Below are 42,580 nucleotides of genomic sequence, written 5' to 3' on the forward strand. Positions count from 1 at the left end.
GCCCGAACGACGAGGCCACTTCGGCCGGCGATTCGCCTTCGCCCATCCGTTGCAACGCCATCAGGCGCATTTCTTCCAGCACTGCCCGCGATACCAAACGTCCGTCTCTCTTCTTCATGGATGGTTGGACAGCAGACACCGGCATTTGCTCCCTAATTTACTGACTTATGAGTAACGCACAGAAAGTCACTTCTTCTGCAACAAACGCGGCACCTGCGCAGCCGCATGGGTCCAGATCGCAAGCCAGACGCCGAGCTGCGTCATCAAGCCGCGGTGGCGAGCTTCGAACTTGCGGAAATAGCGCCACAATCCACGATGTTTGTGCCACTCCACGAAAAATGGCCGCGCGCGGCTGGAGACGCCGCGCACATGCACTACCTGCAGATCGTTGGCCACCGCAACCAGGGCACCGGCCTGGCGGGCACGCCGGCACAGGTCGAGGTCTTCGGCATGCAGGCGATAACTGCCGTCCCAGCCGTCCAGCCGGTCGAACAGGCTGCGCTGCATGAGCATCAACGCGCCGGAGATGGCGTCTACCGGCTGCAGGGCCCGCGACGGGTCGGCCGGCACCGTCAGATTGGCGGCAGCACGCGGCGCGCGCAGCATCGCCGCAAAATCCGGGTCGCGGCGGCGCACAGCCATATCCGGACGCCCTTGCTCATCCACCTGCTCCACTCCCAGCAGTACCGCCGGATGCCCCGCTGCGCGGTCGCATAGCTGCAGCAAGGTGTCGCGCGCGACCATCAAGTCGGGGTTGATAAAGACCAGCCAGGGCGCCTGCGAGTCGCGCGCGCCCTGATTGCACGCAGTGGCGAAACCGGGGTTATCGGGGTTGGCGATGAAATGCAGCCGCGCATCGGCCAGGGCATGACGCTGCACGACTTCCAGGGTGTCGTCGCTGGAAGCGTTGTCGACCACCCGGATCTCGCTGATGCCCTCGGCCGCGCGCAATCGCGACAGGCAGGCATCGATGGTGCTGCTGCTCTGATAGGTGACAACGACGGCGGCGATCTGGACGGCAGTCATCCGCCCATTATCCGGTGCCGGAGCGGCGCAGCGCCATCTCAAGTTCGCAGCTGCAAGCTACGCATCAGGCGTTGTCGCGGCTGCATTGCGTTGATATTCCCGGGCGGGCTGGACATTGCGCCACGCTCCTGCTTGCAGGCAGTCACTCGCGCCGTATGCGCTTGGCGGCATGGCGACCCATGCTGGCAAAGCGCATACTGCGCGTCGGGAGCCGCCGTGCGGTCTCCGTTTACGACATTTTGAGCGACCTGCAAAACGACTGCGCAGCCACCAGGCGGGCGCGGGCGGCACTCGATGCATGTAACGCGCGTACATCCGCTTCAGAGCACACCGCCCACACCCATCTGATCGCCAGTTGTTTTGCCAATCGCTTTTGGTGCACTCCCACACCTGATTGTTGAGATGACGGCTAGCGATCTTTCGGTTTCGCGCTGCCTTTTCATTCCCTGCATCGCCGCTGCCTGATGGCGGATGCGATGCGACGACGGCCTGGCAGCGCCGTTCTTGTCATTGCCGGCGCGAGTGCCGGGTCCGCCGCTTCGCCCCCTTTCCATTGGTCTATACCACTCACCGGGGCAGAGCGATCCGTGGGTCTGTCAGGAATCAGGCCATGAACGTGCCGCATCAGGTGCATGGCATGAGCCTGGAACTGGCGCTGCCGGACTGGCCGGTGCTCACCACCGATGAAATCCATCGCGTGCTGCATGGGTGTGCAGCCGCAGGCCGGCTCATTGCGGTGCGATGGCAGAGCGCGCGCCCGTTCTCGGCAGCAGCTTGCGTGGACGCTGAAAGCGGCCCGGTCATCGTCAAACGCCACCATCGCAGCGTGCGCAGCGTCGCCGCGCTGCGCGAGGAACACAACTTTATTGCCCATCTGCGCTGGGCCGGCGCGCCAGTGGCGGAGGTGCTGCACGACGCCCAGGGCTGCACCGCACTGACGTACGACGAGTGGGTGTACGAAGTGCAGCGCGTCGGCGCCGGGCGCGACCTCTACCGCGATGCATTGTCGTGGACACCGTTCACCGACGTGGCACATGCGCGGGCGGCCGGCGCTGCGTTGGCGCAACTGCACAGCGCCGCCCAGGGCTTCGATGCGCCGGTGCGCTCCACCAGCGTGCTGGTCGCCAACCTGCGGCTGTTTGCGCAGGCGGACCCGCTGCAGGCGTTGCACGATGCATTGCCAACGCGGCCGCACCTGGCAGCCGCCTTGCAATACCGCCCCTGGCAACACGATCTCGCCACCCATCTGCTGCCCTGGCATGCGCGCGCGTGGCCGCTGCTGTCTGCGCCGGGCGCGCTACCGCCGCTGTGGACGCATGGCGATTGGCACGCGTCCAACCTGCTGTGGGACACCGACGACGGGCACACCCGCGTCAGCGCCATCTTCGATTTCGGGTTGAGCGATTGCAGCAGCGCACTGTTCGATCTGGCGACCGCCATCGAGCGCAACCTCATCCCCTGGCTGCGCCTGGACACCGGCGCACGCGCGCAGGCCGAACTGGCACAGCTCGACGCGCTACTGGATGGCTATGCGCAGCATCGTCCACTGGATGCCAACCAGTTGCGCCGCCTGGCCGCACTGCTGCCGATCGTGCATGCCGACTTCGCCTTGAGCGAAATCGAATATTTCGCCGGCATCACACGTTCGCCCACCAACGCCGACATCGCCTATCACCGCTATTTGCTCGGCCATGCGGACTGGTTTACCAGCGCCGATGGCCAGCACCTGCTTGAGCATCTGCACGCGCGTGCGCGCCGGCTGCCGTGAGCGCCCTCATTTCTCTTTCCTGTCGAGCGTTGTCAATGTCTGCGACCTTCCCCCTGCTCTCCCGCTGCCCGCTCGCGCTGGTATTGGCGTTGTGCTGCACCCCTGCACTGGCGCAGCAGCAACCCGACGCCAATGCCGTCGAACTGGATGCGGTCAACGTGCGTGGCGAGCGCGTCGAGACCAGCACGGCATTGAGCGGATTCGGCGCAACCCGGCTGCTGGACGCACCCGCGTCGATCGCGCTCATCGATCGTCAGCAATTGCTCGATCGTCAGGCACGCGTGCTCAGTGAAGTCCTGCGTGCCGATGCTTCCGCTGGCGATGCGTATGCGCCCATTGGCTATTACGAAAACTTCGTGGTGCGCGGCTATTCGCTCAATGCCGCCAACAGCTACCGTATCAACGGCATGAGCGCGGTGGGCGAACAATCGATCGCGTTGGAAAACAAACAGCAGGTGCAACTCCTCAAGGGTCTGGCCGGGTTGCAGTCGGGCGTCAACGAACCGGCCGGGCTGATCGACTACCGCACCAAGCGGCCCGAGCACGTGCGCAGCGTGACCCTGGGCACCGACGAACAAGGCTCACGCTATCTCGCCGCCGATCTGGGCGACTGGTTCGGTGCCGAACGCACGCTGGGCGTGCGCATCAACGCCGCACGCGAAGACATCGACAGCGATGTCGATCATGCCGACGGCTACCGCAATTTCCTGTCGCTGGCCGGCGACTGGAAGATCACCCCGCAAGCGCTGTTGCAGCTGGACGTGGAATATCAGCATCGGCAACAGCGCTCGGTGCCGGGCTATCAACTGCTGGGTGGCACGCAGGTGCCGCGTGATATCGATGTGCATCGCCTGCTCGGCTACCAGCCGTGGGCACGTCCGGTGGAAATGGATTCGCTCAACGCGCAGTTCCGGTACGCCTACCAGTTCAACGACGACTGGCGCGCCACTGCCGACGCATCGCGCAGCCGCTCGACGATCAACGACTTCTCTGCGTTCGCCTGGGGCTGTTATGGCGCGGCAAGCTGCGCCGACTTCGCCACGCCGAACTTCTTCAGCGCGCAGGGCGAGTACGACGTCTACGATTACCGCAGCCCCGACGACACCCGCGTGCACAATCAACTGCGTGCCACGCTGGAAGGCCGTGTCGCTACCGGCGCGCTGGAACATCGCCTGAGCGTCGGCGGCGAATGGTTGCGCCGCACCATCGACCGTTTTGGCTCAGTCAACGCATTCGTCGGCAGCGGCAGCATCGACCGCGACCCGGAGGTGTTTGCGCAGACCGATGTGCCGCTGGCCCCAAAGCAGCGCCGACTGGATAGCCGCCAGCGCGCGCTCGTGTTGGCCGACCGCATCGGCCTGGGTGCGCAATGGGAACTGTCGCTTGGCGGGCGCTACGTGCAACTGGACGAACGCAGCTTCGATCGCGACGGCCTGCTGGAACGACGCATGCGCAAAGACACGGTGCTGCCGCAGGCGGCGCTGCTGTTCAAGCCGCAGCAGAACGTGTCGCTGTATGCCAGCTACGCCAAGAGCCTGGCGGCCGGCGGCACGGCGCCGTGGTTTGCCGATAACGCCGACGAGATCCTGCCGCCCACCAATGCATATCAGCTGGAAACCGGCGCAAAGATCGACCTGCAGAGCCTGCGCCTGGGCGCGGCATTGTTCGACATCCGTCAGGCCTATCAGTTCACCCAACCGCAGGCCGATGGCGGTCTGCTCTATGTGCAGCAGGGCCGCCTGCACAACCGCGGCCTGGAGCTGTCTGCCGACGGTGCAGCGACCCGGCAGCTGCGTCTGTTCGCCAGCATCGCAGCAATCCGCGCGCGTGCAGAAGACACCGACATTGCCGAGTATGAGGGCCATCAGGCGATCAACGTGCCCAAGCTGCGCGCCAGCGTGCAGGCCGATTACAGCGTGCCCGGCGTCGATGGACTGGCGCTGCTGGCCGGCGTGCAATACAGCGGGCGCAAGTTCGCCGACCGCCTCGGCAACGCCAGCGTGCCGGCCTACGCCGTGGCCAATCTGGGTGCGCGCTACGCCACGGCGCTGGGCGGGCTGGCGACCACCTGGCGTTTGAACGTGGACAACGTGTTCGATAAGCGCTATTGGCGCGATTCCGGCGAATATCAGGGCGATGCGTATCTGTTCCCCGGTGCGCCGCGCACTGCGCGGCTGACCGTGCAGGTGGATTTCTAGATCGCCATGGCATGCACTCGCTACATGCCTTCCCGTGCCTGCGCGGGAAGAACGCGCAAGTGATGCGCTGCTTGGCAGCGTCGGCCGCCGACGCATCCGCAAGATGCTGTGATCAGCGGCTTGTCACCTGCCTTGCTGGCATGTTGCGCGCCGTGCGTTTGCTGCACGCAGCATCCGGGTTCGAAGGGCGGCTACCAGGACCTAGCAAGCATTCGTCAGGCGGGTATGAACGGCGCTGCGGAACCGGAGTTTTTGCGAGATGTACGCCACACCGCGCACTGGACGCCCCTGCATGGCGACTGCGCAGTGGTTTTGTTAGCCGCCCTAAGTTGTCTTACGCATCTCCACCATAATCCACACCGCACCAGATCCCGTATGTCGCTGCTCGAATCCATCGCCGTCGCGATCAACCTGCTGGGCGTGTGGCTGACCGCGCGGCGCATTCGCTGGTGCTGGCCGGTGGGCATCGTGGCGGTGGCGTTGTACGCGTGGCTGTTCTATCAGTGGAAGCTGTACTCGGACATGCTGCTGCAAGGGGTCTATGTGCTGACCCAGCTCTACGGATGGTGGCACTGGCAACGCGGAAGCCCTGCAGACACGCGCATCCGCCCGCTGCCGATGCCGGTGATGGAATGCTGGCTCTCGCTGTGCATCGGCGCCGCGTTCGCTGCGTCACTCGGCGCCTACATGCATTACCGCACCGATGCGGCGCTGCCGTGGCTGGATGCGGCGCTTGCCAGTTTCAGCCTGGTGGCCAGCCTGTGGGCAGCACGCAAGCGTATCGCCAACTGGGTGTTGTGGATCGTACTCGACTGCGTTTATGTCGGCGTCTTCATCAGCAAGGGGCTGCACCCTACTGCCGCGCTCTACGCCGGCTTCGTGGCGCTTGCGGTGTACGGCTGGCGCAGCTGGAAAACCCAACAGAACCCGAACCTGGCTAGCGCACGCTGAGCCAGGCGCGTTTTGTGCACGCGTTCTTCTTTACCATCGCAACATGCACGCCTTCCACCTCATGGCATTGCCTAGATCCCGCGCCTTCCATCAACGGTTCGCCGCATGAGCGTGTCGCGCCAGCACACCATCACCGAAGCGATCTCCGCACAGATTGCAGCAGGCGAATGGGGTCAGGATCAACGCTTGCCGGTGGAACGCGCATTGGCCGAGCGGTTCGGCTGCACCCGCATCACGCTGCGCGAAGCCTTGCAACAACTTGAAGCCGAAGGCCGCATCTACCGCGAGAATCGTCGCGGCTGGTTCGTCAGCGCGTCGCGCGTGCGCTACGACCCCACCAGCATCGCCGGTTTCATGCAGTACGTGGCCGCGCAAGGGCGCAAGCCGCGCACCGAATTATTGAGCGCTACCAGACAGGTCGCGGGCGCTGCCTACGCTGCGGCATTGCGATTGGATAGCCCGTACGACGAGGTTTTCGTGCTGCAACGTCGGCGTTGGATCGATCGTCGCGCCGTGCTGCTGGAAACCAATGTGGTGCTCGCGGCCTGGGCGCCGGGCCTGCTCGAACACGATCTGGCCGGGTCGCTGTCGACGGTGTTCAACCAGCAACTCGGCCTGTTTCTCAGCCGCGCGCAACTGTCGATGCACCCGGCCGGTTTGGACGCAGCACAGGCGATGCTGCTGCAGTCCGCTCCCGGCACGCCGTGCTTCCGTCTGCAGCGGATCAGCTTTGCCGAAGATGGCCGCGCGGTGGAACTGGATATCGAATCCTGGCGTCATGACGCAGTGGATGTGGTGGTGCGGACAGAGGCACCGACGCGGTCGGCGCTGTAGCGACGGGAATCGGGAATCGGGAATCGGGAATCGGGAATCGATTAAGAGCATGCCTCGCCGTCATCTTGGTTGCGGGTGCGGCGCCTCATTACAGACTCATTGCAACTGTCGCGATGGATGCGGGTGGTGTGCTCGGAGCAGAGCGCACAGGTGGCACCTGCAGTGGCTGGCAGCGGCTGCACACGGATGCCGACTGTGCGGTGGTGTTTCGGTCGCTTGATCAAGTGCATCACTGTGTCGATCCGAGGACCCTGCGAAGCACGGTCGCGAGACGACCAAGAGCCGCTAACAACAAGACGTGGCGGGCAGCCGTCAGGTGGCCGTAGCCGGCGCACGGGAAACCGCAGTGGACGAGTGGTGTACGCCGCACAACGCACCGGGCGCAAACATCTGGCTGTGCGCGAAATTGCGTTGTCAGCTGCTCTACGCGTCGAACAACGCGCGTTGCGGATCCGGTGGCGGCAGGTCGGCCAGTAAGTGGGTCAGCTGATCGCGCTGCGCACGCAGCGGGTCGTGCATCAGGAAGTTGGCCAAACGGGCATGCCAGGCCGGCCAGCGGGTAGCCAAGGCATCCATGTCGCCATCGGCCGGGCGGCCCTCGTGTGGCGAGGCGACGAAAGCGGTACCGCACAACACATTGCGCCAGCCCAGCCCGCCCATGCGCAGACTCAAATCCACCAGCGCGGCGTACCACGAACCATAGCTGCTGGCATCCAGGCCGCCGGCCTTGCGCCGTGCAGCGCCACGCAACAGCACCGCGTGCCCGATCGCCGATGGAAGTTCCGGATGCAGCGGCGGCATTGCGGCACAGGCAGCGGCAAGCCGCTCCGTTGCATCCGGCATGGGGTTGAGTTCGCCCAGCCGCGGCCAGCTGCAGGCTTCGCCCACATTGCTCCAAGGCGTGGCGGTGGCAATCGCGGCGTCGCGTGCGAAACATGCGGTCAGTTGCTGCAACCACCCAGGCAACGGGCGGGCATCCACTCCGAGCACCACCACGTCGGCATCGCCGCAAGCGATGAGCATTTCGTCCAGATGCGCGACCTCGCCCAGCATGCGCTGGCGACGGGTGTGATGCGCCTGCAATTGCGTGCGCACCAGCCAATGCTCGATTACTGCGCGCCCACGCGGGCCAGCTTGCGCATCGTCGGCCAGCCATACCCGCGTGCCTGCGGGTGTGGCGGCATCCAACGCCCCCAGACATGCATCCAACGCCTCCTCGTCGGTGCCGACCGGCACCAACACGACCGGCAGCGCTGCACTCATTGCGGTTTCTGGCTGGGCTTCAGCGGCTCCATGGCCTTGAATTTCTGACCATATTCGTCGGTGAGATTGCGCGCTTCCTGCGGGTTGCGCACGATCGAGGGAGTGATCAGCACGATGACTTCGCGGCGGGCGCTGTTACGGCTCTTGGATCCAAACAGCGCGCCAACAACCGGTAGCTTGCTCAGGAAGGGAATTCCGTTACTGCCATCACTGGTCGTATCGTCGATCAGACCGGCCAACATGATCGTATCGCCGCTCTGCACGGCAGCTTCCGTCTTTACACGGCGCGTATTGATATCAACGTTACAAGCGGCGGCATTGACCGTCGCAGTAGCCGAAGTACAGGCAGCGGGACGATCACCAGGACTACTGACTTCCTGCACGATATCCAAGAACACCATGCCGTCCTTGGTCACACGCGGACGCACTTTCAGGATTACGCCAGTGTCGATGTACTGCACCGAGGAAAAGCTGCTGTCGCTTCCGAGACCGGTATTGATAGACGTCGAATTGATCGCAATACGTGAGCCAACATTCAGCGTTGCCTCGGCGTTGTTGCGTACAAAAACAGAAGGCGTTTGCAGAAGACGCACATTAGTCACCTCATCAAGTGCATGGATGATCGAGGCCGCATTCTTGCCCAAGAACGTCCACTGAGCGCCTTTTTCACCGGTGATTTTCCCAGCGATATCTCCCCAAATGTTTCTCCCTGCTGCGCTTGCCAAGCCGGCACCAGCGCCAATGCCGGTGCTATTGGCGGCCGAATCCGCTGCAGCATTCACCGAGTTCTCGAAGTACCAATTCACACCATACTGCAGCTTGCCAGTCAAATTCACCTCGGCCACCTGCGCTTCGATATGCACCTGCATCGGCATCACGTCGAGCTTTTCGATGACATCGCGGATCGAGCTCCAGGCCTGCGGCGTGGAGCGCACCAGCAAGGTATTGGTCTCGGCCACCGCCGATACACCCACCTTGTCGCCGGCCACATCCAGCGTCACCGCGCCGTTGCCATTGCTGCGCGGCGACAGCTGCAGGCTGCCGTTACCCAGACCACCACTGCTGCTGCCACCTCCACTGCTGCCGAAGCTGCTGCCCGACGAGCTGCCATCGCCGCTGTCGCCGATGCTGCCGCCGGTCATGCCGGAGCTGCCACCCATGCTGCTGTCGCGATTGCCGAGCGCGCCGCCAAGCACGCTGGTTTCCGACCCTGGCACCAGCGATGCATTGGAATCGCCGCCGCTGCTGTGGCCGCCGAACACTTCCGACAGACGATCCGCCAGGTCCTTGGCCTTGATGTACTTCAACTCGTACGAAAACAGCCGTACCCCGCCGCCGGCACTGTCGATACGGTCCAGCCACTGCTGGATCTGGTCCAGGTAGCGCGGCTGCGGAGTAATCACCAGCAAGGCATTGGCGTTTTCCAGCGGCATGAAGCGGAACATGCCGGCGCTGGGGGTCTTGCTCTGCTCGCCGAATACCTTCTCCAGATCGGCGCTGACCTTTTCGGCCTTGCCGGACTGGATCGGGAACACGCCCACCGACATGCCCGACAACCAGTCCACGTCGAAGATCTGCACGGTGCGCAGGTAGTTTTCCAGCTCGGCGCGGGTACCGCCCAGGGTGATCACGTTGCGCGCCGGGTCGGTACCGACGATGGCATTCGGGCGCGCATAGGGCTCGAGCACCTTCTTCATTTCGCTGGCCGAGATGTACTTCAGCGGCACCACGCGTACCTCGAAACCGCGCGCGGCCGAGGGCGAGGCGGTGCTGGGCGCGACGGTGCCGGCCAATGCCTGGTCGGCCGGCACGATGTTGTAGCGGCCACCGCTGAACACCATGCGGGCATTGTTCCAGCCCAGCACCATCTCCAGCAGGTTCAGCGCCTGCGCGGGCGAGACCGGATTGGGCGTGGCCAGGGTCACGGTGCCCTGCACGCCGGGCGCGATGACGTAGTTCTGACCAAGCATGTCGCCCAGGATGGCCTTGACCACGGCCTGCACCGATTCGCCTTCGAAATTGAAGGTAGCGCTGCCGCTGCTGGCCATGCCCAGCGTGGGCGCCGGCGCGGACGCGGCGCTCTGGTTGATCATGGTGCCGCTGCCGCGCCGGATCACCGGGCTGGGCTTGGCGCTGGCCTTACCGTCGGCACTCTGCTCGGCGGTGGTTTGAGTGGCGCCGGCAGCGCCGACGTTCGGATCCAAGCGCGCGTCGCGGCGCACGTCCGGCGGCGGAGTGGTGGCGCAACCGGCCAGCAGGCCAATCAGCAGGGATACGGGAAACAGGCGCGGCGTCATGCGTTCACTCATTGGGTCTGACCGGGGGGAGAGCCGCTCTGGCGCTGCTGTTGCAGCTGGCGGCGTCGGGCTTCGATGCGTTCGCGGATGGCACGCATCTGATCGTCGGAGGGGCGTGGAGCTTCCTGCGCGCCATCGCTACGCTGCGGCTGCACGGTTGGCAGTGCCTGCCAGCCGGGCTGTTGCACCGGCGGCACGGATTGCGGTTGCGGTTGCGGTTGCGGTTGTTGCTGTTGCGGCGGCGGCACGGCAACTGCCGCAGCGTCGGGAGACGGCACCGGCGCAGTCGCAGTACCGGCACCACGTGCGGCGGCATTGGCAGTGGGCGGCTGCCCGCCCTGGCCGTTGAACACGTGCAATTCCAGCGTTTGCGTGCCGCTGGGGCCTTCGATGGTGGCGCTACGCGGCTGCAAGGCGAGCAGGCGCCAGCCTTTGACCGCATCACCGCCCAGTTGCACGCGCACCGAATCCTGTGGGTCCAGGCTCAACGTCGCCATCTTGAAGGTATCGGTCAGCAGCACGCCGGTCAGGCGCACTGTCGAAGCAGCGCCGCTGCCGTCGTTGCCGGACAGGAAGAACGGATGCGGCAGGCGGTCTTCGGCGAACGCCGGATGCGCGGCGATTTCCGAATATTTTTCGAACGCGCCCAGGCGCTCCGGTGCCGGTGCCGGTAACGTGGGCAGGCGCTGCACCAAGGCCGGGTCGTCGGGCAGCAGCTCGACGCGCTTGCCCAGGCCGGCAACGGCCAGCGCGCACACCAGCATCGCCCACCCGACCACGGTGGCCAGCAACCAGGTGCGCAGGCCGATCATGTCAAGGCGCATTGCTGGCCTCCGCGGCGTTGGGAGCGGCAGGTGCGGTTTCGTTATTCAGCGGTGCGGCGCTGGCGCCCGGGCGCAGATAACCGGCCAGTTCGAAGGCAATATCCAGACCATTGCCGCTTTCGTTCGGCGAGAGCTGGTAGCGCTGCGCCATCACGTTGAGGTTGTCCACGAACAACCGCGGCGTGCCGTTTTCCAGGCTGTACAGCACCGAAGCCAGTTCTGGCGTGCCGCAGCGCAAACGCACTTGCACCGCCACGCGGGTGAAGCGGTTCTTGCTCTCGGGCTGCAGCGGCGAACGGTTGCTGATGGCGCAACTGCGGTTACCGGGGCTGGCTTCCACAACCGCGCGCTCGAGGCGCTGCACCAGCCCAGCGGAGGCGAGTTCGGCCGAGGTTTCCGGCAAAAAGCCTGGGCGGCTTTCCAGCGTCTGACGCGCCTGCCGCAGCCGCTTGCTGACTTCCGTTGCCTGCTGCAGCTGCACACGCACGCGCAGTTCGCGCTCGCGTAGCGCTTGCAGGTCGTCCTGCACCGCAATCATCGGTTGCGTGAACCACGGGTGCACCAGCACCAGGTAGGCCACGCCGAGCACCAGCAACAGCAGGCCCAAAGCGATCCAGCGATCGCGCTTAACGCTGCGTGGCATCGGCCGCCTCCTTCGCATCGGGGCCGGCAAGTTCGGCGGTGATGGTGAAGCGGTCGACGTTACGGCCGGCATCGCTCTGCAGCACGCCGGTCAGCGATGGCGTGCGCCACAGCGGCGAGCCTTCCAGACGACGCACCAGCGAAGAAGCTTCATTGCTCAATCCGATCAACTGCAATTGCCCGCCTTCGACTGAAAATTTTTCCAGATAGGTGCCACCGGGCAAACGCCGGCTCAGTTCGTCCCAGATCTCCACCGAGGTCGGGCGGGTCGCGCGTTGTTGCTGGAAGAACCGCGCGCCTTCAACCAGATCCATCAATTGCTGGCGTTCGGCAGCGACCTGGCGCGCGCGCGCGGCGTTGGCCTGCACCTTGGCGCGCAGATCGTCGGCGGCCTGGCGGCGATTGTCGAGCAGCAGCCAGCCGGCCACCGCCAGCAAGACCAGCGCTGAAGCGGCAAGCAGCAGATTCCAGCGCTGCATCGGGTCGCTGCGGCGCAGGCGGCGTGCCGGCGGCAGCAGGTTCACACCAAGTGGCAGGCCTTTCGCATCGGTGACATCGATGCCCGACAGCGCGCTGTTCCATGCGTCCGGCACACCGGCCGGGCCATCGATCATGCGCCGCGGCACCACCACCAGTTCGGCATCGAACTGGCCGTCTTCGCGCACGTCAAGCACGCGCGCATCGAAATACACCTGGTCGGCGGTGAACGGGGTTTGCCGATCGATCTCGAAACGCGCCACATCCTGCAACCGCGCCGCGGCCGCGGCAGGCAGGCGCAATGGCCGGCGCAGCGCGTGCGCGGCCGGCAACAGCCAATGCCGCGGCAGGCTTTCCAGCGCAGTCGGCAGCAAGCTATTCACTTCCTGCGGATGGACCGGCCACGGCAGACTGGCGACGCTGTCGCAGCTATGGTCGCGCTGGCGCAGCAACTGCAGCGCGTCGCCGTCCTGTTGCAACAACAGGCGTGCCTGCGACAAACCCAATTGCCATTGCCACCGCTGCGGCAGCCAGGCCAGCAGCGATTGTTGCCACCAACGCCAGAACCCTCCGGCTCCCGGCATGGCGCGTACGCCGATACGACCCAAGGTATCCCGCCATGCGGTCATTGCACTGCTGCTCCCTCTTCCCAACGCAACACGGTATAGGCCGACCCTGGTAATGCGGACGCGCCGGTCGACACCAACGCCCGCAACACAGCCTCGCGTCCCTGACTCAGTCGCGCCCGGCTCTCGATACTATAAGTGCCCGAGCCACCGATCGTCGCGTCGCTGCCCGGCAAACCCAGCGGCGCGTCACGCTGGGCCAGCAGTTGCTGCGCGTCCAGCCCCATCGCGGTGAGCACCGGGGCCGGCGCAAAACGCGCTTCAGGCCGCGAACGACCGCTGTACAGCGTGACGTTGGGCAACAGCTTGCGATACAGCTCGCCATCGATGCCCAGCACCAGGCGCAGTTCGCCCAGCGTTTCGAATGGGCTGTCTTTTGCGCCATACGGCAGACCGGCATCGGCGTAATCGCGATCTTCTGCGCCACCGCCGGGCTGGCTCAATGAATCGGTATCGCGCCAATCGACAATGGCACCGGCAATCCGGGTGGCGCTGGACTGGTCGCCACCGACCGCGCGCACCAGACCGGCCAGCAAGCCGGGCTCGGCCATGTTCAGATCCACCTTGCCGCTTTCATCGGTGATACGAATCTCCACGCTGGCATCGTCCATTTGCCAGCGATAGCGCCGGCCGTCTGGACGCCAGCGTGCCTGGGTGTCGGCGTCTTGCAAGCGAAACAATGCGTATTCCAGGCCAGCGCGCGCGTATTCCTGCGCCTGCGCGCCGTTGCGCAGCATGCTGCCCTGCAGTGCTTCCACGCGTGCAGTGAGCGCGAACGCACCGATCATCGCGGTGAGCAACGCGATCAACCACAACACCAGCACCAGCGCGGCACCGCGCGCGCGGCTCATTGCCCGGCCCCCGGGTTGCTGGATTGCGGCAACGCCACCACCATCGGCGGCCATGCGGCATCGTCACTGCGGATCTCGATGCGCACCATCAACGGCAAGCGGTCGTGCCATTCCCACTGCGGCAGCCACGCGCTCAGCCGGCTGGTTTGGGGATCCATACCGCGATAACGGAAATTCACCTGTTGCACGCCTTCGGCAAGTTTTTCCGGCGGCAGCGGGCTACTCTCTTCGATCGTCTTGCCGGATTGCAGCATGGTCAACGCAATCAGCAGGTTGCGCTGATCGCCATCGCCGGCCACCGACAGGTCGTGCAGATACGGCCCGCCGCGGCCAAGATAATCCGGTACGTCTGCGGCAAAGCGCAGGCGCTGCGGCTCGCCGATGAACAGGATCGGCTGCTGGCTTTGCGTATCGATGCCCATGGCGATCGGCAATGCCGCAGCCAAGCGCTGCCGCAGGAATTCTTCCACCGCACGCACCCGCTCGCTGCGTTGTGCGATCGCTTCGCCGCGCTGACTCACCGCACTGGCCGAGCGCAAGGTGGCAAACGCCAACGCCAGCCCACCGACCAACAACATCGTGGCCAGCAACACTTCGATCAAGGTGAAGCCCGCGCTGCGCGAACGGCTCATGACGGGTTGCCCTGCGCGCTGGCGGCCACCAGCCGCAAGGTGCGCCATTGCAGCATCTGATTGGGCTGCTCGCCCCAACGCACGACCAAGGTCAGTTGCAGCAGACGATGCGCGCCGGGCGATAGCGGCGCCTGCAGGTTGCGCCGCGGTTCGTCGTAAGGGCGCACATCCATCGACCAGCGAAAGTGGCCGTTCTCGAAGGTGCCTTGTTGCTGCGCGGGCTCCAGCGGCTTTTCGATGCCTTGCACCGCCAGCAGCGATTGCGCGTGCAACGTGGCGCGCGTGCTTTCATCGGCTGCGCGCACCTGGCGTGCGGCGCCGGACAACGACCCCAGCAACAGGCTCAATGCCAAGGCCAACAACGCAAAGGCGACGATCACTTCGATCAAGGTGTAACCGCGCTGACACTTCATGGCGATGGCGTCCGCAAGGGGCCCGAACGCACCTCGCCGGTGATCCAGCCCACGTCGACACGCCATCTGGCGTCCTTGACCTGCAAATCGATGCGCCCGCCGGTAGATGCGCCATCCGGGAAAAACTGGATCGCGCCCTGATCCTGCCGCGACTGCACCTGGCGCGCGCCAGTGAACCGGATCTCCAGCGACGGCGGCAGATCGCCATGATGGCCGCCGGGTGCTTCCCAGCGACGCTGCTGCGGGTCGATCAAGAACCGCTGCGGCGTGCCGGTGGCAATCGCCTGGGTGCGCGTATAGCGCAGTTGCGAGGCGATCGCCTTGCCGGCGGTGCGCAGGCGCATGCCGTCGATGCCGCCGTTCAGTGCCGCAGCGGCGAGCACGCCGGCCATTGCGATCAACGCGATGACCAGCAGCATCTCCAGCAACGAGGTGCCACGCGTGCGTGCCCGACCAGGGCCGCCCCCTCCATGCGGATGAAACAACGGCTGACACGCAACGCGCATGACGAGAGCTTATTGGTACTTGATGTCTGCGTCGTAACTGCTGCCACCGGGCTTGCCGTCCTTGCCCAGGCTCATCAGGTCGAACGGCTGACCGTCGCCGGGCACGCGGTATTCGATGGCGTGGCCCCATGGGTCGTTGAGTTCGGCCGGCTTGGCGTAAGGCCCCAACCAACCGCTGCTGTCGCCGGGCTGGGTGACCAGGTCATCGAGCTTGCTCGGCAACTTGCCGGTATCGAGCTGAAAATTCTCGATCTTGCCGGCCAGGGTCTGGATCTGCGACTTGGCCAAATTGGCCTTGCCGCGATCGGCGCCGCCGAGCACGCGACTGCCGACCAGCGTGAGGACCGCACCGATCAGCACGATGACGATGATGATTTCCAGCAAGCTCATGCCGGCCTGGCCTGCGCGCGACGGACTGCGGGTAATGGAACGCTTGATCATGAACGATTTCCTTGCACGTCGATGAAGGATGCCGCCGCCAACAAATGACACGGCGACCATTGCAATGGTTCCCGCATGGGTGTCGTGCGGTCACCGGAACGTTGTGGTGAATACGCTGCCCGGTCAAGACGACTGGCACAGCGCCGCGCGCGCTTGGCCGTTGGGCCCGGCGCGCGCGCAGGAGATGCAGTGTACGAGCGGTCCAGGCCGATTCCGAGCGCCGGCTGCGTTCGCCTGATGGCTGCACCGGTGCAGTGACCTCCGCTCTCAGCCGATTGCATTGGTGAGGTCATACAGCGGGACGAGTACTGAAATGATGACAAGCCCCACCACCGAGGCCAGCACCAGCGTGATGAACGGCACCAGCGCAGCCAGTGCGCGGTCGATGGCCTGCGCGGTTTCCAGCTCGAAGGTGTCGGCGGTCTTGAGCAGCATCGTATCCAGTGCGCCGGATTCTTCGCCCACCTGAATCATCTGCAGCGCCAGTCGCGGAAAGCGCTTGCCGCGTGCCAGCGACATCGACAGGCCATGGCCGTTCTTGACGTCGTCGGCCGCGTTAGCGACATCCTCCACCAACGCCAGATTGGACATCACATTACGCGCGATGCCGATCGCCGCCAGCAGCGGCACGCCATTGCGCAGCAAGGTGCCCAACGTGCGTGTCAGGCGTGCGGTTTCCAGCCGCGCGATGAGGCTGCCGACCACTTTCTGGCGCAGCAGCCATTCGTCCAGCGACGCACGGAATGCGGCATTGCGACGCTTGCGATCCAGCCACAGCCCCAGTACGCCCGGCACCACGATCAGCACCAGCCACCAGTCGCGCACCAGCAGGCCAACGCTCAACACCGCCTGGGTAAACCACGGCAGTGCCACATCCAGGCTTTCGTACATCTGCGCAAATTGCGGCACCACATAACCGAGCAGGAACAGCAGCGCGCAGCCCACCACCGCGAGCAGGATCGCCGGGTAGATCAACGCGTTGATCACCTTGCCCCGGAGCGCACGGCTGCGCTCCAGATAATCGGCCAGCCGTTGCAGCGTGTCCTGCATGCTGCCGCCGGCTTCGCCCGCGCGCACCATGTTGATGTACAGCTTGGAAAACAGCCCGTGCTGGCGCTCGAGTGCGGACGACAATGGCGCACCGCCGCGCACGGTATCGCGCACATCGCCGATCACCCGCCGGCTTTTTTCGTCTTCGGGCAGATCCATCAGAATCGACAGCGCGCGATCCAGCGGCTGCCCGGCCCCGATCAACGTCGCCAGTTGCTGGGTAAATTGCACCAGTGCCGCGTTATCGAACGGCTTCTTGCGCAACAACATGCGCAGCGATGGCGAATCGTTTTCGCCGGTGGCCAGGCGCGTTTCCACCGGCAGATGGCCCTGTTCCTGCAGACGCAACGCCACCTCGGCGTCGCTGGCCGCTTCCATCTGGCCGTCGAGCATTTCGCCGTGCGCGTCCAGGGCTTTGTAGCGGTAGAGAGGCATCAGACGGTGGGGCCGGGAATCGGGAATCGGGACTTGGGAATGGGCAACAGCGCATCGCAGCGCACTGCCGACATCGCGCACGCATCGCTGTCCACGCACAGCGAAGCCGGCGGATTGATGTGCTGGCGGGTCGTTGGTCCGGTGCCTGCAAAGCGCGTTCCTGCCAGCTTACCGATCACGCATCCTCCGTGACGCGCAGGACTTCTTCGATGGTGGTTTCGCCACGCAAGGCCTTGGACAAGCCATCCTCGTACATGGTGCGCATGCCGGCCTGGCGGGCCAGTTGTTCGATCTCGCCCATGCCGGCGCGGCGCATCACCGCGCGGCGCAATTCGTCGTTCATCACCAGGAATTCGACGATGGTGGTGCGGCCCAGATAACCGGTGGGTGCGGTGGCCGAGGGACGCGGCCGATACAGGAAAATCTCGCCCTCGGGCTGCAGACGGCGCAGATTGAAGCGTTCGATCTCTTCGGGCGATGCGGCGTAGCGTTCGGCATTGGCCAGATCGAGTTTGCGCACCAGCCGTTGCGCCAGGATGCCGTTAATGGTGGAGGTGAGCAGGTAATCCTCCACGCCCATGTCGAGCAGACGGGTGATGCCGCCGGCTGCGTTATTGGTGTGCAGCGTGGACAGCACCAAATGGCCGGTGAGCGCGGACTGGATCGCGATGCGCGCGGTTTCCAGATCGCGCATTTCGCCGATCATGATGATGTCCGGATCCTGACGCACGATGCTGCGTAGGGCGTTGGCGAAATCCAGCCCGATCTGCGGCTTGGCCTGGATCTGGTTGATGCCTTCGATCTGGTATTCCACCGGGTCTTCGACGGTGATGATTTTTACGTCGGAGGTGTTGAGCTGGCTCAACGCGGTGTACAGCGTGGTAGTCTTGCCCGAACCGGTGGGACCGGTGACCAGCATGATGCCGTGCGGTTGTTCCAGCACCTTGCGGAACTGCGGCAAAAACGCTTCGGTAAAGCCGAGCTTGTAGAAGTCGAACACCACCGTTTCGCGATCGAGCAGACGCATCACCACGCTTTCGCCATGCGCGGTGGGCACGGTGCTGACGCGCAGATCCAGCTCCTTGCCCTGCACGCGCAACATGATGCGGCCGTCCTGCGGCAGGCGGCGTTCGGCGATATTGAGCTTGGCCATGATCTTGATGCGGCTGATCACTGCGGCAGTGAGCTTGGCCGGCGGGCTTTCGCCTTCCACCAGCACGCCGTCGACGCGGTAACGCACCTTGAGCCGGCTTTCGAACGGCTCGATATGGATGTCGGAGGCACGCAGTTCCACCGCGTGCTGGATCACCAGATTCACCAGCCGGATCACTGGGGCTTCGGAGGCCAGATCGCGCAGCGCTTCGATGTCGTCGCTGCTGTTGGCATCGCCATCGGCGGTTTCGACGATGGTGCCCATCGCACTACGGCCCTGGCCGTACCAGCGCTCGATCAGATCGTCGATTTCCGAGCGCAAGCCAACCTGCAACAGCAGCGTGCAGCCCGTGGCAAGACGCACTGCATCGATGGCGTAATCGTCGTAGGGATCGGCGATCCACAGCTCCAGCCGGCCAGCGCGTTCGCCAACCGGGCAGAGATGAAATTGTTTGAGAAAGCGCAGCGACAGACTCTGCACTTCAGACAGCATTTCCGGCGGGGTGTCGCCAAGCTGGCGTACATCCACCAACGGCAGGCCGAGCACCTCGGCGCACGTTTCTGCATGATCGCGTTCGGACACCAGACCCAGGCGGCCGAGCAAGGTGAGCAAGCCCATGCCGGATTCGGTCTGCAATTGGCGCGCCCGCAGCAGATCGGTGTCTTTCAGACGACGGCGTTCAAGCAGCGCATCGACGATGCGCATTTCCGCATTTCGATGCTCGATAGGATCGACGGCAACCGCGTTCACACTCGTCTCCACTGGTCCGGCGCCGACTGTAGCAGTTTGCCGGGACGATCAACCGCACGCATCTGAATCGCCTTGAAAAGCAATGCCCCCGGTGATTGGCAGGGGGCATCGGCCACACTATTTCGCTACTTACTGTCGTGCAACGAGCGTCAGCTTCGCGTAGCTCGCCGCACAGACCAACTTGATGTAGTATGTGCCAGCCTTGGGTGCAGTGAAACGCACGGTTTCGCTGTTGCCCGGGCGGGTCGACTTGGCGTCGTAGCTGGTCGTGCTGGGCTCGGCCCCAAAGCTGACGTACATCGACACATCGCCGGTGCCGCCGTAGGTGATGAAGCTGAGCAAAGCACCGGCCTTGGCGTCGAAGCGGTACAGCGTGGAGCTGCCGGCGGCGCCGCTCAGTCCAGCCACCGGTGCCTTGTTGGTCAGTTCGATAGCGCTCGGTGCGCAGCTCTGGGTGGCCGGGTCGCACGGCTCTTCCAACACCGCTTTCAACGCGGCCTTGGCATCGACGATGCCGCTACCGATCGGGGTGCTGGCCGGCGGGGTCACCGGGAAGCGACGGCTGGTCTTCTTGAGCAGCGCTTCGACCGCAGCCGGGGTCAGCGGGCCTTTGCCCAGACCGATCGCCGCGCTCTGCACCAACGCCACGACGCCAGCCACGTGCGGGGAGGCCATCGAGGTGCCGCCTAAAGCTATATAGGGATAGCGATCCGAGGTCGGCGGGTGGCACCGGTGTAGCCGGCCTGCCAGATGTAACCGCCCGGATTGCCATCCACGCTACCACCGCCGCCCGGGCCGGACAGGTCGACCTTGCTGCCGTAGTTGGAGTAATAGGTGACGCCGCCGGTGATGCGCGTGGCGCCAACGGTGATGGTGTTATTGCAGCTGGCCGGCGAGTGGTTGGCTGCGTCGTCGCCGTCGTTACCGGCCGCGACCACCACGGTGGTGCCACGCGATACGGCGCCATTGATCGCCAGCTGGGTGGCCGAATCGCAGGGACCGCCGCCGCCCAGGCTTATGTTGATGACTTCAGAGGGTTGGTGTTGGCCGGCACGCCTTCAACGGTGCCGCCGGAAGCCCACACGATCGCATCGGCGATGTCGGAGCTGTAACCGCCGCAACGGCCAACCACGCGCACCGGCAGGATGCTCGCCTTCGGCGCCACGCCAGCCATGCCCAAGCCGTTATTGGTCGCTTCGGCCACGGTGCTAGAGACATGGGTGCCGTGGCAGGTGCTTGCCTGCGCTGTCGACCCGATTTAGCACACGTTGTCGGCCTCCTGCCAGTCGCCGTAATCGAGTGCGCCCGGCACGCGCGCATCGGTAGGACGACGCGAGACTTCAGCGTCGGTGATGAAGTCATAGCCCTGCAGGATGTTGCCGGCGAAATCCGGATGGCCCGGCAGGATGTCGGTATCCAGCACCGCCACCACCACGCCGGCGCCCTGCGACAGATCCCACGCGCCCGGCGCATTGATGCCGCCGTGGGGATTGCTCGGGTGCCACTGGTGCTGCGCGTACAACGGTTCGTTGGGAACAAGGTGCGGGCTCACATCGGCGGCGGCAACGCGCTTGCTGATGTCAATCGGGCGCAGCATGCGGTCGATCTGCACGTCGGCCACGGACGGGTCGTTCTTCAGCTCAACCACCACCTTGTCCACCTGCGCGGCGGTCAGCGTGCTGGACAGCTTGATCAGGTCCGAGCCAATGCCCAGCTTACGCACGTAAATCGCCTTGGCGACGGCAGCGCTGCTACGCGCACTGGTGCTGCCACCAACGCGGCCCACCGCGGCCTGCACGGCGATCAGCTTGCTGCTGCGATCGGTTGCAGCAGCGGTGTTGTCCTTGTAACGCACGATCAACCGGCTACCGAACGCTGCGCCGGCCGGGGCTGCCTGGGTCGGTTCCTTGACCAGCAGTTTGGGGGCGGCAGCGAGGGCGCCAGACGCACCAAAGGCCATCATCAGGATGGCGCCGGTCAGCGGGTTGAGACGGAAATTCTTGTCGATCACGGTGAAGTCGTCTTCGTATTTTTCGTGAATCAGGCTGGGAGCAGCCAGCGCAATCGCTGCGTCCCGCGGTGCCGTGCGCTGCGTCCTTGCCGGCCACCCCTGGTACAGCCATCACTCCATGCGAATCCGTTGGCCGGCCCAGCCACGGTCCTTGCCCGCTCCCTCAGGCTTTACACATCGCGACGGCGCACCTGGCGCCGCCGCGTTGATGCAATTACGCTTACCAGCCGAAACCGGCACCCACGCCAATCGAGCTGTCGCCACTACTGAGCGCGCCGCCCACGGTGACCGTGGCGCGCGGGCTGATGGCGCGCTGGTAGCCCACCGACAATGCGGATTCGCCGTTCTGGAAACCGACACCGGCACCGATGCGGTTCGGCGAAGCGATACCGGCCACGCTGGCGGACATGTTCAACATCGCCGAGCTCATCGCACCCTGGCGGTCCAGACGCCGGTTCTGACGGCGCAGACGATCTTCGATATCGCCCTGATAGCTTTCGAAGCTGTCTGCCATCGCATTGTAGCGGCTGTCGGTGTAGCTATTGGCGGCGGCAACGCCGTTGTCCAACTGGCCCTTGTTGACCGCATCGGTGGCACGCGTACCGGCGGCCACATTGGCTACCTGACGCTCGCCGCCGACGCTTCCCACCGACACCGTATTGGCACGATCGGCAACCGAGCCCTGACCCAGTGCGACAGCACCTTGTGCAGTGGCACGTGCGCCCTGGCCGATCGCGGTGCCGGACGCGGCGGTCACTTGCGCGCCATCGCCCATGGCCACGGCATTGGTGGCCACGGCCGCGATCTGCGTATTGGCACCTACCGCCGTGCTGCCGTCGGCATTGACGCGTGCATTGCTGCCGATTGCGGTGTCGTTGGCGCCATGCGCATACGCGCTGCCACCAATCGCCGTGCCGGTGACGTTGTTGGCCACTGCTGCCGTACCGACCGCCGTGGAGGTGGCTGCCGGCGTGATGCTGCCGACCACGGCGGCGGTGGGTGTGCCCTGCACACCGGCCGTTGCATCGATCGCAGTGCTTGCGACGTTGCTGGACACAGCGCTGACCGCAGTCGCCGCCATTGCCGGTACTGTTGCGGTGCGCAGCGACGCGGTGCGTGCTGCGGTGTTGGCGGGAGTGCCACCACTGCGTGCGTCCAGTTCGGTGACCTTGCTGTCCAACGCAGTCAATGCCGCACCGACGTTGTTGTAGCTTGCACCCTGGATCAAATAGGTCGGCGCCACGAACACACCCTGCGCACCGATCGCCGCACCGCCGCCGAGGAAGCTGGCTGCATTGCTCAACGACTCGAACAACTGGCCGCCGTTGATCGCATCGGTGCTGGCACTGGCAACCGCGCCGGCGCCCACATTGACGATACGGCGCGTGGCCGGGCCACCGCGACCGTTGCCGCTGCCCACCGACACCGTATCGGCATCGTAGGTGCTCGAGCCCGAGCCCAATGCCACCGAATCGGCACCGGTTGCACCGGCATTGGCACCCAGTGCCACGCCGTTGACTGCGCTCTGGCGCACGTACGAGTTGTAGCCCACCGACACCGCATTTTCGCCGATGACGTTGACCTGACGACCGACGCCGGTGCTGTTGATGCCGGTGGCCGATGCATCCACACCGATCAGACTGGCGCCCACCGCCTTGGCGCGGCTACCGCCACCCAAGGCCAGCGTGTTGTCGGCTAGCGCGGCTGCGCTCTGGCCCACCGCAGTGGCATTGACGCCGTCGGCATAGGAATCCCGGCCGATGGCGGTGGTGTAGTCCGCAGTGGCCCAAGCACCGGCACCGAAGGCCGCTGCGCCCTTGCCGGACGCTTGTGTCGGGATCCAGCCGGAGAACGCGCTGCCGCCGACGGCCACGCTCTCTTCGCCGGTGGCTTTGCTGATTTCGCCAATGGCGACCGCGCTGGCACCGGAGGCCTGCGCCGCCAAACCGACGGCGGTGCTGTAATCGCTCGACGCCACCGCGCTGTAGCCCAGCGCCGACGACAAGCGACCGTTGGATTGGCTGAAGCCACCTAAGGCGGTACTGCCGACATTGGAGGCGGTACTGTTGAAACCCTCAGCAATGGCATGAAGGTCGGACGCGACCGCTTTGCTGCCGAGTGCGATGGTGTAGGCCGAAAGCGCCTGCGCGCCCGCACCATTCGCCGTGGCGCCGATATCGCTGGCCACTGCGTTGCTGCCGACCGCGCTGCTGTTGTCGCCCAGTGCCCGCGCGGTGTTACCGAGCGCTGCCGCGCCGATGCCGTCAGCCACTGCGCCGACGCCCACTGCCGTGGCTTTGCGGACCACGGCATGCGCGCCCGCACCCAACGCGGTGGTGCCGGTACCGACGGCCTTGGCGCCCTCGCCTGCAGCCAATGCGTTTTCGCCCTCGACATAGGCACCGACATCTTTTTTGGCGCTGCCACTGGCCTTGAAGTACTTGCCGGTGGTTTGCGCGGTTTCGGCAACGGCGTTGAGCTGATTCAGATTCACCGCGTCGGTACCTTGCGTACCGGCCGCTACATTGGTGATCTGACGCTCGTTACCGGCTGCGCCGACCGACACGGTATTGGCGCGCGTGGCGACCGAGTTGGCGCCCAACGCAACCGAATTGGCGCCACGTGCGGTGCTGAAATACCCCAGCGCCGTGCTCAGTTCACCACTGGCCAAGGATTGCGGGCCCACGGCGGTTGCGCCTTCGCCCGGCGCATACGCGAAGTAGCCCACCGCGGTGGCTTCGGTGCCGGAGGCTTCGCTCAGCGTGCCGACCGCGGTGGCGTAGGTACCCGACGCAATCGCGCCGGCGCCAAGTGCAGTGGAGGCTTCGCCACTGGCCTGGGTCTGCACGAAGAGGCCCAGACCAGGAATCAGATCCACCGGACCGCCGACGGCAGTGCTGCTGGTGCCGCTGGCGCGGGTTTGCGTGCCAACCGCAGTGGCGTAATCGCCCGCCGCATTGGCGACCGCACCGAAAGCAGAGGCCTGCGCACCGGCCGCATACGCACCCACGCCGAACGACGATGCCGCAAAGCCATCGGCCTTGGCGCTGGCGCCAACTGCGGTTCCGCCGACGCCGGCGCTGGTAGCGCCGGTGGTGACCGGCACGCCGCCATTGGTGATCAACGGCTCGCCATCTTCATTCACTGCAGCGCCGCCCACGGCCACGCTGGCCGGGCCATTGGCCTGCGCGTTATGGCCGAAGGCTGCGCTGTTCTGCCCGGACGCCAGCGCATTGGTGCCGACCGCAGTAGCGTTCTCGGCCACCGCATTGGCGCCGGTTCCCAACGCTGTGGTCGCCGTGCCGACGGCATTGGCGCCCTCGCCTGCAGCCAGTGCGCTATCGCCTTCGACATAGGCGCCTACGCTCTCTTCGCCCGGGCTCGCCTTGAAGAACTGCGCGGTGTTTTCAGCAACATCGGCCACGTGGCGCAGCTGCGCCACGTTGACCGCATCGGTGGCATTGACGCCGGCAGTGACATCGGTGATGCGGCGCGTGGCCGGGCCACCGCGGCCGTTGCCACTACCGATGGACACCACGTCGTCTTCGTAGGTGCGCGAGTTTGCGCCGCTCACGCCGGCATTGGCACCAGGTGCCACGCCGTTTTCGCCGCTCTGGCGCACGAAGCTGTTGTGGCCGATGGCTAGGGCGTTTTCGCCGATCGCATTGGTCGGGCGGCCAATCGCACTGCTGTTGACGCCACTGGCGCTGCTGTCGGCGCCGGTGGCCACTGCGCCGGTTGCGCTGGCATGGCTATTGGCGCCGATGGCGGTGGCCTTGCTGGCCGGTGCCGATGCGCCGCGGCCCACTTCCACCGATTGCGCATTGGCGGGAAGCGGCGTGGCGAATCCGGCGCCACCCAGCGCCAGAGCGATGGCGGCAGTCAGTGCCAGGCGATGACGGCGATCGATGAACGAGGCTGACGCAACGGCTCCGGGGCTGTCACCACTAGACAGTTCCGAGGCGACGGCCCACACACCAAGCGATTTGTTCCAGACCTTGCGATAAATCTGATTCATCGGCGCACGATTCCTGAGTTGTTGGACTGATTTTTGGCGAACACCACGCAGCGAAAGGCTTTACAGCCTGCGACTCACCACGGTGATGCGCGCTATGGGCCTTGCGGCGGGACGGCTTGCGCCTGCTCCTTGGTTGGTCGAAAAGTGAACGCCACCCAACCATAGAGCTGAGCAAAGTGTTAACCACCATCATTTCAGGCGTCAAGTTTTTGACATTAAACAAAGAGAAGTGCATTTTTCATCACAGTTCTGGCTGCCTTTATTAGATTTTTTGATAAATCCTTGTAAAACAGCAACCTAGGCCATGTCCGTAGAGACATTTCAGGGCTGAATAGGCAGAAAAGGAAAAGACAAAAATTCCCGTTCACGGGACACCTGCAGACTTGATTGCGCAAATAAGGCATGGGTGGCGGGCTGTTTGTGTGCCAACGTGTCGCACGGGTAACACACCGCCATCTATCGCGTGGAGCACGCCCTGTCTCGCGCCAAGGAAATGACGATGCTGCGGGACAGCGGTGCCGAGCTTCGGATCATTGGCGCACCAACAGGCTGGCCGCTTCCATGGCGAGGCCCTCCACTGTGAGGGGCCTCGGTGGCGGCACGCAGTGTGATGAAGTGCCTCGTCTGGCTAATGCCGTGACGCATGGATGCATCGGCACCAAGACAGTTTTTGCCGAGGACGTCGAACTGCCCCGGCTCGCGCTCGTAGGCAGTCCACATCAGCTACGCAGTGCTGCATGCCTTGCATCTCCACGCGCAACAAGCCGGCGATGGCGACACCTGCGAACACCGTTGCGCTTTAAAAACCATCGTGGTCAATTTGCTTGAGAATCCGCGAGTACCGCAACACGCGGAGAAGCTTCTACCGCCCCGCACCTACAGGCAAAGCGCACTCTGCCAAAACGACAACGGCCGCGTGCATCCCTGCACACGGCCGTCGAGTGAGGCATCAGCGGCTGCAGATCAGCCGCACGCCATCAACCGCACCACACCCGCGCATTGCGGAACATCCGCATCCACGGCGAGTCGTCGCCCCAGTCGGCCGGATACCAGCTCAAATTTGCGCTGCGCGGCGTGCGCTCGGGATGGGGCATCAGGATCGTGACGCGGCCGTCGCTGCTGGTCAGCCCGGTGATGCCGTCGGGCGAGCCGTTCGGATTGAGCGGGTACTGCGACGCCACCGCGCCGTTGCCATCGATGTAACGCAATGCCACGCGTGCAGCGGCCTGGTCCACGGCAGTATCGAATTCCGCGCGGCCTTCGCCATGCGCCACCGCCACCGGAATCCGCGAGCCGGCCATGCCGCGCAGGAAGATCGACGGCGACTCCACCACTTCCAGGAGCGCAGTGCGCGCTTCGAACTGCTCGCTACGGTTGCGCAAGAAGCGCGGCCAATGCTCGGCGCCGGGAATGATGTCCTTGAGCTGACTGAGCATCTGACAGCCATTGCACACGCCCAGCGCGAACGTATCGCTACGGGCAAAGAACGCGGCAAACGCATCGCGCAGCGCCGAGCGCTCCAGGATCGAAGTCGCCCAGCCGCGGCCGGCACCCAGCACGTCGCCGTAGCTGAAACCGCCACAGGCCGCGAAGCCGACGAATTCGCTCAGATCCACGCGGCCTTCGATCAGGTCGCTCATGTGCACGTCGTAGGCACGGAAACCGGCACGCTCGAAGTTATAGGCCATTTCGATCTGCCCGTTGACGCCCTGCTCGCGCAAGATCGCCACCGTGGGCCGGGCACCTGTGGCCACGAACGGCGCCGCCACATCGTCGGAGGGGTTGAACACCAGCTTCGGACGCAGGCCCGGCGCCTTGAAATCACGCGCCAGCGCGCGCTCTTCGTCGGCGCTGTCGGGGTTGTCGCGCAGCTTCTGCATGGCATGGGTCACCGACCACCATGCATCGAACAACTCTTCCCAGCGCCACTCGGCCAACACGCGGCCCTGCCCGCTCACGCGAATGCGCGGCGTGCCGGTGGGGCGTGCAATGCGCTGCGCGCATTCGGTCAATGCGTGGCGTTCGACCAGATCGGCGAACGCGGCACGGTCTTCGCTGGCGATCTGCACCACGGCGCCCAATTCTTCGTTGAACAGGCTGCGGAACGCATCGTCGCCCCACGCATCCAGCGTGATATCCAGGCCCTGCCGCGACGCGAACGCCATCTCGCACAACGCGGCAAACGCACCGCCATCGCTGCGATCGTGGTACGCCAGCAACAGCCCGCTGTCGCGCGCGTCGCGGATCAGCTCGAAGAAACTGCGCAGACGCTGCGCATCGTCCAGATCCGGCACATCGCCGCCGAATGCCGGCAATGCCGCGTCATTGGCATACACCTGCGCCAGCACCGACCCGCCCAGCCGCTGCTTGCCGCCACCCAAGCCGATCAACCACAGCTCGCTCTCTTCATCGCTGCGCAACAACGGCGTCAGCTGCGTGCGCACATCGCCGACTGGGGCGAACGCACTGATGATCAGCGAGACCGGTGAAACGCTCTTGTGAGCGACGGGAGTGGGCAGCGGAGATCGGGGATTCGCAACAGCGGAGGACTCCGGTGTTTTGCCAATGCCGAATGCCGAATCACCAATGCCGGCTTCAACCCACTGCGCCTGCATCGACAGCGAATCCTTGCCCACCGGCACGCTCAGTTCGAGTGCCGGGCAAAGCTCCATGCCGACCGCGCGCACGGCGTCGTACAACAGCGCGTCTTCACCGGCATGGCCGGCGGCGGCCATCCAGTTGGCCGAGAGCTTGATGCTGTCCAGCCGATGCATCGGTGCAGCGCACAGGTTGGTGATCGCTTCGCCCACGGCCATGCGTGCGGACGCGGCCGCGTTCAACAGCGCCAACGGAGTGCGCTCGCCGATCGACATCGCTTCGCCTTCGAAGGTGTCGAAACCGGCCATGGTGATCGCGCAATCGGCCAGCGGCAGCTGCCACGGCCCGATCATCTGCTCGCGCGCAGTCAAGCCGCCCACGCTGCGGTCGCCGATGGTGACCAGAAAGCTCTTGGACGCCACGGTGGGATGCGCCAACACGCGCAAGCCAGCCTGCTGCAGATCCAGCGACGCGGTCTGCAGCACCGGCCACTGCGGCGCGGCCGGATGCACTGCATCGCGATGCATCTTCGGCGCCTTGCCGAACAGGACATCCATCGGCAGATCGATTGGAAGCTGGGAGTGGGGAGTGGGGAGTGGGGAGCGGGGAGAAGCAGGAGCGCTTTCAGCACCCGAGAGTGCGCCGTTGCGCATCCCGAATCCCGAATCTCCAATCCCGGAGTCGAAGACTCCATAGCCAACCACCAGCCGCTCCTCCGTCGTGGCCACGCCGACCGCGGCGAACGGGCAGCGCTCGCGGGCGCAGATGGCGGCGAATTCCTCCAGGCGCGCCTGCGGCACGCCGAGCACGTAGCGTTCCTGCGATTCGTTGCACCACAGTTCCAGCGGCGACAGCGACGGATCGTCGCTGAGCACACGGCCCAAATCGATGATGCCGCCCACGCCCGAATCGTGCAGCAGCTCGGGAATGGCGTTGGACAGCCCGCCCGCGCCCACGTCATGGAACCAGCGGATCGGGTTGTCCACACCCAGCGCCACGCAGTGGTCGATGACCTCCTGGCAGCGGCGCTCCATTTCAGGGTTTTCGCGCTGCACGCTGGCAAAATCCAGCGCTTCGGCACTGTCGCCTGCGGCCACTGAACTGGCCGCGCCGCCGCCCAGGCCGATCAGCATCGCCGGGCCGCCCAGCACGATCACCGCATCGCCCGGCTGCAGGCGCAGCTTTTCGACCTGATTGCGATCGATCGCGCCCAGGCCACCGGCCAGCATGATCGGTTTGTCGTAGGCGCGGGTCAGGCCCGGGCCTTCGGCGAGCTCGAAACTGCGGAAATAGCCGAGCAGGTTCGGCCGGCCGAATTCGTTGTTGAACGCGGCACCGCCCAGCGGGCCGTCGAGCATGATGTCCAGCGCGGGTGCCATGCGCGGGTTCAGTGCGCGCGGCGCTTCCCACGGTTGCGGCAGGGTCGGAATGCGCAGGTGCGAGACCGAAAACCCGGTCAGGCCGGCCTTGGGCTTGCCACCGCGGCCCGTGGCGCCTTCGTCGCGAATTTCGCCGCCCGCACCGGTGGCCGCGCCGGGGAACGGTGCGATCGCGGTCGGGTGGTTATGCGTTTCCACCTTGATCGCAAAGGCCGACGGCAGCACCGCTTCCCTGCGGTATTGGCCACTGGCCGGATCCGGGCGATAGCGCGCGGCTGGCACGCCTTCCACCACCGCGGCGTTGTCGCTGTAGGCCGACAAGGTGTGCTGCGGGGTCTGCTGGTGGGTGTGCTTGATCATGCGGAACAGCGAGCGCTCCTGCGGCTTGCCGTCGATGGTCCAGCTGGCGTTGAAGATCTTGTGCCGGCAGTGCTCGGAGTTGGCCTGCGCAAACATCATCAGCTCGACATCGGCCGGGTCGCGGCCCAGCGCGGCGAAACGTTCGCGCAGGTAGTCGATCTCGTCCTGCGCCAGCGCCAGTCCCAGGTCGCGGTTGGCCTGCTCCAGCCCATCCAGCGGCACGCGCTGCAACTGGCCCGGGGCGGGCACATTGAACAGCGCCTCGGCCGCAGCAGCCGAACCGAGCAGCGATTGCGTCATCGGGTCGTGCAGCAGCTTGGCCACGGCGGCCTGCGCGACCGCGTCGTCCGGCCAGCCGGCCAGATCGATGCGGGTGCCGCGCTCCACGCGCTGGATCGGCTGCCCGGCGCCACGCACCAGCTCGGTGGCCTTGCTCGACCACGGCGACAGCGTGCCCAACCGCGGCACCACATAGCGCGAAGCGGCATCCGCATCGCGCACGGCGGGCGCAGCATTGGCCTGCAGAATCCGCCGCAAGGTGGCCTGGTCGGGCGATTGCCCGGCCTCGGCGCGGATGAAGTACACGTGCCAGACGCCGGTGATACGCAGCGCGGGGACGAGGGTTTGCAGGCGGGTTTCGAGCCGAGCGCGGCGGAACGGCGAAAGGGCGGAAGCGCCCTCGAGGACCATCATGTCCGAGGAACCGTGTCAGAAACGGGGCTGCAGATTGTAACGGAGCTGATGGATCGACGCCGGACTGCGCGGGCGCAGGCGGGCAATGCGTGGGGTGATGCGGCCGTGTGGCGGGGCCAAATCCAGCCCTGCGCGGCACGGGTGACCGTGGCTGGCTGACTCGCGGGCTACGAGGCTACATGTCGACGCATTGGCTATTGGCTATTGGTTTCTGTCCAGCCAGCCCGCGGGCTGGCTGGCAGTTGGGCGCGAACTACCAGGTTCAGGCCCCCGATCCCTCCAGCCTGCCCCAAAAAACGCAGAAGGCCGGAATGCATCTGCATTCCAGCCTTCCGTTCGATCGCGCCGGCCACCGATGTGACCCGCCAAGCGGCATCACACCGCCGCTCCGCCGTGGATCAGCGGCTGCCGCCGGCCGTGGCGACGGCGCGCTTTTCCAGCGCCTCACGCAGCTGCGCTGGCGGCAGGTAGCCACCAAGCTGCGTGCCGTCTGGCGCAAAGATCGCCGGCGTACCGTTGACACCCAGGCGCTGGCCCAGGGTGTATTCCATCGACACCGGGTTCTTGCAGTCCTTGGAAGCCACCGGCTGACCGGACTTGGCGGCCGTCAGCGCTTGCTTGCGATCGGCAGCGCACCACACCGCGATCATTTCCTTGTGGTCCTGGCTGCCCAGGCCCATGCGCGGGAACGCGAGGTATTCCACCGCGATGCCCTGCTTGTTGAGCTCGCCGATCTCGCTGTGCAGCTTGCGGCAGTAGCCACATTCCACGTCGGTAAAGACGGTGACGGTGTACTTCGGGTTTGCCGGCGCAAAGACGATGCGGTCGGCTTTGGGCACAGTGTCCAGCTGCTTGCGGCGGTAGGCCAGCAGGCCCGGGCTGGCGGCGAATTGCTTGTTCTGGATGTCGAACGGCTGCGCCTGGATCAGGTAACGGCCGTCATCGCTGACGTACAGCACCTGCCCACCGACGACCACTTCGCGGAAGCCGGGGAATGGTGCAGCACCGAGGTAGTCAGGCTTGAAATCCGGGTCCAGCGCCTTGAGCGCCGTGCTCACGCGCTGATCCACGTTGCCGGCGGCGGCGGGCGCGGCGGCGGGCTTGGCGCCGACAGTGCTTGCCGCAGGCTGCGACGATTGTGCGCAGGCGGTAAGGCTGATCGCGCCCAGCAGCGCGGCGATGGCAAGACGATACATTCACGCATCCAGATGGAATGAGGTGCCGGCATTCTTGCACAGCGCAGATGAAGCCCGGCAGCGGCCGCGACATTTGGCAACACGGCAAGCGAACAACTGCTGCGGCGATGGGACAGACGCGATGCACAGCGCGGTTTCGCGGCTCTGGCGGCAGGTCTGCACGTTGGCAGCACAGAACGTCCTGAAATTTCCTAATCGTCCAATCCTGCTCGCTCCGGCGCTTTACAGTGCGGGTGCCCCCCCCCCCCCCGCCACTCTGCCCTGACCGCTGGCGTGATGTATGGCACGAGGAGGCCACGCTCCCGGTCGAGCGCGGCTGATGCTGCATCGCAAACTCCGTCAAGCGTTGTTCGAGCTGCCGCTGGCCGCTTGATTTGACCGGGCACGTATTTCCCAGCCGGGCCCTCAGCGCATCAGCAGTGCGCCCACACGCGACTGGTCAAACGCCGCGCGGACTAACCACGCGGATGATGGCTGGCGTGCAGCTTCTGCAGATGCTGGCGCGCCACCAGCGTATAGATCTGGGTGGTCGACAACGAGCTGTGGCCCAACAGCATCTGCAGCGCGCGCAGGTCGGCGCCGTGGTTGAGCAAATGGGTGGCAAAGCTGTGGCGCAGCCCATGTGGGCTGACCATCGCCGGGTCGATGCCGGCCACCGCTGCGTAGCGTTTGACCAACGCCCAGAAGTGCTGACGACTGAGCGCTTGGCGGGCGGCGTCGATGAATAACGGCACCTGGCCATCCACCGCCGCCACCGGCTTGTTCGCGGCCAGCAGCGGGCGCGCCTCGCGCAGGTAACGTTCCAACCAATGCTGGGATTCCTCGCCCAGCGGCACCAGCCGGTCCTTGCTGCCCTTGCCGGTGACCCGCAACACGCCCTGGCGCAGATTCACCCCGACTGCCGGCAGGTTGACCAGCTCGCTCACACGCAGGCCCGCGGCGTACATCAGCTCCAGCATGGCGCGGTCGCGCAGGCCCGCAGGAGTATCCACCTCGGGGGCGGCCAGCAGCGCCTCGATCTGACTTTCAGTCAACGCTTTGGGCAGCGAGCGCGGCAGCTGTGGCGGGTCGATCAGCGCTGTCGGGTCGTCGCTGCGCACGCCATCGCGCAGGCACCAGCCGTAGAACGCACGCAAGGTCGACAGCAGCCGCGCCGTGCTGCGCGGGGAGTAATTGGCCTGGGCACGCCACCGCAGATAGTCGAACAATGCCACGCGGTCGATGCCGAGCAAACCGCCGCCGGCGCCGGCGCGCCAGCGCGCCAACCCTTCCAGATCGCGCCGGTAGCTCTCCAGCGTCTGCCGCGCCACGCCTTGCTCGGCCCAAAACCGGTCGAGGAAACGCTCGATCACACCGGCATCGGCCGCCTGCAGCGGCGGTAGCTGCTGGGCGAGTTGGCGGCGTTCGGCAGGACTGCTGGCAGACATCGCAACAGCATAGAACGTGGCGCGCGCGTTGCGAGACAACGCGTTGCAGATCGCCGGTATGCGGCATGCTTAGGCACACTGGCTTACGCTGCACAGCGTTGTGATGTGTGACCAGGCCACGCCATCCGCACGCAGGGGCTCTTTGCGTGCCTCTTTGTGCGTGCCTCGCACGACGTGCGCAGCGGAAGGGACGTACGCGTGCGTGTGAGGCGGTGCGATCAGGCAGACAAGACGCAAACACGAATGGTCTACCGGGAATGCGGCGGCCCACCCACCGTATTGATGCCACGACAAGGAGCCGCCGGGCGTGGGCTTGCGCCCGATTGCCCGGAGCGACGCAGCGAATGCGTCAGCGCGGGCAAATGCCAAAGCGCAGCGACCGCAGCGCGGCGTTGCACAGTGACTGGCGACCGTTATGCTCGCGCCATGACTTCGCTCTCTTCGCCGCGCATTGCACGCACCCCTGCACTGGTGGGCTGGCGGCTGCTGGCGCTGTGCTACGACGCCTTGCCAGTGCTGGCGCTGTCGATGCTGATCTCCACTGTATTCACGCTGGGCTTTACGCTCGCCGGGCACCCAGCACGCGAAAACATCGCACCCTTCAGCGGCTGGCAATGGCTGTTGTGGCTGTGCTGCTGGATCACCGCAGGCATCTACGCCACCGCGAGCTGGCGCCGCGGCGGACAGACGCTGGGCATGCGCCCGTGGCGGCTGCGCTTGATCGGTCCACAGGCCTCATGGCGTGCGCTGTGGATACGCTATGCCGTCGGCACCTTGTCGCTGGCGCTGGGCGGGCTAGGATTCTGGTGGGCGTGGCTGGATCGCGACCGGCTGACCTGGCACGACCGTGCAAGTGGGACCCGGCTGCAGCGCAGTGCCAAGACATTGAAGTGATCAGGTCGGCAGTCCACAACCCGCATCTCGCCGATCCCGCTTGTTCGATGCATGCGAACTGCACCTGGAGTGCGACGGGACTGGCGGCGGCGACCCAGCCAGGCTGCGGCTTATTGAGCGCCCAACAAAAGGCGCGCAATCAACCACTGAACTGCATGCCCAAACGCATACAGCACCGCTAAAAATGGCGGAATCAACAAAACATAAGTTGTCGCCCAAGGCATGTTGGTTAACCAGGCATACGCGTGGAGAGCATCCAGCGCGATCATCTGAGGCGTCAGCGGCAGTTGCAGAAAAACGAATTAGCCCTTGGGATCGCCCTGTGCACTAAGCGCTCCCCACACGCAAAACGCAGTCGCCGCCAGATACAGCAGGCAGAGCGCCACTCCCACCATGCTCACCCGCCGCATGCGGTCAGCTACTACGCCTGCGGAACAACCACGCCGATACACCCAGCATCACCATCGGCGGTAGCGCATAGGCGATGCGGTAATCGAGCTTGAGCGCGCCGGCCATGCGGCCGAAAAACAGCTGCAGCAGCCAGAAGCCCAGCGCGAACAGGATGCCCAGGAACAGACGCTTGCCCAAGCCGCCGCTCCGCAGCGAACCGAACGAGAACGGGATTGCCGCCATGCACAGCGCCAGCACGTTGAGCGGATAGAACCAACGGCTCCAGTACTGATCTTCGTAATCGCGCGCATCCAATCCATTGCGGCTGCGGTATTCGATGCTCTGCTCCAGATCATGAGCGGACAGATTGCGCGGCTTGGCGAGGCCAGCGGCCAGCGCTGCCGGATTCAGTTGCGATTGCCACGGCAACTCGGGGAAGGTTTCGCGCTGCACCGAGCGTTCCTGGAAGGTGTCGCGACGTACCTGGCGCAGAGTCCAACGGCCATCGCGATGTTCGGCCACCGACGCATAGGTCAGCTGCTGCATTCTGCCGCTGGAGTCGAGGTGATACAGCCGCACATCGTGCAGATCCAGTGCGGTATCGCCGCCGTCGAGCAACTTCTCTTCACCACTCAAGGCGTTAAGAAAGGTGTCGCCCTCACGTGCCCACAGGCCGGCATAGAGCGAAGCGGCCATATCGCTGTTGTAGCGGGCACTGGCCTTGAGCGTGTCCGCCTGGTTCTGTGCCCACGGCCCGATGGTTTCGCCACTGATCACCATGCTGGCGGTCAGCAGCGCCATCGCTGCGACTACCGAGGCGGACATGCGTTTGCGCGACACGCCCAACGCGCGCAGCGCGGTCAGCTCGGAGGTGGCGGCCAACTGGCCCAGGCCCATCAGCGCGCCAATCACCGCTGCAGTGGGGAACAAGGTGTAGGCCCGGCGCGGCACGGTGTAGGCCACGTAAGCCACCGCATGGCCAAAGGTGTAACTGCCCTGACCAATGTCCTTGGCTTCGCTGGCAAAGGCGTTGACCAGGTCAAGCCCCAACAGCACCGCCCACGTCAGCAGCACGGTGGACAGCACCACCCGGCCGACATACCAATCATGGACCCGCGGCGTCAGCTTCATGCGCGCGCCCTCGGCCGACGCACGCGGCCATCGCGCGCATACGCCCACACCGCCACTGCCAGCAGCGGCAGCGTCAGCCACCACAGGCCCAGCGCGGCCGGGGCCTTGCCGTTGGCGATCCACTGGGTGCCGACGATCATCAGATTGGTGCCGACCATGTAGGCCAGGAACGCCAGCATGATGCGTCCGTAGCGCTGCTGCCGCGGCGCGCTGCGCGACAGCGGCAAGGTCAGCATTGCAAACGCCAGCGCCAGCAGCGGCGGTGCCAGGCGCTCATGCAGCTGCGCGCGTGCGGCGGGCCGCTCGTCGGACAGCAACTGTGTGGTCCACATCACTTCCGGGTCGTTGGCATCGTGCAAGCGGGTGCGGTCGGGCAAGGCAATGTCGCTGCTGGCGAACTTCATCAAGCGATAGTCCAGCGTCGCACCGCCGGCCGGACCCTCGGTACGGTAGCCATCGTCCAGGTGCAGGTAACGGTCGGTCTTGCCTTCGAAGAACAGGGCGCCGCGGTCGGCGGTGACCACATCGATGCGGTCGTTCTGTTGGCGCTGCAGGAAGATCTTGCCCAGGCCCTTGCCGTCGGCAGAGATCGTCTGCATGTACACCACGCCACCATCGGACAACGGCGTGAACTGGCCCGATTCCAGGCCGGCCATCAGCACGCTGCGGTTGGCATCTTCCAGCATCGCTTCGGCGGTGCGGCTCGCCCAGGGGCCCAGCCACAGCGAGCACAGCCCGATGACCACCACCACCGGTACCACCAGCATCAATAGCGGGCGCAACATGCGCGTGGGTCCGACACCAATGGCGGTAATGACGGCCATTTCTGAATCGCGGTACAGCCGCGCCAGTGCCAGCAGCAAGCCCAGCATTAATGCCAGCGGCAGGATGATGGGCAGGTAGGCCACGAATTGCAGCCCCACCTGCGACAGCAGCAAGCGCGCCGGGATGCGGCCATCGGCGATATTGCCGAGGATATCGACCAGCACACCGCCGACGCTGACGACCAGCAGCACAATCAAGGTGGCCAGGAAGCTCTGGGTGAAATCGCTAAGCAGGTATCGATCGAGCTTCGGCATGGGGTGGGCTTGTTTTAAACTCTCGAATTCGTTCGCGGCGCCGCCAGCCTAGTTAGGTTGGCGTAAACAGCCCGCGATTGTACGGATTTGCCTACGGAATCTGATCAATGGCCCTGCAATTCACCCTGAACCAAGACGCGCCGGCAAGCGCTGCTGTCGACTGCATCGTGGTTGGCGCGTTCGCCGACAAGACCCTTTCGCCCGCCGCCCAGGCGCTGGACAGCGCCAGCCAGGGCCGTCTGACCGCCCTGTTGGCACGCGGCGATGTGGCCGGCAAGACCGGCAGCACCACCCTGCTGCACGACCTGCCCGGCGTCGCCGCCCCGCGCGTGCTGGTGGTCGGGCTGGGCGACGCCGGCAAGTTCGGCGTGGCGCCGTACCTCAAGGCCATCGGTGATGCAACCCGCGCGCTGAAGACCGGCGCAGTCGGCACCGCCCTGCTCACCCTGACCGAACTCACCGTCAAGGCCCGCGATGCGGCCTGGAACATCCGCCAGGCAGTCACCGTCAGCGACCATGCGGCCTACCGCTACACCGCCACGCTGGGCAAGAAGAAGGTCGACGAGACCGGCCTGACCACCCTGGCGATCGCCGGCGACGACGCCCGCGCGCTCGCCGTGGGCGTGGCCACCGCCGAAGGCGTGGAGTTCGCCCGCGAGCTGGGCAACCTGCCACCGAACTACTGCACCCCGGCCTACCTGGCCGACACCGCCGCCGCATTCGCCGGCAAGTTCCCGGGCGCCGAAGCCGAGATTCTGGACGAGGCGCAGATGGAAGCGCTGGGCATGGGTTCGCTGCTGTCGGTGGCACGTGGCTCGGCCAATCGCCCGCGCCTGATCGTGCTGAAGTGGAACGGTGGTGGCGACGCGCGCCCGTACGTGCTGGTCGGCAAGGGCATCACCTTCGACACCGGCGGCGTCAACCTCAAGACGCAGGGCGGCATCGAGGAAATGAAGTACGACATGTGCGGTGGCGCCACCGTCATCGGCACCTTCGTGGCCACGGTCAAGGCCGAACTGCCGATCAATCTGGTGGTGGTGGTGCCGGCGGTGGAAAACGCCATCGACGGCAATGCCTATCGCCCCTCGGACGTGATCACCAGCATGTCCGGCAAGACCATCGAGGTCGGCAATACCGACGCCGAAGGCCGGCTGATCCTGTGCGATGCGCTGACCTACGCCGAACGCTTCAACCCCGAAGCGCTGGTGGACGTGGCCACCTTGACCGGTGCCTGCATGGTGGCGCTGGGTCACCAGACCGCCGGCCTGATGAGCAAGCACGACGACCTGGCCAACGAGCTGCTGGCCGCTGGCGAGCACGTGTTCGACCGCGCCTGGCGCCTGCCGCTGTGGGACGAATACCAGGGTCTGCTGGATTCCACCTTCGCCGACGTCTACAACATCGGCGGCCGCTGGGGCGGTGCGATCACTGCCGGGTGCTTCCTGTCGCGCTTCACCGAAAACCAGCGCTGGGCGCATCTGGACATCGCCGGCGTGGCCAGCGACGAAGGCAAGCGCGGCATGGCCACCGGCCGCCCGGTCGGCCTGCTGACGCAGTGGTTGCTGGATCGCGCCGCCTGATGTCGCCGCGCGCGGCACTGGCGCTGATTGCCGGCTTCTCCGTCGTGAAGGGCGCAGCCAGCGCGGTGCCGGGCTGGACCAGCCCTGGCATCGACCTGCTCTGGATCGTCGTGCAGCTGTTGCTGTTGTTTGTGTGGCTGGCGGCCGACAGCCGCCGGCCGGCCTGGATGAATATCGGCATCGTGGCATCAGCCGTGCGGTTCCTGCCGGTGTATCTCTACCGCCCGGGCAACGCCTGCGTGCATTCGGCGGCCCGTTGTTGGCCGTGCTCGGCTGTGCTGCCCTGTTCGTGGCCGCCGGCATGACCACCAAATTCCTGCTCTCCTCTCGCTTTGTGACCGCCTGATGCCCCGTGCCGACTTCTACCTGATCGCCAAGCCGCGCTTCCTCAACGAACCGCTGCGGCTGGTGTGCGAGCTGGCGCGCAAGGCCAACAACGCCAACCTGTCGACGCTGATCCTGGCCCGCGATGCGGAGCAGGCCGAGGCGTTGGACGACCTGCTGTGGGCGTTCGACGACGAAGCCTACGTCCCGCACCAGATCGCCGGCACCGACGAGGAAGACGAGCTGGCCCCGGTGCTGATCGCCGCCCCCGAGTTCGCCGCCCCCTCGCGCCCGCTGGTGATCAACCTGCGCGACGACCCGTACCTGGGCGCCTGCGACCGCGTGCTGGAAGTCGTGCCCGCCGACCCGGCCGCCCGCGAACCGCTGCGCGAGCGTTGGAAACAGTACAAGGCCCTGGGCCTGGAACTGACCAAGTACGACATGTGAATGGGGCGGGGATTGGGGAGTTGGGATTGGGGATTCGTCACAGCGGGCTTGCGCGCATCCACAGGCTGCAGCCAACGACGCATCCGAAATCGCCACCCTCCGTTCCACCGCACCATCGCTGCCATTGATGCGTGGGTTGCCAGTCATGCTCGCCGGCCCCATGACGCAACCAATCCCGAATAACGAATAACCAATCCCAGCCCCTCTATGACCACCCTCGCCTCCAGCTACGACCCCTCTTCCTTCGAATCGCGCCTGTATGCGCAGTGGGAGGCGGCAGGTTACTTCGTGCCGTCCGACACGGGTGAGCCGTACACCGTGCTGCTGCCGCCGCCCAATGTCACCGGCACGCTGCACATGGGCCACGCGTTTCAGCAGACATTGATGGATGCGTTGGTTCGCTACCACCGCATGCGCGGGTACGACACCTTGTGGCAGGTGGGCACCGACCATGCCGGCATCGCCACCGAGATGGTGGTGTCGCGCAATCTGGCATTGGAAGGCAAGGGCGAAACGCGCGACTCGCTGGGGCGCGAGGGCTTCATTGCCAAAGTGTGGGAATGGAAGGCCGCATCCGGCGACACCATCGAGCGCCAGATGCGTCGGCTGGGCACTTCCAGCGATTGGTCGCGCAGCACCTTCACAATGGACCCGCAGCCGTCGGCCGCGGTCAACGAAGCGTTCGTGCGCTGGTACGAGCAAGGCCTGATCTACCGCGGTCAGCGCCTGGTCAACTGGGACCCGGTGCTGAAGACCGCGATCTCGGATCTGGAAGTGGAAAACGTCGAAGAAGACGGCTTCCTGTGGTCGATCCGCTATCCGCTGGCCGATGGCGTCACCTACGAGCACATCGAGCACGATGCCGACGGCAACGAGACCCTGCGCGAGACCCGCGATTATCTGGTGGTGGCGACCACGCGCCCGGAAACCATGCTGGGCGATACCGCTGTAATGGTGCACCCGGAAGATGCGCGTTATCTCACGCTGCATACCGCACGCATCGTGCTGCCGCTGACCGGCCGGCACGTGCCGGTGATCACCGACGATTATGTCGACCGCGCCTTCGGCACCGGCGTGGTCAAGGTCACGCCTGCGCATGACTTCAACGATTACCAGGTGGGGGAGCGACATAATCTTCCGCTAGTAAACCTTTTCACCGCAGATGCGAAGATCATCGATCCACGCAAACAGTACCCAGATGACGAATCCCCCTTCGTCAACGCTGGCATCGATTGGCGCGAACTTGACCAAATTCAGCGCAAGCGTTTAGGTCAGCACCTCGCCTACAAGATTCCGGCGCAGTACATCGGTCTTGATCGTTACGACGCACGCAAGCTGGTGCTGTCCGAGCTGGAAGACCTGAGCATCTTGGTGGAAACCAAACCGCACAAACTGCAGGTGCCGCGCGGCGACCGTACCGGCCAGGTGATCGAGCCTTACCTCACCGACCAGTGGTTCGTGAAAATGGACGCATTGGCAAAGCGCGGGCTGGAACTGGTCGAAAGCGGCCAGATCCAGTTCGTGCCGCCGAACTGGATCAACACCTATCGCCATTGGATGGAAAACATCCAGGATTGGTGCATCAGCCGTCAGCTGTGGTGGGGCCATCGCATTCCGGCATGGTTCGACGATGCCGGGCATTGCCATGTTGGCCACGACGAAGCCGAGGTGCGTGCCAAGCATGGCTTGGGTGCGGAGATTGCGCTGCATCAGGACAGCGACGTGCTGGAAACCTGGTTCTCCTCGCAGCTGTGGCCATTCTCCACGCTGGGCTGGCCGGATTCGCAGGCGATGGCCGAGCGCGGATTCGCGCGTTATCTGCCTTCAAGCGTGCTGGTCACCGGCTTCGACATCATCTTCTTCTGGGTGGCGCGCATGATCATGGCCACCGACAGTTTCACCGGCCAGGTGCCGTTCCGCGACGTCTATATCACCGGCCTGATCCGCGATGCGCAGGGCCAGAAGATGTCCAAGTCCAAGGGCAACGTGCTCGATCCGCTGGACATCATCGACGGCATCAGCATCGAGGATCTGGTGGCCAAGCGCACCAACGGCTTGATGCAGCCGCGCATGGCCGAAAAGATCGAAAAAGCCACGCGCAAGGAATTCCCGGACGGCATCATTGCCCACGGTGCCGACGCGCTGCGCTTCACCATCGCCGCACTCGCGACGCATGGCCGCGACATCAAGTTCGATCTGGGCCGCGCCGAGGGCTACAAGAACTTCTGCAACAAGCTGTGGAACGCCACGCGTTTCGTGCTGATGAACACCGAAGGCGCCCGCTTCACCGGCGTGCCACAACCGCGCACCGAAGCGGAAAAGTGGATTCTTGCGCGCCTGGACAAGGTCACTGCAGAAACCCACGCGCATTACGCCAACTATCGCTTCGACCTGCTCGCGCAGTCGCTGTACGAATTCGCCTGGAACGCGTTCTGCGACTGGTTCGTGGAACTGGCCAAGCCGGCGCTCAACAACCAGGACACCGACGCGGCCGCCAGCACCCGCCACACGCTGCTGTACGTGTTGGAGTCGTTGCTGCGCCTGTTGCACCCGCTCACCCCGTTCGTCACCGAAGAGTTGTGGCAGCAGGTCGTGCCGCGTTTGGGCATCACCACCGCGACTATTTCATTGCAGCGCTTCCCGCAGGTTGGCGATGTCGATACCAGCGGCTATGCCACCGCCGAAGCTGATGTCGAATGGCTCAAGTCGATGGTGTCGGCACTGCGCCGCGTGCGCAGCGAATTGAACGTGCCACCGTCCAAGCAGGTGCGCCTGCTGCTGCAGGCCGACACTGCCGACGAACGACCGCGCGTTGCCCGCTTCGCCTCGCAGCTGTCGTTCCTGCTCAAGCTGGAACGCATCGATTGGCTGGACGCTGGCCAGGACACACCGCCGTCTGCCGCCGCCATCGTCGGAGAACTCACGCTGCTGGTGCCGCTGGAAGGCCTGGTCGACATGGATGCCGAACGCATGCGCCTGGACAAGGAAATCAAGCGCGTGAAAGGCGAGATCGGCAAGTGCAACGGCAAGCTCGGCAACGCGACCTTCGTGCAGAACGCACCAGCAGTAGTGGTCGATCAGGAGCGTGCACGTCTGGCTGACTGGACCACCCAACTGGCCGGTCTGCGCGAGCAACGTGGCAAGCTGTAGGCCCACGATGTCCCCCTTGCCGCCGCCGGTCTGCGTCGCTGCCGGCATGCTAGGCGCATGGGCGGCTGCCCTCACGTGGCCGCAATTGTGCATCTCGCTGCCCGGGCAGCGCGCGTGCGCGCTAGCCATCATGCTGCTCGGCGCGCTGATCAACGTCGTGCCGAAATGGCGATTCCGTCGCGCCGGCACCACGGTCGATCCGCGTCGGCCGCAACGATGCAGTGCGCTGGTGCAAACCGGACTGCATCGTTATTCGCGCAACCCGATGTACATCGGTAACGCCTTGCTGTTGGCGGGCTGGGCCACCTAGCTCGGACATCCGGCTGGCGGCGTGGCACTGGTCGTGTATCTGCTGTACATCGACCGGGTGCAGATCCGACTGGAGGAAGAAGCACTGCAAGAGCGCTTCGGCGCGGCCTACCAAACCTACTGTCAACGCGTAAGGCGCTGGCTATAGACCGCATCCATTGCAACGCCTCACCTGCGGTTTTGGCGTGCTGGAACTGCCAGTTTTCGTTACGCTAGGTCCTGGTTTCTGGCAGTTTTCGCCCATGCGGACACGCCGTCCTGCCGCCGAGCAGTTGCCTGCCGATGAGCTGTTTCGTTCGCGTCTGGAGAACCAGATCGACGTGCGCCATCCGCTGGTCCAGCTGAGCCATCGGCTGCCGTGGAGTGCGTTGGAACAGGCGCTGTCGCCACGGTTGCCTGCAACCACCAGCACAGGCGGTCGGCCCGCATTGCCGGTGCGGTTGATCGCCGGGTTGCT

Annotated in this window: 30 protein-coding genes, 2 other RNA genes and 4 pseudogenes; 11 read left to right on the forward strand and 25 right to left on the reverse strand. The window is 65.2% G+C overall.

Annotated features, from left to right (window positions below; all coding sequences use genetic code 11):
• A pseudogene (locus WJW29_RS16250) lies at window positions 1-145 on the reverse strand (IS630 family transposase); the annotation flags it as partial.
• 41 nt (window positions 146-186) lie between these two features.
• On the reverse strand, window positions 187-1,026 hold the full coding sequence (locus WJW29_RS16255; RefSeq protein ID WP_011407652.1) for a glycosyltransferase family 2 protein: 840 nt from the start codon (window positions 1,024-1,026) through the stop codon (window positions 187-189).
• Between the two features lie 610 nt (window positions 1,027-1,636).
• Here WJW29_RS16255 and WJW29_RS16260 point away from each other — a divergent pair.
• Window positions 1,637-2,794: a phosphotransferase gene (locus WJW29_RS16260; RefSeq protein WP_011407650.1), complete on the forward strand. Its 1,158-nt coding sequence runs from the start codon at window positions 1,637-1,639 to the stop codon at window positions 2,792-2,794.
• Window positions 2,795-2,829: 35 nt separating this feature from the next.
• Window positions 2,830-4,992, forward strand: a complete 2,163-nt coding sequence (locus WJW29_RS16265; RefSeq protein WP_011407649.1) for a TonB-dependent receptor — start codon at window positions 2,830-2,832, stop codon at window positions 4,990-4,992.
• Between the two features lie 189 nt (window positions 4,993-5,181).
• On the opposite strand, the gene WJW29_RS16270 is transcribed toward WJW29_RS16265, so the two are convergent.
• A non-coding RNA gene (locus tag WJW29_RS16270) (sX9 sRNA) lies at window positions 5,182-5,253 on the reverse strand.
• A gap of 114 nt (window positions 5,254-5,367) precedes the next feature.
• On the opposite strand from WJW29_RS16270, the gene pnuC reads away from it, so the two are divergent.
• Window positions 5,368-5,943 (forward strand): nicotinamide riboside transporter PnuC, encoded by a 576-nt coding sequence (gene pnuC, locus WJW29_RS16275; protein WP_011407648.1) that lies wholly within the window; start codon window positions 5,368-5,370, stop codon window positions 5,941-5,943.
• Window positions 5,944-6,048: 105 nt separating this feature from the next.
• On the forward strand, window positions 6,049-6,777 hold the full coding sequence (locus WJW29_RS16280) for a UTRA domain-containing protein (RefSeq protein WP_011257733.1): 729 nt from the start codon (window positions 6,049-6,051) through the stop codon (window positions 6,775-6,777).
• Between the two features lie 283 nt (window positions 6,778-7,060).
• Here WJW29_RS16280 and WJW29_RS16285 read toward each other — a convergent pair.
• The 19 genes and pseudogenes from WJW29_RS16285 to xerD form a co-directional block, all read right to left on the reverse strand.
• Window positions 7,061-7,140, reverse strand: a non-coding RNA gene (locus WJW29_RS16285) — sX9 sRNA.
• A 60-nt stretch (window positions 7,141-7,200) separates the two neighbouring features.
• Window positions 7,201-8,040: a hypothetical protein gene (locus WJW29_RS16290; protein ID WP_011257732.1), complete on the reverse strand. Its 840-nt coding sequence runs from the start codon at window positions 8,038-8,040 to the stop codon at window positions 7,201-7,203.
• The gene (gspD, locus tag WJW29_RS16295) at window positions 8,037-10,349 is read right to left on the reverse strand and encodes a type II secretion system secretin GspD (protein ID WP_011257731.1); all 2,313 of its coding nucleotides are present in this window, start codon (window positions 10,347-10,349) and stop codon (window positions 8,037-8,039) included. The genes WJW29_RS16290 and gspD overlap by 4 nt, the downstream gene beginning before the upstream one ends.
• On the reverse strand, window positions 10,346-11,161 hold the full coding sequence (xpsN, locus tag WJW29_RS16300) for a type II secretion system protein XpsN (RefSeq protein WP_011257730.1): 816 nt from the start codon (window positions 11,159-11,161) through the stop codon (window positions 10,346-10,348). The genes gspD and xpsN overlap by 4 nt, the downstream gene beginning before the upstream one ends.
• Window positions 11,151-11,804: a type II secretion system protein GspM gene (gspM, locus tag WJW29_RS16305; RefSeq protein ID WP_011407646.1), complete on the reverse strand. Its 654-nt coding sequence runs from the start codon at window positions 11,802-11,804 to the stop codon at window positions 11,151-11,153. Before gspM ends, xpsN begins: the two co-directional genes overlap by 11 nt.
• Window positions 11,788-12,909 (reverse strand): PilN domain-containing protein, encoded by a 1,122-nt coding sequence (locus WJW29_RS16310; protein WP_011407645.1) that lies wholly within the window; start codon window positions 12,907-12,909, stop codon window positions 11,788-11,790. Before WJW29_RS16310 ends, gspM begins: the two co-directional genes overlap by 17 nt.
• Window positions 12,906-13,757: a type II secretion system protein GspK gene (locus WJW29_RS16315; protein ID WP_011407644.1), complete on the reverse strand. Its 852-nt coding sequence runs from the start codon at window positions 13,755-13,757 to the stop codon at window positions 12,906-12,908. The genes WJW29_RS16310 and WJW29_RS16315 overlap by 4 nt, the downstream gene beginning before the upstream one ends.
• Window positions 13,754-14,389, reverse strand: coding sequence for a type II secretion system protein J (locus tag WJW29_RS16320; RefSeq protein ID WP_011257726.1), 636 nt, complete (start codon window positions 14,387-14,389; stop codon window positions 13,754-13,756). Before WJW29_RS16320 ends, WJW29_RS16315 begins: the two co-directional genes overlap by 4 nt.
• The gene (locus WJW29_RS16325; RefSeq protein ID WP_011257725.1) at window positions 14,386-14,802 is read right to left on the reverse strand and encodes a prepilin-type N-terminal cleavage/methylation domain-containing protein; all 417 of its coding nucleotides are present in this window, start codon (window positions 14,800-14,802) and stop codon (window positions 14,386-14,388) included. Before WJW29_RS16325 ends, WJW29_RS16320 begins: the two co-directional genes overlap by 4 nt.
• Entirely contained in the window at window positions 14,799-15,308 is a 510-nt protein-coding gene (locus tag WJW29_RS16330; protein ID WP_011257724.1) for a GspH/FimT family pseudopilin, read from the reverse strand. The genes WJW29_RS16325 and WJW29_RS16330 overlap by 4 nt, the downstream gene beginning before the upstream one ends.
• 9 nt (window positions 15,309-15,317) lie before the next feature.
• Window positions 15,318-15,749 (reverse strand): type II secretion system major pseudopilin GspG, encoded by a 432-nt coding sequence (gene gspG, locus WJW29_RS16335; RefSeq protein ID WP_011407642.1) that lies wholly within the window; start codon window positions 15,747-15,749, stop codon window positions 15,318-15,320.
• A gap of 267 nt (window positions 15,750-16,016) precedes the next feature.
• A complete protein-coding gene (locus tag WJW29_RS16340; RefSeq protein WP_011257722.1) occupies window positions 16,017-17,234 on the reverse strand; it encodes a type II secretion system F family protein in 1,218 nt (405 codons plus the stop codon).
• The gene (locus WJW29_RS16345; protein WP_041181968.1) at window positions 17,234-17,413 is read right to left on the reverse strand and encodes a hypothetical protein; all 180 of its coding nucleotides are present in this window, start codon (window positions 17,411-17,413) and stop codon (window positions 17,234-17,236) included. Before WJW29_RS16345 ends, WJW29_RS16340 begins: the two co-directional genes overlap by 1 nt.
• On the reverse strand, window positions 17,410-19,137 hold the full coding sequence (gspE, locus tag WJW29_RS16350) for a type II secretion system ATPase GspE (protein WP_012446069.1): 1,728 nt from the start codon (window positions 19,135-19,137) through the stop codon (window positions 17,410-17,412). The genes WJW29_RS16345 and gspE overlap by 4 nt, the downstream gene beginning before the upstream one ends.
• 129 nt (window positions 19,138-19,266) lie before the next feature.
• A pseudogene (locus WJW29_RS16355) lies at window positions 19,267-21,148 on the reverse strand (diffusible signal factor-reguated S8 family serine peptidase).
• A 220-nt stretch (window positions 21,149-21,368) separates the two neighbouring features.
• Entirely contained in the window at window positions 21,369-25,166 is a 3,798-nt protein-coding gene (locus WJW29_RS16360) for an ESPR-type extended signal peptide-containing protein (RefSeq protein ID WP_011257720.1), read from the reverse strand.
• A 977-nt stretch (window positions 25,167-26,143) separates the two neighbouring features.
• Window positions 26,144-30,196 carry a phosphoribosylformylglycinamidine synthase gene (gene purL / locus WJW29_RS16365; RefSeq protein WP_011257719.1) on the reverse strand — a complete coding sequence of 1,351 codons (4,053 nt, stop codon included), beginning with the start codon at window positions 30,194-30,196 and terminating at the stop codon, window positions 26,144-26,146.
• A gap of 398 nt (window positions 30,197-30,594) precedes the next feature.
• Window positions 30,595-31,392 carry a DsbC family protein gene (locus WJW29_RS16370; protein ID WP_011257718.1) on the reverse strand — a complete coding sequence of 266 codons (798 nt, stop codon included), beginning with the start codon at window positions 31,390-31,392 and terminating at the stop codon, window positions 30,595-30,597.
• 455 nt (window positions 31,393-31,847) lie between these two features.
• Window positions 31,848-32,819 carry a site-specific tyrosine recombinase XerD gene (xerD, locus tag WJW29_RS16375; protein ID WP_011257717.1) on the reverse strand — a complete coding sequence of 324 codons (972 nt, stop codon included), beginning with the start codon at window positions 32,817-32,819 and terminating at the stop codon, window positions 31,848-31,850.
• A gap of 426 nt (window positions 32,820-33,245) precedes the next feature.
• Here xerD and WJW29_RS16380 point away from each other — a divergent pair, with 426 nt between their 5' ends.
• Window positions 33,246-33,713, forward strand: coding sequence for an RDD family protein (locus WJW29_RS16380; RefSeq protein WP_011257716.1), 468 nt, complete (start codon window positions 33,246-33,248; stop codon window positions 33,711-33,713).
• 110 nt (window positions 33,714-33,823) lie between these two features.
• Here WJW29_RS16380 and WJW29_RS16385 read toward each other — a convergent pair.
• The 3 genes and pseudogenes from WJW29_RS16385 to lptF all read right to left on the reverse strand — a co-directional run bounded on the left by WJW29_RS16385 (window position 33,824) and on the right by lptF (window position 36,313).
• Window positions 33,824-34,123: pseudogene (locus WJW29_RS16385) on the reverse strand (hypothetical protein).
• Window positions 34,124-34,127: 4 nt separating this feature from the next.
• Window positions 34,128-35,234, reverse strand: a complete 1,107-nt coding sequence (gene lptG, locus WJW29_RS16390) for an LPS export ABC transporter permease LptG (RefSeq protein ID WP_011407635.1) — start codon at window positions 35,232-35,234, stop codon at window positions 34,128-34,130.
• Window positions 35,231-36,313 carry an LPS export ABC transporter permease LptF gene (gene lptF / locus WJW29_RS16395; RefSeq protein WP_011407634.1) on the reverse strand — a complete coding sequence of 361 codons (1,083 nt, stop codon included), beginning with the start codon at window positions 36,311-36,313 and terminating at the stop codon, window positions 35,231-35,233. The genes lptG and lptF overlap by 4 nt, the downstream gene beginning before the upstream one ends.
• Window positions 36,314-36,420: 107 nt before the next feature.
• On the opposite strand from lptF, the gene WJW29_RS16400 reads away from it, so the two are divergent.
• The 6 genes and pseudogenes from WJW29_RS16400 to WJW29_RS16425 form a co-directional block, all read left to right on the forward strand.
• On the forward strand, window positions 36,421-37,893 hold the full coding sequence (locus WJW29_RS16400; protein WP_011257713.1) for a leucyl aminopeptidase: 1,473 nt from the start codon (window positions 36,421-36,423) through the stop codon (window positions 37,891-37,893).
• Window positions 37,893-38,198 carry a hypothetical protein gene (locus WJW29_RS16405; RefSeq protein WP_011257712.1) on the forward strand — a complete coding sequence of 102 codons (306 nt, stop codon included), beginning with the start codon at window positions 37,893-37,895 and terminating at the stop codon, window positions 38,196-38,198. Before WJW29_RS16400 ends, WJW29_RS16405 begins: the two co-directional genes overlap by 1 nt.
• Window positions 38,199-38,238: 40 nt before the next feature.
• The gene (locus WJW29_RS16410) at window positions 38,239-38,664 is read left to right on the forward strand and encodes a DNA polymerase III subunit chi (protein WP_011257711.1); all 426 of its coding nucleotides are present in this window, start codon (window positions 38,239-38,241) and stop codon (window positions 38,662-38,664) included.
• A gap of 207 nt (window positions 38,665-38,871) precedes the next feature.
• Window positions 38,872-41,814 carry a valine--tRNA ligase gene (locus WJW29_RS16415; RefSeq protein WP_011257710.1) on the forward strand — a complete coding sequence of 981 codons (2,943 nt, stop codon included), beginning with the start codon at window positions 38,872-38,874 and terminating at the stop codon, window positions 41,812-41,814.
• A gap of 7 nt (window positions 41,815-41,821) precedes the next feature.
• Entirely contained in the window at window positions 41,822-42,124 is a 303-nt protein-coding gene (locus WJW29_RS16420) for a methyltransferase (RefSeq protein WP_113084415.1), read from the forward strand.
• Window positions 42,125-42,365: 241 nt separating this feature from the next.
• A pseudogene (locus WJW29_RS16425) lies at window positions 42,366-42,580 on the forward strand (IS5/IS1182 family transposase); the annotation flags it as partial.

It is taken from the genome of Xanthomonas sp. JL1, from assembly GCF_038405005.1.

Coding starts and splice junctions, on each gene's coding strand:
- gspM (WP_011407646.1), bottom strand. CDS start 11,804: ATGCCACGCAGCGTTAAGCGCGATCGCTGGATCGCTTTGGGCCTGCTG.
- lptG (WP_011407635.1), bottom strand. CDS start 35,234: ATGAAGCTGACGCCGCGGGTCCATGATTGGTATGTCGGCCGGGTGGTG.
- WJW29_RS16325 (WP_011257725.1), bottom strand. CDS start 14,802: ATGAAGTGTCAGCGCGGTTACACCTTGATCGAAGTGATCGTCGCCTTT.
- WJW29_RS16290 (WP_011257732.1), bottom strand. CDS start 8,040: ATGAGTGCAGCGCTGCCGGTCGTGTTGGTGCCGGTCGGCACCGACGAG.
- purL (WP_011257719.1), bottom strand. CDS start 30,196: ATGATGGTCCTCGAGGGCGCTTCCGCCCTTTCGCCGTTCCGCCGCGCT.
- xpsN (WP_011257730.1), bottom strand. CDS start 11,161: ATGCGCCTTGACATGATCGGCCTGCGCACCTGGTTGCTGGCCACCGTG.
- WJW29_RS16360 (WP_011257720.1), bottom strand. CDS start 25,166: ATGAATCAGATTTATCGCAAGGTCTGGAACAAATCGCTTGGTGTGTGG.
- lptF (WP_011407634.1), bottom strand. CDS start 36,313: ATGCCGAAGCTCGATCGATACCTGCTTAGCGATTTCACCCAGAGCTTC.
- WJW29_RS16400 (WP_011257713.1), top strand. CDS start 36,421: ATGGCCCTGCAATTCACCCTGAACCAAGACGCGCCGGCAAGCGCTGCT.
- WJW29_RS16415 (WP_011257710.1), top strand. CDS start 38,872: ATGACCACCCTCGCCTCCAGCTACGACCCCTCTTCCTTCGAATCGCGC.
- WJW29_RS16255 (WP_011407652.1), bottom strand. CDS start 1,026: ATGACTGCCGTCCAGATCGCCGCCGTCGTTGTCACCTATCAGAGCAGC.
- gspG (WP_011407642.1), bottom strand. CDS start 15,749: ATGATCAAGCGTTCCATTACCCGCAGTCCGTCGCGCGCAGGCCAGGCC.
- WJW29_RS16265 (WP_011407649.1), top strand. CDS start 2,830: ATGTCTGCGACCTTCCCCCTGCTCTCCCGCTGCCCGCTCGCGCTGGTA.
- pnuC (WP_011407648.1), top strand. CDS start 5,368: ATGTCGCTGCTCGAATCCATCGCCGTCGCGATCAACCTGCTGGGCGTG.
- WJW29_RS16405 (WP_011257712.1), top strand. CDS start 37,893: ATGTCGCCGCGCGCGGCACTGGCGCTGATTGCCGGCTTCTCCGTCGTG.
- WJW29_RS16420 (WP_113084415.1), top strand. CDS start 41,822: ATGTCCCCCTTGCCGCCGCCGGTCTGCGTCGCTGCCGGCATGCTAGGC.
- WJW29_RS16370 (WP_011257718.1), bottom strand. CDS start 31,392: ATGTATCGTCTTGCCATCGCCGCGCTGCTGGGCGCGATCAGCCTTACC.
- gspD (WP_011257731.1), bottom strand. CDS start 10,349: ATGAGTGAACGCATGACGCCGCGCCTGTTTCCCGTATCCCTGCTGATT.
- WJW29_RS16280 (WP_011257733.1), top strand. CDS start 6,049: ATGAGCGTGTCGCGCCAGCACACCATCACCGAAGCGATCTCCGCACAG.
- WJW29_RS16340 (WP_011257722.1), bottom strand. CDS start 17,234: ATGCCTCTCTACCGCTACAAAGCCCTGGACGCGCACGGCGAAATGCTC.
- WJW29_RS16330 (WP_011257724.1), bottom strand. CDS start 15,308: ATGCGCGTTGCGTGTCAGCCGTTGTTTCATCCGCATGGAGGGGGCGGC.
- WJW29_RS16315 (WP_011407644.1), bottom strand. CDS start 13,757: ATGAGCCGCGCGCGCGGTGCCGCGCTGGTGCTGGTGTTGTGGTTGATC.
- WJW29_RS16380 (WP_011257716.1), top strand. CDS start 33,246: ATGACTTCGCTCTCTTCGCCGCGCATTGCACGCACCCCTGCACTGGTG.
- WJW29_RS16410 (WP_011257711.1), top strand. CDS start 38,239: ATGCCCCGTGCCGACTTCTACCTGATCGCCAAGCCGCGCTTCCTCAAC.
- WJW29_RS16260 (WP_011407650.1), top strand. CDS start 1,637: ATGAACGTGCCGCATCAGGTGCATGGCATGAGCCTGGAACTGGCGCTG.
- WJW29_RS16310 (WP_011407645.1), bottom strand. CDS start 12,909: ATGACCGCATGGCGGGATACCTTGGGTCGTATCGGCGTACGCGCCATG.
- WJW29_RS16320 (WP_011257726.1), bottom strand. CDS start 14,389: ATGAGCCGTTCGCGCAGCGCGGGCTTCACCTTGATCGAAGTGTTGCTG.
- xerD (WP_011257717.1), bottom strand. CDS start 32,819: ATGTCTGCCAGCAGTCCTGCCGAACGCCGCCAACTCGCCCAGCAGCTA.